Here is a 57671-nt window from a genome sequence, read left to right on the forward strand (position 1 = left end):
GACGATGGCCGACACGATCGCGGTGATGAACGGCGGTGTGATCGAGCAGCTCGGCTCGCCGGCGGAGCTGTACGAGTCCCCGCGGACCGCGTTCGTCGCCAACTTCCTCGGCCAGTCCAACCTGCTCCCGGCGAAGGTGGTCGGCCGTTCCGGTGACGACCTCCTCCTCGACGTCCACGGCACCCGCATGGCGCTCCCCGCCGCCCGCAGCACCGCCGCCGGCGACAGCCTGGTCATGGGCGTCCGGCCCGAAAAGATCACCCTCGCAAGGGCATCGGCCGAGGGGCTCCCCGACGACGGCCGCAACCGGCTGCGCGCGGTCGTCACCGAGGCGAGCTTCATCGGCGTGTCCACCGAGTACCGGGTGCGCATCGACGAAGGCGCCGAGCTGGTGGTCTTCTCGCAGAACCGCGACGACGAACGCCCGGTCCCCGGCGACGAGGTCGTGCTCCACTGGAGCGCCCGGCACGGCTTCGGCCTCGACCCCGCGCAGGACCTGGACGCCGGCACCGGGGAGGGCGCGCTGTGAGCGCCACGCTCGCCAAGGCCGCGCCCGGGCCGGCCGCCCCCGAGCCCGAACGGGCCGGGCCGGACGGCTCGTTCGCCGCCCGCGCCTGGGCCGCGACGGTCGCCGCCGTGCGCTCGGTCGTACGCGAACTGCGGCGCATGCCCTACCTGTTGCTGCTTCCTGGCATCGGCTGGCTGATCTTCTTCTTCCTGATCCCGCTGTACTACCAGGCGAAGATGTCGGTCTCCTCCGGCTCGCTCGAGGACAACTTCACGCTCACCTGGTCGTGGGGCACGTTCAGCCACGCCTGGAACCTGTACGACGAGCACTTCCTGCGCTCGCTCTACTACGCGGGCGCGGCGACCGTGCTGTGCCTGATCCTGGCCTACCCGCTCGCGTACACCATCGCGTTCCGCGCGGGCCGCTGGCGGAACCTGCTGCTGGTGCTGGTCATCGCGCCGTTCTTCACCAGCTTCCTGGTGCGCACGCTCGCCTGGAAGACGATCCTGTCCGACCACGGGACGGTGGTGGGCTTCCTCAACGCGGTCCACATCACCGACGTCACCGCGAACCTCGGGCTCACCGAGGGCGACCGCGTGCTGGCCACGCCGCTGGCGGTGGTGACCGGACTGACGTACAACTTCCTGCCGTTCATGATCCTGCCGCTGTACGCCTCGCTCGAGCGCATCGACCCGCGCCTGCACGAGGCCGCGCAGGACCTGTACGCGAGCCCGGCCGCGACGTTCCGCCGGGTCACGCTGCCGCTGTCCATGCCGGGCGTGGTCGGCGGGACGCTGCTGACGTTCATCCCCGCGTCCGGCGACTACATCAACGCGCAGTTGCTCGGAAATCCACGCGAGACCATGGTCGGCAACGCCATTCAGGCGCGCTACCTCAAGGTGCACGACTACCCGACGGCCGCCGCGCTGTCGTTCGTGCTGATGGCGGTCATCCTCGCGATCGTCACGTTCTACATCCGCAAGGCCGGGACGGAGGACCTGGTATGAGGTGGCTGCGCCGCAACCTGGTGGTGATCGCGGGCCTCGCGACGCTCGTCTACTCGATCGCGCCGAACATCGTCGTCATCGTCTTCTCGTTCAACGACCCTGCCGGCAAGTACAACTTCGAGTGGGACCACTTCTCGACGAAGGCCTGGACCGACCCGTGCGGTGTCGCCGGCATGTGCGACTCCGTCCAGCTGAGCTTCAAGATCGCCATCCTGGCGACGGTGTTCGCGACAGTGCTCGGCACGCTCGTGGCGTTCGCACTGGCCCGCTACCGGTTCCGCGCCCGGGGCTTCGTCAACTCGATGATCTTCCTGCCGATGGCGATGCCGGAGATCGTGATGGCCGCGTCGATCGGCATGCTCTTCCTGAGCATCGGCATGGAGGCGGGCTTCACGACGATCCTGCTCGCGCACATCACGTTCTGCATCAGCTTCGTCGTCACGGCCGTCAAGGCACGCGTGCTCGGCATGGACGCGACGCTCGAAGAGGCCGCCAAGGACCTGTACGCGACGCCGGTCCAGGTGTTCCTGCGCGTCACGCTGCCGCTCGCCGCCCCCGGCATCGCGGCCGGCGCGATGCTCGCGTTCGCGCTGTCCTTCGACGACTTCATCATCACCAACTTCAACGCGGGTCCCGACACCGTGACGTTCCCGATGTACGTCTGGGGCGCGTCGCAGCGTGGAACTCCCCCGCAGATCAACGTGATCGGCTCGGCGATGCTGATCATCTCGGTGCTCGTCGTGCTCGGCTCCCAGCTCCTGGGGAGGCGCAACCGCGTCAAGGCCTGACGCCGAATCCGGCGACAGCAGGGTCTGTTCGTTCTCCCCGGCCAGGAACCATCCCACCGGAATCACGAACGAGAGAAGGGCCACCATGCCCGAGACCTCTTCCGCCCCGAACCACGAACCGAATCCAGCAACGACGTTCTCCGCACCCGAACCGAGCGCGCCCGACCCGGCGCGCGACCGCGAGCTCGGCATGCACCGGCGCATCGCGCGCCGGGACTTCCTCAACGGCATGGCGGTCACGGCAGGGACACTGGCCGCCATGCAGCTGCCCGGGTTCGCCGGGGCGGCGGCCGCGGACACCGGCGCGGGGGCCGGGTCCGACGGCGGCACCACCGACACGGGCGACCGGCACGGGGTGCCGCCCGGGCCGTACCCGCCGGCGCTGACCGGGCTGCGCGGCAGTCAGCCCGGATCGTTCGAGACCGCTCACGCGGTTCGTGATGGATCGTTTCAGCCGGGGCGCACCGTGCCCACCGGCGAGCGCTACGACCTGATCGTGGTGGGCGGCGGCATCAGCGGCCTGGCCGCCGCGTACTTCTTCCGCGAGCGGCACGGCCGCGACGCGCGGATCCTCGTCCTCGACAACCACGACGACTTCGGCGGCCACGCGCGCCGCAACGAGTTCACCGTCGGCGGCAAGCGGCTGCTCGGCTACGGCGGCACCCAGTCGATCGACGGGCCCGCGACGTACAGCCGCGAGGCGATCGGCCTCATCAAGGCGATCGGCGTCGACACCGACGCCTTCTACAAGGCCTACGACGACAAGTTCGAGGAGCGCTGGGGCCTCGGCCGCGGCACGTTCTTCAACCGCGAGGCGTACGGCACCGACGCGCTCGTGGTCGGCAGCCCCTACGACGACCCGGCCGGATTCGCCGCCCGCACGCCGCTCACCGAAGCCGGACGCGCCGACCTGGTAAGGCTGTTCACCGACAAGGCCGACCCCATGCCGGGCCTGACCGACGACGAGAAGAAGGCCGAGCTCACCAAGACGAGCTACCAGGCGTACCTGCGCGACGTCCTGCACATGGGCGCCGAGGTGCAGCAGCTCTTCCAGCGCGGCACGCACGACCTGTGGGGCGTCGGCATCGACGCCGTCTCCGCACTCGACTGCTGGGCGACCTGGCAGCCCGGGTTCACCGGCCTCGCGCTCACCCCGACGCCGTACCCCGGGCTCGGCAAGACGCCGCGGCACGAGCTGGAGTCCGAGGAGCCGTACATCTTCCACTTCCCCGACGGCAACGCGTCGGTGGCGCGGCTGCTCGTGCGGAGCCTCGTGCCGGGTTCCGTCCCCGGCCACAACATGCGCGACATCGTCACGGCGCGCGCCGACTACAGCGCGCTCGACCGGCCGTTCAACCGCGTGCGCATCCGGCTCGGCAGCACGGCCGTCCACGTCGCGCACGACGGGCCGGTCGGCCGGCCGCGCGGGGTCGAGGTCACCTATGCGCGCGACGGCCGCACGTACACCGTGCAGGGCGACGCGGTGGTGATGGCGTGCTGGAACACGATGGTGCCCTACCTCGTGCCGGAACTGCCCGCCGAGCAGCGGGCGGCGCTCGCGTACTGCGTGAAGGTGCCGCTCGTCTACACGAACGTGGTGCTGACGAACTGGCGGGCCTTCGCGCGGCTCGGGCTCGGCGAGACGAACACGCCCGGCATGTACTGGGACGGGTTCGGGCTGGACTTTCCCGTCTCGCTCGGCGACTACCACTTCTCCAAGAACCCGTCCGAGCCGGTCGTCGTGCACGTCTCCAAGGCGCCCACCAAGCCGGGGCTCGGGCTGCCCGCACGCACCCAGCACCGGGCCGGGCGCGGGGAGCTCTACCGGACCACCTTCGAGACGTACGAACGCGAGCTGCGGGACATGCTGGCGCGGGCCCTCGGCGGAGGAGGGTTCGACCCGGCACGTGACATCGCGGCGATCACGGTCAACCGGTGGCCGCACGGCTACGCGTACGAGTACTCGTCGCTGTGGGACCCGATCGGGCCGGACGACGAGCTGCCGTACGGCATCGGACGACGCACCTATGGGCGCATCGCGATCGCCAACGCGGACTCGGCCGCCTATGCGTACACGGACGCGGCGATCGACCAGGCGTACCGGGCGGTGACGTCTCTGACGCACAGGTAGCGGGCGAGGCGGGTCCGCGCGGCACGGCTGAGCGCCGCCGCGCGGACCCGCTTGCGGTGTGACGCGGGCGTGCGGACCTCGTCGCGCGCCTGCGGGCGTCCTCGCGCAGGTGTGCACGCCTGGCGGTACGCCGGGGACTGTCCCATTCCCGTGTCTCCCCGCGTGATCCGGGCCGCGCCCCCGTACGGTGACCGGATGGTCGTCTCGCTCATCGCCGCCGTCGCCGCCGCCGTCTTCTACGGGGTGGCCACCGTGCTCCAGGCGCTCGGCACACGGCGGACCGAGCGGAGCGCGAGCGAGGGGCTCGACCCGCGGCTGCTGGTGCGGGTCTTCAAGACCTGGCCGTTCGTCGCCGGCACACTGCTCGACCTCGCCGGGTTCGCGGCGCAGCTCGTCGCGCTGGCGGAGCTCCCGGTGTTCGCGGTCGAGGCGGCGCAGGCGGCGAACCTCGCGGTGACCGCGGTGGTCGCGGTGCCGCTGCTGGGGGTGACGCTCGGCCGCCGTGAATGGGGTGCGGTGGGTGCGGTGTGCGTCGGTCTCGCGCTGCTCGGGCTGTCCGCGGGGGCCGAGGGGCCGTCGGCGACCGGCGACGCGTTCCGGTACGCGCTGCTCGGCTCGGTGGCGGTGATCGCGCTGCTCGGGATGTGGGCCGCGCGGCGCCCGGAGCCGTGGCGGTCGCGGCTGCTCGGGCTGACGGCGGGCCTCGGGTTCGGCCTGATCGCGCTCGCGGGGCGCGTGGTGACCGATGTGGCGATCCGCGACCTGTGGACCGACCCGGCGGCCTGGACGGTGCTGCTGGCGGGGGCGGTCACGCTGCTGATGTACGCGACGGCGCTGCAGGGCGGGGCGGTGACCGCGGTCGCCGCGGCGCTGGTGGTCGGCGAGACGGTGCTGCCGGCCGCGGTGGGGATCATCTTCCTCGGCGACCACAGCCGGCCCGGCTTCGTCCCCGTGGCGGCGGTCGGCTTCGTGCTGGCGGTGGCGGGCGCGATGGCGCTGGCCCGGTTCGGCGAGGGCGGCGACCCTCCGGCCGGAGGGAATTCCGAGGCCGACCCGGCGGACGCCGCGAACGCGTCCGCCGGGTGATCGGCCGGTCCGATCAGTCCTCCGGCTCGATGAGCTGGTACTCCAACTCACCGATGGTGTTCGCGAATTCGGCGGGGGTGAAGACCGCCCCGTCGTACACGAACGCGGGTTCTATCGCGGTCTCGGCGAGGCCTTCGGCGGTCGTGTCGACGACCACCACCGCCCAGCCGATGACCGGGCACAGGACGGCCTCCACGCCGGGTCGGCTCAGTTCCAGATCCCAGCCCGGCTCCGCCGGGGTGAGGTTGACGACACTGCGGCGGGTGTAGCGCATGGCGGGACTCCTCCGGAGGCGGGGTGCACCAGCGGGCGTGACGCTGTGTGGCAAAGACTATGGGGCTGGAGTGACGGCCGTGGCGGGACGGGCCTCCTGATCGCGAAGCGGCCACATGCTTGCCGCGGAACCGGGCACGATGGGGTGCAGGGCAGGTCAGGGGCACCCGGAATGCGCGGGATCGCCGCATCGTTCCACTGCTCGTCAGCATTCACGCAGGACGGAGAGGCACATGGCCACGGTCGAACTGACCAAGGACAACTTCGACGAGGTCGTCAGCGGTGACGGACTGACCGTCATCGACTTCTGGGCGGCCTGGTGCGGACCGTGCCGCCAGTTCGCACCGACGTTCGAGCGGGTCTCGGAGCACACCCCTGACGTCGTGTTCGCCAAGGTCGACACCGAGGCCCAGCCGGAGCTCGCCGCGGCGTTCTCGATCAGCTCGATCCCGACGATCATGCTGGTGCGCGACAACGTCATGGTCTACGCGCAGCCGGGCGCGCTGCCGGAGGCGGCGCTGGTCGACCTGATCTCGCAGGCGCAGAACCTCGACATGGGCGAGGTCAAGCGCAAGGTCGCCGAGCAGCAGGCGACCGCGCAGGGCCAGTCGTCCAACGGTGACGGCCCGCAGGGCGACTGATCCGCGTACGCCGTCCACCCGCCGCGCAGGGAATTCGTCCGGAATATCCGGTAAGAGCGCTTTGCACAGGCGGCGGGTTGGGGGTCTACTGGAGGGACCGGGAGGAGCCCGCACGAGAGAGACGCGGGGAAGCGGTCCTCGTTGACCGCGCACCGCGCAATCAGGATCCGCGAGAAGCGGATGGGTCTCCTCCCGCACCCCTGTCCAGGGCGCCTTTTCGGCGCCGCGGACGCCTCCTTCGACAATCTGTCGGCCCCGACTGCGATACATCCCGAGCGACGGCCCGGTCCCCCGCGGACCGGGCCGTCGGCGCTTCCCGCGGGCTGTTCGGGCCGCCTTTCCTATCCGCCGGGCAAATCCATACAAATCGGACTACCGTGGGGTTGAAGGCGACCGAACGGACGCAGTAGGGAGCATGCCATGGCACGCAAGTCGAGCGGGTTCAACGCCTGGTCAGGGTGGGTGGCGTTCGCAGCATTCGCGCTGCTGACCCTGGGTGTGCTCAACCTGATGCAGGGGTTGACATCGTTGTTCCGCGACGGTTACTTCGTGACGGCTTCCGGCGACGATCTCTTGCTCCGGAGCTACACGACGTGGGGCGTCATCCTGCTGTGCTTCGCCGCCGTCCAACTGGCGGCGGGCATGGGGCTGCTGACCGGCCAGACGTGGGCCCGGTTCGTGGCTATCGGGCTGGCTGTCCTCAACATCATCGGCCAGATCGCGTTCCTGGCGGCCGTCCCGCTGTGGTCGACCATCGTGATCGCCCTGGACATCGTCGTCCTGTACGCACTGACCGCACGATGGAGTGTGTCGCAGGGCATGGAAGAACCCATGGGCCGCGAAGAAGCGGCCGAATGGCAGTCGGGCGCGACCACCGGCCGCCACGCGGCGGGCTCGGGTCCGACGACCGGCGGCGGCCGGGAGATGCCCGGGCAGATGCCCTAGAAGTACCGCGGCCCGCCCTCGCGCGGGGCGCCGAACAACCGAAGGATCTGTGACACGTGAGGCGGCGGCCCGGCCGGGCCGCCGCCTCCGGCATGCCCGGAGCGCGCGTACAGCGGTCGTGGGGGCCCGCGTTGAACCCGGGCGGCCCCGCGTCCGTACCCGCTAACAGAGGGGAATTCCTCCGTCGACCCGCACCGTTGTCACCGTGGTTCCGCGTGAAAGGAGGCCGGCATGACCGACCCTGTCGAGCACACCGACGTCGCGGCGTACGCGCTCGGCCTCCTGGATCCGGGCGAGAGCGCGGCGTTCGAAGCACACCTCGCGGGCTGCGCGCGCTGCCGGCACGAACTCGGCGAACTCGGGGACACGGCCGCGCTGCTGGCGCTGTCCGCGGAGGCGGACGCGGACGTTTTCGGGCCACCGGGCGGGCGCGTCGACGAGGCGGCCGCGGCCCGGTTCCGCGCCGCGGTCCGCGAGGAGGTCGCGCGCGGTGAGGAGCCGGACCTTTTCGTCGTCGAGGGCGCCGTCGAGGGCACCGTCGGGGGGCCGGTGGACCTGGCCGCGTACCGGCGCACCCGGCTGCGGCGGCGGGTGGCGCTGAGCGTGGCGGGCGCCGCGGCGGCGGCCGTGCTGGTCGTGTCCGGCGTCGCCCTCGGCGGCGGCTTCGGCGCGGAGCACCGGGACGCCTCCGCGCACCCGTCCGCGGACCTGCCGATGACGGGCGAACGGCACCCCGGGCAGGGTGTGGCGGGCGGCGTGGACGGCTCGACCGGGTTCATCGCGGTGGAGAGCCGTGGTTGGGGCAGCCACATCGGGCTGCAACTGAGCGGCGTACGCGGCCCGTTGCGCTGCGACATGATCGCCGTCGGCAAGGACGGCAGCCGCGAGACGATCGGCAACTGGCAGGTGCCGCCGGCGGGTTACGGGACGCCGGAGCACCCGGACCCGCTGACGTTCCACGGCGGCTCGTCCATGCCTGCGGCCGCGCTGGACCACGTCGAGGTCCGGACGAGCGACGGGCGGCTGCTGCTGGACGTGCCGATGTAACGGACGGCGGGGGCGGGTCGGGCCGCTGGCCCAGCCCGCCCTCCGGCGGTCGTCACGCGTCGCGGTCGGTGCGGCGCCGTCCGAGGAACGCCCCGGCCAGCAGGGCCCCGAGGAGAACGAGCAGCGCGTTGACGAGGATCGCGGTCGTCACGCCGGACAGCACCGCGTCGGTGGCGGTCGAACCGCCCGCGCCGGCCGTGGCGATCGCGCTCATCACCGGGATGCCGAGCGTGATGCCGACCTGCTGCGTCATGGTGGCGAGGCCGGTGGCCAGGCCCTGCTCCTCGTCCGGGAGTCCGGACGTCGCGGTGACCATGAAGCCGACGATCACCAGCATGTTGCCCACGCCGCCGACGAACGTCGCAGTGAGCAGCAGCCAGATCCACGCGCCGGACGTCCCGAGCGCGACCAGGGCGAGCGTCGCCACCGCCTGAACGACGCCGCCGAACACGATCGTGGCCCGGTTGCCGAACCGCCCCACCGCGCGCCCACCGAGGGTGCCGCCGAGCACCGTGCCGACACCCAGCACGCCGAACGCGAGGCCGGTGGCCAGCGGCGTGTAGCCCAGCACCTCCTGCAGGTAGAGCGTCAGGAGGAACACGAGCGACGTCTCGGTCACGAAGGCGATGAGGCCTGCGGCGTTGCCCCAGATGACGTTGCGGCGCTTGAGGACGCGGGTGGGGACGAGCGGCTCGGCAGCGTGCTGTTCGACGAACCAAAACGCGACCAGCAGGACGAGTCCGGCGACGAGCGACGCGAGCGTGGCGGGCTTCGTCCAACCGCTCTCCCCCGCCTGCGTGAGCCCGAACACGAGCAGGAGCAGGCCGCCGGTGACGGACACCGCACCGGGCACGTCAAGCCTCGGGCGACGTACGGGACTTGAGTCGGTGATCACTGACGGAGCGAGCACAACAATCACCGCCGCAACCGGCACATTGATGAAGAACGCCCAGCGCCACGAGAGCAGATCGGACAGCAGCCCGCCGAGGATCGCCCCGGCGGTGAACCCTGCCGACATGAGCGCGCCGTTGAGGCCGAGCGCGCGCTCACGCAGCGGACCCTCCTTGAACGCGGTGGTCAGCAGCGCCAGCCCGGCCGGAGTCACGGCGGCGGTGGCCAGACCCTGCACCACCCTTGCCACGAGCAGGACTTCGGGCGACGTGGCGAGCCCGCCGAGCGCCGAGGACAGGCCGAGGACGGCCATGCCACCGATGAACAGCCGCTTGCGTCCGACCAGATCGGCGACGCGGCCGAACAGCAGCGTGAATCCGGCCGCGGCGAGGGCGAACGCGGTGGCGATCCACTGGAGGTTCGCGAGCGAGAAGCCGAGGCCTTTCCCGACGGCGGGGAGGGCGACGTTCAGGATCGAGAAGTCCACGGCGACCATGAACTGGGCGCCGAGGAGCAGGGTGAGCACAAGCTTTTGACGCCCCGTCATCCGGACGGGGACGTCGGCTGTATATGCGGGGTTCTCCAGAACCGCGGACATGACAAGTACTCCCTTTCGGGCAGGCAGGGGACGTGGGAGAGCGGGCAGGGACTGGACGCGGGGTGCGGGGTGCGGCCAGGCGCGGGACGCCGGGGCGCGGGCAGGGGCCGCCCACGCCTTAATGGTTCTAGCGTCCCGTTAAGGTAGGATCACCGTAACACCTTTGACACTCTTAATGGAACAGGAGTCCCGTTATGGCCACGGACGCGGATCCCCGCCCCACCCGGCCCGGCGGCCGGACCGCCCGCGTCCGCGAAGCCGTCATGCGCGCCGCCGGCGACGCACTCGCCGAACACGGCTTCGACCGCCTCGACCTCGCCGACGTCGCCCGCCGCGCCGACGTCGGCAAGACCACCGTCTACCGGCGCTGGTCCACCACCACCGGACTCGTCGCCGACCTCCTCGCGCACATGGCCGAGGAATCCGTCGCCCGCACCGACACCGGCAACCTGCGCGACGACCTCCGCGCCAACGCCCGCCTCGTCGTCCGCACCCTCACCGACCCCCGCCAGGGCCCGCTCTTCAAAGCCGTCATCGCCGCCGCCACCGGCGACCCCCGCACCACCGAAGCCCTCAACCGCTTCTACGCGATCCGCATCGCCGAATGGGCCGGCTGCGTCGACGCCGCCGTCACCCGAGGCGAACTCCCCACCGACACCGACCCCCACGAGGTCATCCGCGCCGTCTCCGCCCCCCTCTACTACCGCCTCCTCGCCACCGGCGACCCCCTGGACGACACCACCGCCACCCAAGCCGCCGACGCCGCCCTCGCCGCCGCGATCGCAGGGGTGTTCACCACCGGAACCACATCGCAGTAGTCGGCCGTGCCTATGTCCGGCAGCGGCGGACTTTCGACACCCGGAATGCAACTTTCCGCTGTGACCTTCGTCGCGTGATCAACTTCATCCAACTGGTTGTAAGGCATTTGGATGAATGCCAAGATCCCTTCGGTCGCCGCTGGTTCGGCGGCCGGAGCCATATCCCGGAACATGACCTTCCGAATATGCACAGGGGGATTCATGCGTTCTCGAAGGATTGCCGCGTCGCTTGCCGCGAGCGCGGCGCTGTTCTCGCTGACTCTTGTCGGTTCACCGGCGTCCGCCTCGGTCTACGACTACGGCGCCGGCGGCGTGCACCTGAGTTCCGAGTACGAGCACATCAACCGGGGCGGTGACCAGTACCGTTTCTGGAGCTGGAACCCGTGCAACACCGGCCAGAGCGCCGGGTGGGCGGATCTGGGCAGCTCGACCGCCAACAACAAGATCACGTCGTTCGAGACCTGGTCGTACTGCCAGAACGACCACTACGACCTCCACAACCTCGACGGCTCGGGTAGGCGCAGCGGATATTGGGGCGGATACCAGCCCTACATCGGCAACATGAACGGCATGAACGACCTGACCAGCTCCATCATCTGGAGCTGAACGAACAGCGCGCCCCGGTCAGGGTTGCCTGGTCGGGGCGCGCCCTCCGGGGGAAGGGGACGGCGTGAGGCGACTGGCCGTCGGTGCGGCGGCGCTGGTGTTCGGAATGGTGTCCGCCGGGTGCGGCGGCGGCGCGGACAAGCAGGCCGAGCCGGCACTGGGCCCGATGCCCGTGCTGCGTGCCGAGAAGGACATCAAGCTGCCACTCGACGCATATCGGGAGACGCTCGCGCAGCGGGGCAATACATGGCTCGCCGTACAGACACTGGGGCGCGACTGCATGCGCGGTCTCGGATTCGACTGGCAGATCCTCCCGTTGGCGCAGCAGCAGGACGACGACACCGCCAATTCCCGGCGATACGGAATATTCATCGAGGCGGAGGTCCGGCAATGGGGTTACCGCATTCCCCCGCCGATCAAGCCGCCCGAGCCGAAACCGCCCTCGAACCCCGTGACTCCGGCGCAGATGGAGGCGTGGAGCGGGAAGGCGCAGAACGCGCCGATCGGGCAGGCGGCCGCGGGTGGCGGTTGCTCCGGGCAGGCGATCGCAAAACTGGCCAAGGGCACGTCGGGTGCCGGCCGGGACCTCGTCGAGCAACTCGTCCACCAGGCGAGCGACTTGGCGGAGGAGGACAGCCGGGTGGTCAAGGCCTTCGCAGCCTGGAGTTCGTGCATGAAGGGGCGAGGCTTCTCCTACAAGTCTCCGTGGGATGCCAACGACGCCTTCCCGTCCGCGGGCGACGCCGTTCCCCAGCAGGAACTCGTCACCGCCGCCGCGGACCTGGAGTGCCGGCAGTCGGTGAACCTCGTCAACCTCTGGTTCGCCGTCGAATCCGCGTACGAGCAGCGGTTCATCGAGCAGAACGCCCAAGCCCTGCAGGCATACAAGAATCACCTGGAGACCGTGCAGCACGAGGCGCTGACCGTACTCGCCGGCCGCTGACAGGCGCGGCGCGAAGTGCCGGCGCACCGTCGACCGCCGACGCGCCGGAACGCTGAGGGCACACCACGCACAGCTACGGAAGCGAGAGCATGGCAGACCTCCGGAGCCGACCCGGCCGCACCGGCCTCGGCGGACCCCCTGCCGGGGCGTCCGAGTCGGAACCCGTCCAGCCCCTGCGCCGCAGGCGTGGCCGCGCGCTCGCGTGGGTGGTGGTGATCGCCGTCGTGCTCGCCGGAGCGGGCGTCGCCGCGGCGCGGTTCATCAAGTCGCCTGCGGAGCGGGCCGCGGAGGCGGACCCGCCGGCTCCGTCGGTGATCACAGCGCCGGTCGAATCGCGGCGGCTGACCGACACCGTGGTGCTGCGCGGACAGGTCGCGGCGGCGCAGACGGTGGAGGTCGCGCCGCAGGGCGGCGGAGGCAAGGACGCGGCCGGCAAGCCTGTGGTGACCGGAGTGCGGGTGACGGCCGGCGACGTGCTGAAGCCCGGGCAGGTGCTGCTGGAGATATCCGGGCGGCCGGTGTTTGTGCTGCCCGGTGAGGTGCCGGTGTACCGGGACCTGAAGCCCGGCGCCGAGGGCAAGGACGTCGCCCAGTTGCAGGCGGCGCTGGCTGCTCTCGGACTGAAATCCGGTGCGGACAAGGATGGTTCGTACGGAACCGGCACCCGCAAAGCGGTCGAGGACCTGTACCGGCGACTCGGATACGAGCCACCCAGGTCGCCGGACGCGGGCGACGAACAGCTCAAGGGCGCGCAGGACCGTGTGACGCAGGCCGAGCGGGCCGCCAAGACCGCCAAGGACGCGCTGGCCTCGGCGCGGGCCGCCGCGAAGCAGGCCTCCCCGCCGCCCTCGGGACCCGCGAGCGGTGGTCCCGGGGCGGACCCGGTCAAGGCCGCCGAACAGCAGTCCGCCTACGCCGACGAGGACCTGGCCAAGGCGCGAAAGGACCTCGCGGATCTGCAGGCCAAGGCCGGGGCGATGGTGCCGGCCGCCGAGGTCGTGTTCCTCAAAGGATTCCCGGGCCGGGTGGACGCGGTCGGCGCCCGGGTCGGCGGCGAGGTGAAGGAGAAGGCCGTGACGATCTCGGCCGGCGCACTGGTCGCGAAAGGGCAGCTGGCGCCGCACGAGAAGGGCCTGGTGCGGCCGGGCATGAAGGTCAGGCTGCTCTCCGAGCTGACCGGGGTCGAGGCCGAGGGGACGGTGGCCTCGGTGGCGGACACGCCCACCGTCCCGAACGACACCGACGGGCGGGGCGCGGGCGCGGGCGCGTCCACCGGACGGACGTTCGAGATGGTGGTGGCGCCGACCAGCCCCCTGGACCCGAAACTCGCGGGCCAGGACGTCCGGCTGACCGTCGAGGCGGCGTCGTCCGACGGTGAGGTGCTGGTCGTGCCGCTGTCGGCGGTCTCCGCCGGGGCCGACGGCCGCACCGTGGTGACCGTGCTGGCGGCGGACGGCGGGCAGCACCGGGTCGAGGTGCGCCCCGGCCCGACCGGGGACGGCTTCGTGCAGGTCACACCGGCTGGCGGCGGGCGACTGACGCCGGGCGACCGCGTGGTGGTCGGCGTCAAGCGCACCCGCACGGACTCCGACGGCGGTGGGCGGGGCGGGGCTCCGGCCGGTGGCCCGGGGACCTCGTCGGGTGGTGCCGGATGAGCCCGGTCATCGCCTTCCACGGCGTCGGGCTCACGTACCCAGGCCCGCCGCCGGTCCCGGCCCTGCTCCCGGTCGATCTGCGGGTGGAGCGCGGGGAGTTCGTGACGATCGTGGGTCCGTCGGGCTCGGGCAAGTCGACGTTCCTGAACGTCGCGGGTCTGCTCGACCGCCCGTCCTCGGGCCGGTACGTGCTCGACGGCGTCGACACCGGCGCGCTGAAGGACGCCGAGCGCACCGCCGTACGCGGCTCGCGCATCGGGTTCGTGTTCCAGGCGTTCCACCTCCTCGCGCACCGCGGTGCGCTGGAGAACGTCGAACTCGGCATGCTGTACGGCGGCCTGCCGCGCCGTGAACGCGCCGAGCGGGCCCGGGCCGCGCTGGTCCGGGTCGGACTCGGGCACCGGCTGCACGCGCTGCCGACGACGTTGTCCGGCGGGGAGCGGCAACGCGTCGCGATCGCACGCGCGTTGGCGCCGCGCCCCGCACTGCTGCTGTGCGACGAGCCGACCGGCAACCTGGACACGGCCACCGCCGCCGACGTCCTGGACCTGCTCGACGAACTGCACGCCGCCGGGATGACGGTCATGCTGATCACCCACGACCCGCAGGTCGCCGCGCGCGGCACCCGCACACTGACCATTCGCGACGGGCTGCTGACCGAACAGGCTTACGCGTGACCGGCCTTCACGCCGAGCCGGAGGTGGCGCCGTCCGTCCCCAAGTCCCGACTGCGCATGCGAGACCTGCTGACCGAGGCCGCCGCAGGGATGCTGCAGCGCCCGGCCCGCTCGGTCCTGACCGCGCTGGGCACCGTCCTCGGCGTCGGCACGTTCGTCGCCGTCCTCGGCCTGACCGCGACAGCGACCGGCCAGATCGACGAGCGGTTCAACGAGCTGACCGCCACCGAGATCGGCGTCGACGACACCGGCGGCACGAACGCGGCGATGCTGCCGCTCGCGTTCACCCCCGACGCCGACGCCCGGGTCCGCGCGCTCAACGGCGTGACCGGCGCCGGCGTGTATTGGCCGGTACGCCTGCCGACCGGTGCCACCGTCCGCGCCGCACCGGTCGGGCGCGACGCGGGCGGCCAACCCGTCCAGGTCGTCGGCGCGTCCGCCGGACTGCTGCCCGCCGCGGGCGCGACCTTCGCGGAGGGCCGTGCCTGGGACACCTTCCACGACTCCCGCGCCGAACAGGTCGCCGTCATCGGCGAAGGCACGGCCGCTCGGCTGGGCATCACCACGCTGGAAACCCAGCCCGCCGTGTTCATCGGCGACGTTCCCTTCACCGTGGTCGGGATCCTCGCCGACACCGAGCGCAAGGCCGACCTGCTGCTGTCCGTCCTCATCCCGCGCACCACCGCCGAGAAGATCTGGGGCCCGCCCGAAGACGGCAAGCGCGCCGCCATGCTCGTCACCACCGAACTCGGCGCCGCACGCCAGGTCGCCGACGAGGCCCCGTACGCGCTACGCCCCGACCACCCCGACTACTTCACAACCATCCCGCCCCCGGACCCGCGCACCCTACGCGACAACGTCACCTCCGACCTGGGCACCCTCTTCCTCCTGCTGGCCGGGATCTGCCTGGTCATCGGCGCGGTCGGCATCGCCAACACCACCCTCGTCGCCGTCATGGAACGCACCGGCGAAATCGGCCTCCGCCGCGCCCTGGGCGCCCGCGGCCGCCACATCGCCGGCCAGTTCCTCGCCGAATCCGCCGCCCTCGGCGCCCTCGGCGGCCTGGTCGGCACCAGCCTCGGCACCATTGCCGTCGTCACCACCAGCGCCGCCCGCGCCTGGACCCCGGTCGTCCACCCGGCCACAGTCGCGGCCGCCCCCGCAATCGGCCTCCTCACCGGCCTACTTGCGGGCCTGTACCCCTCCTGGCGAGCATCCCGGATCGAACCCGTCGAAGCACTACGTAGATAGAGAGAAACCGACCGAGTCGAAGTCGATCGTGGACGTCAAGAAGCCCCAGGGGACGCTCCCCTGGGGCTTCTTCGCTGGTGGGCACAGACAGACTCGAACTGTCGACCCCTGCTTTGTAAGAGCAGTGCTCTAACCAACTGAGCTATGCGCCCGAAGGGGGACAGCGTACCGAATCGGTGTGTGTGCATGCGCACGCGTTTCATCGGGGTGGGGTGGGGGTGGTTGGCCGGTGGGGGTGGGGTGGACCTGGGAGGATGGGGGTGGGAGTCCCAGGGCGGCGACGGGAGCTGGTGTGGCACTCGGGGCGGTACGGCGGCGGGTCGGCGCGGGGGCGATGGTGGTGTGGCCCGTGTGGACCGTGGTCGCGCTGGTTCCGGTGCTGGTGTCCGGGACGTTCGCGGGTGGGGAGACCAGGCCGTGGCGGCGGCGCCGGGAGGCGGCGCGGGTGGCGGCGGGTGGGGCTCGGGAGGCCGCCGGGGACGCGTTCGTGCGGCTCGACACCGCGCAGCGGGACCTGCGGATCTCGTTGGAGACGGTGCGCGCGGTGGAGCCGTCGCCGGCGAGTGAGAGCGCGTTGCGGACGTTCGCGCAGCTCAGTGACACCGTGGATGAGGCGAGCGCGGCATATATCGCCGCGATGGACCGGCATCCGCTCGAGGGCGACCATCTGGAGACCGACCAGTACGAGGCGGCGCGCCGCGAGTTGGACGCGGTGGCGCGGCGGCTCGACGAGGTCGGCAAGGAGTTGGAGCGGTTCGCCGGTTCGATCGGCCCGATGATCGCTCGGGCGGACGCCGCGCTCGCGCAGCTGCCGCCCAAGACCGAGCACGCGCGGCAGCTGGCCCGTGCCGCCGCCGACGCTGTGGAGCAGGCCGAGCGCGCGGGTCTCGCGACGCCTGCGTTCGCCCGCCGGCTGGAGGCGTTGCGGGCGGAGGTCGCCGATCTGGACCGGGGTGCCGCCACGCACGGCGTGGCGGGCACGTTGGCGCTGGCCGCGCGCGTCGAGGCGGACGCGCAGGCGTTGTACGACGAGGCCGAACGGCTGCCGAGGCTGCGCGACGACGTGACGAAGCGGCTGTCGTCGCTGCGTACCCGCGCCGAGGCGGTGACGTCGCGCTCGGGGGACGTCGAGCCCGCGCTGAGCCGGTTGCGGCGCGGCTACAGCGCCGCGTGCTGGACGGATCTGGAAGGTGTGCCGCAGACCGTCGCCCGGTCGGTCGAGGTGGCCGAGGCGCGGATCGCCGAGGCCGGGGAGTCCGCCAAGCGCCAGGAGTGGGCGGACGCGGTGAGCCGTCTGGCGACCGCGCGCGCCGCGCTCAACAACGCCGACGAGGCGATGGCCGCGGTCCGCGACCGGCTGCACGACCTCGACGAGGTCGCCCGCGACCCGCAGGCGGAGGTGGAGCGGACACGCTTCGCGCTGCGGGACGCCCAGCGGCTCGCCCTGGCCGGCCGCGCGGTCGCCGAGGACCGGTACGCGTCACGCCTGGACGCCCTGGTCTTCCGCCTCGACGCCGCCCGCGAGCACCTGGACGGACCGCACCCGGACTGGTGGCGGTTCCTGTCGGAGACCCGGCAGATCCGCGTCGAGGTCGGCCAAGTCGTCACCCGCATCCGCGAGGACCGCGCCGGCGGCGGATAGCCGGAGGGAGAGCGGCGTCTCGCGCCGCTCGGCCGGCGAGGCCCAGTCGACGCCGGGCCGCACCGCGTCGGCCCCGCCGGCCTTCGCCGAGGCGCCGCCCAAGGGCCTCACCAGGCCTCGTGATCTTCACCACAGCCCAACGGGCAAACTAGGACAAATGCCCCAGAGTTCACGACACTGGGTCAACCTGTGGCAACCACCGGCGACCGTTCGCACAATCCGCCCGGCACCCCCTGCCGAACCCGGCGATTCGCCGTTTAAGGTCTTCAGAACCGCGGTAGGGCAGGGCCTTTGGTCCCGACCACTCGGGACCGTCATGCGGCGCCTCTCGTCGAGGCCTCCGGGCATGGCTTCCCCGACCGCGGCGCAGTAAAACCGACTCTTCGGGGACGTGCCATGCCCGTGATGCTGATTCCGATGCTCGCCTTCGTCGCGATCGCCGCCGCCCCGTGCGTGGCCGCGCTGCGGCGGACGCCCAAGGCCGCCCCGGCCGCCGTGATACCGATGCAGAACTCCGACATGCACGACCTGCGCCGCATGCTGCACTCCGCGTACGACGAGGAGCGCGACCTGCTGCACGAGCAGGCCGTGCGCTGGCTCAACTCGCTGGGCCGCGGCCCGCTGCGGGTCACGGACGCCTCGCCCGCGCCGCGTGGGCTCGGCGGCGACACCGTCATCCTGAGCGACGGCACGGTGCTGTGCCTGTCGGCGACCGGCGGCGCGATCAACGAACTCGTCCACGCGCTCGACCGCTTCACCGAGGTCGCGCTGACCCGTGTGCGCGCCGCGCGGGACGGGTTCCAGCTGACGTTCGACATCGAGGGCCGTCAGGTCAACGCCAGTGCGGAGCTGCTCACGGTGCGCGGCGCGGACGTCTAAGGACCACAGGAACAAAAGCGGCGGCCGCCGGGGATCAGCCCCGGCGGCCGCCGCTTTTCCGCGTCAGCTCAGCGGACGCGTCACGCCTCGGCCTGGTCCAACTGCCCCAGCAGCCACTCCAGGATCGTTTCGCCTGCCCGCACCCCGACCTCGTCGATCGCGACGACGTGCGGCGCGCGCCAGTCGGTGTCGGCCAGTTCGCCGTGCCCGGGCCGGATGCCCGCGTCGGCGGCCTTGAGCAGTTCGATGTCGAGCAGCGAGTCGCCGGCCGCCAGCACGGTGTCGGCGCCGCTGCGCCGCCGCACCTCGTCGACCGCCGAGCCCTTGGTGAGAGCCTCGGGAACGAAGTAGAGCTTGCGGCCCTGAAGCGACACCCCGTAGCCGCGCTCGCCCGCCCAGCCCGTCAGTTCCTCGACGAGCCCGGCCGGCACCCGGTCGCGTTCCAGGACGAGGTACGTGAACAGGTCCTCCGCGACCCGCAGCTTCCGCGTCCACTCCGGGTCGGTGACGTCCTCCAGGTGCGCCACGACCTCGGCCAGCGGCGCGGACTCCTCGTCCAGCCGCTTGCGGACGCCCGCGTGCCAGTCCTCGTCGGTGACCCCGTCCACCAGCAGGTGGCCGCCGTTGGCGCAGATCGCGTACGCGGGCGCCGGTCCCGGCAGGTGTATGCGCCGGTACTGCTTGCGCGTGCGGGTGGTCGTCGGCACGAGCAGCGCGCGCCGCCCGAGTTCGGCGATCAGGCCGACGGCGTGCCCGGTCATGAACGAGATGGACTTGCCGTCGTGCACCTCGACGCATTCGAGGGCCGGCGTCCGCTCGCCCTCCGCCAGGCCGAGCCTGGCGGCGGCGCGCGAGTAGACGAGGGTGCGGTCCAGGTCGCACGCGGCGACCACCCGCCCGGTGCGCTGTCCGACGTGTGTGCTGCGTTTCTCGGCCTTGGTCACGTGGCTCCCATGTCGCGGCGGAATCCGGGCTTGACCAGTCCGACGCAGGAGTACGGCAGGTCGTCGACCTCGACGACCGGCACCCCGCGCTGCTCCGCGAGCATGCGGACGTGGTCCAGCTCGGTGCCGACGCCGCGCCGGGCAAGGATCATCCACGGCACGCGGCGCAGCAGAACCCGCGTGGTCTCCCCCACGCCGGGTTTGATCAGATTGACGTTGTCGATCCCGTATTCGGTTCCGATGCGTTCGACGGCACGCCAGCCGTCCCACGTCGGCGTGCGGTCGGACGCGGCGAGCACCGGCCAGTCGCGCGCGACGGCCTCGGCGACCGCGGCGAACTTCGCCTCCACGCCGTCCAGGAACAGGTTCGACACGTCTGCGGCGGCGAGGTCGCGGTAGAACTTCGCGCCGTGGAAGTCGTCCGGGCCGATCAGCCCGTCGCGCAGCACGGTCCGCGACACGAGGCCCGACACCGTGGAGTTCAGGCACGCGGACGGGATCAGGAAGTCGTCGCGGGTGCCGTACGTCGTCACGCACGACCCCGGGTCGGCGAGCACCGCGAGCTCGTCAGAGAACCGCAGGCCGGTCGCCGCGTACAGCTCGTCGAGGGCCTCGGTCAGCTCGCGGGTGATGGCGCCCTTGCCGGTCCAGCCGTCCACGAACATCACGCGCGCCGGGTCGTACTCGCGCGCCAGCCAGCGCAGCGCGACCGTGTCGATGCCGCGCGCGCGGACGATCGAGACCGCGTAGTGCGGCAGGTCCAGGCCGTGCGCGTACGCCGCCCAGCGCCGCATGAGGACGCCGACCGGCGTGCCGGCCCGGGCCAGCGACACCAGCACCGCGTCGCGGCCGCGCTCGGCGAGCACGATCTCGGTGACCACACCGACCGCGTGCGCGAGCCGCTCGGCCGTCTCGTCCAGCGCGGTGTGGAACAGCGCCTGGTACTCGGGCGAGGGCTGGTACTCGATCGGCAGCGACTCGGCGTAGTGCGCGCCGCCGTGCTGGATGGCCTCCTCGCGCTCCTCGAGCGGGGCCTCCAGTTCGACGTCCGACAGATCCTTCAGCAGCCAGGCGACCTCGTCCGCGGCATAGGAGGAGAACCCGGGGCCGACCAGCGGCTCGGGGAGTTTTCCGGTGTCGCGAACGGTCATACGGCTACCTCACGGTCGGGAACGGCGGATCCGGCAAGGGGGACAGCGGGCACATACGACGGCAGCACGGCCAGCGCGACGCGGTCGGTGACCCGCGCCAGCGCGGCGAGCAGCCCGCCCGGCGCGTGCAGCGCGGGCGTGTCGCCGACGGTGTCGACGACGAGCACGATGGTGTCGAACCGCCGCGCGGGGTCGGCACCCGGGTCGACGTTGTACGTGTAGCGCTCCCCCGGGCCGTCGGCCGGGTCGTCGTGGGCCGGGAACGCCAGGCGGGTGCGGATCGCGTAGCCGGGGTCGTCGACGGCCAGCACCGGCGACCGGGTGGTCGTCGAGTAGCGCACCTCGACGGCGTCGCCGGACGCCTCGGCCGCTTCGGCGAGCGCGCGGGCGAGGCGCAGCGGCGCGTACATGAGTTCCTCGAAGCCGAGCACCAGGACCCGCCGGGCGCCGTCCAGCTGCGCGGCGAGCCCGGCACCCAGTTCGGGAAGCGCCTTCTCCAGCGCGGCCTGGTGGGCGGCGGTGAAGCCGTGCCGGCCGCCGTCGGGCAGGTCCGCGGGCCACGGCACGTCGAGCCGGACGACACCGGCCGGGGCGTCACCCGCAACATCGGCGGCGGCGACCGTGCGCGACTCCTCCTCCGCGACCAGCCGCGCACCGAGCTCCAGCGCGTCGTCCGGCAGTTCGACGACGCCGTGCCCGAGCGCCACCACGTCCAGGCGCGCCCCGAGCCGGTCCGCGAACGCCGCCATGACCGCGCGGTCGGCGGTGGTGCGGACGTCTATCAGCGCGGCGATCACATAGCGGCCGCGCGGGGCGACGTGGTGCAGCGCCTCGATGGTGTTCAACACCGTGCGCCCGGTCGACAGTTCGTCGTCCACGAGGACCAGCGGCCCGGTGCCCGACAGCAGCGCCGGGTCCTCGGGCAGCAGCAGATGGGAGGTGGCGTGCGAGTGCTCCTCCTCGAACCCGCCCACCGGGGCGAGCCCGTCGACGGGGCGGCGCGTCGAGTGCAGGTACGCGGCACCCGGCAGCGCCTCGGCGACGCAGTGGCCGAGGCCGGTCGCGGTCTCCGCGTAGCCGAGCACGACCGGCGTAGCCCCGTCCTCGCCCGCACCCTCGCCGCCCGCCGCATCCGCCCCCGCCGCGTCGTCCGCGAGCACCTCCCGCACCAGCGCGCCCAGTTCGAGGCCCGCGCCGTGCACGACGTGCGGCAGCTGCGGGACGTGCTTGCCGAGCACCGTCGACACCAGCAAATGGGCGCGCCGCGGGTTGCGGCGCAGCGCGAGGCCGACCAGGCCGCGCAGTTCGGCGGATCCGTCGCCGCCCGCGAACAGGTCGGTGGATATGCGCGGGCCGATCTGCTGCGGCTCGGAGCCGAGCCGCAGCCCCAGCCGGGCGGCCACCCACGTTCCGGACCAGCCCTGAACGGCCGCCGCCGATGCGCCGGCGCTGCTCTGACGTCCCGTCACCACACTTGCCCCGCTCATTCGTTCACATGCCCACGTAGGCCGGGGAGGACTGCTCGTCGCGGCGCGGCGCGACCGACGCGCGCACCGGCCCGTGCCCTCGCTCCTCGCCGCCCGCCGCCGAACCGGCGTGCGACGCGGCCGCGAGCAGGTCCACGAAGCTGACGTCCTCGGCGGCCACGCCGAACGCGCCCGCGCGCCGCATGACGGCCTGGGCCCACGCGCGGTGCGGCTTCACCTCGTTCATCTTGTTCGTGTACGCGGAGCGCAGCACGCCGCCGCCCGCCGCGCCCTCGGCGAGGATGTCGGACGCGTCGCTGAACTCCTCGTGCGTCACCACCGACATGGCGTGGATGACCGCCACGTGGCTCGGGTGGATCGCGGTCTTCCCGAGCAGCCCGTTGGCCTTGTCGAGTTCGAGCTCGCGGATGAGGCCGTCCAGGTCTGCGGAGATCAGCCGCGAGCGCAGCGCAACCGCCTCGTCCGGGTCCTCGGCCTCGGCGAACGGGGAGCGCCGCAGCTGCGGCTTGAAGAGCCGCTCGCCCTGCGGGAAGTACTCCCAGACCGGCCCGGAGATGACGAAGCCCGTGCCGTCCGAGCGGCCGAAGACGTTCACGATGTCGGCGATCAGGCCCGCGACCAGGTGCACGTCGTAGGCCGTCAGGTCGCGCGAGCGGCGCAGCGCGTACGCCGACGCGAAGTCGGTGGCGCCTATCCGCACCGCGAGGATCTGCTCGCGGTGCGCCGCCAGCAGCGCGGACAGCTCGATGAGCATGCGCTGCCGGTACTCGAGATAGGCGATGCACGGCGACTCGATGACCGGCATGCCGAGCAGCCTGCGGCCGCTGTCGAGGCTCGCCTCGGTGAGCGCCTTGAGGTAGCGCGCGCCGTTGTCCGGCTCGAACTTCGGCATGACGAAGCCGGTGAGCGTGGCCAGCGCGGGGCCGAGCCGCTCGGCGAGGTCGGTGATCTGCTCGGGGGCGCGCACGCGCACGAACAGCAGCGGGCCGTCGGCGCCGGACTCCAGGTGTTCGGTGAGCTGGGCGATCAGGTTGTGCTCGCCCATCTCGACGTCGCCGTCGTCGATCGCGTCCTCAAGGCACAGGACCATGGACGTGACGCCGCGCGCGGCCTGCTTGGCGATGTCGGCGGCGAGCGTACGGCGCGTCGCCGGGCTGTACAGCGTGGCGCCGAGCGCGGCGGCCAGCACCGCCGGCTCGCTGTCGCGGTGGAAGTCCTGCGGCGGGCGGTGGAACAAATGGCTCAGATCGTGGTCGTCCAGGTAGGCGAAGTGGCGCATCTAGTTCCCCCTTGCTGTCGAGGTTTCCGGTCCGGGCGCGTCCCGATGTGTGCGGTGTGGTGGTGCTGTGGGACCTGTTTCGCGCCCCTTGGCGCGTTCGCGACCGACCGGGGATCCCGGCAGGCACACATACGGTAACCGAAAAGCAAAATGCCAGGAGTTGCCTCCGGGTACACGCGAAAGACGTTCACGGGCTTGTCACAGCCCTGTCACACGTGATCCCGCTGTGCGTCGCTTGCGTCGGGTTACGGACGAAACCTCGCGAATTCCCGCACTCGTCGCTTGGAGTTCACGCTGCGTGCACGGTCGGTGACGGCTGAAAACCCGTGAGCCGTGCGGGACACGCCGCCGGGGTCGGCGTTGAGCCCCGGGCGCCGGAACCGGCAGGATGGGGCCCATGACGCAGGTGATGACCAAGGGCGCGAACACGGTTCTCGACGCGGAGTCGGTCCGCGTCGTCCTGGAGTGGCGCACCGGCCCCGGCGTGCCGGACATCGACTGCTCGGCGCTCCTGCTCGGCGCCGACGGCCGGGTGCGCAGCGACGCCGATTTCGTCTTTTACAACCAGCCTAGGCATCCTTCCGGCGCCGTGGTGCACGGCGACAAGACCGTGTCGCCCAACGGCTGCGCGGACGCCTTCCGGGTGGACGTCAAGGCACTCGAGAAGGACGTCACCCGCGTCGTCGTGGCCGGCTCGGCCGACGGCGGTCGGGTCAGCGCCGTACCCGGACTGATCCTGCGGGTGTTCGACGCGGGCGGCGGCGCGGAGCTGCTGAACTTCCCGATCGCGGGCGCGACGACCGAGACCGCGTTCGTGTTCGGCGAGATCTACCTGCGCAACGACCAGTGGAAGTTCCGCGCGGTCGGCCAGGGCTACGACTCGGGACTGGCGGGGCTCGCGACCGACTACGGCATCAACGTCGACGACGAGGACGAGCCGCCGGCGCAGCAGGCCGCGGCCCCGGCCCCGGTCGCGACGCCGACACCCGCACCGGCCCCCACGCCCGCTCCGGCGCCGACCCCGGCCCCGGCGCCCGCGCCCTCCCCCGTGGCGCCGCAGACGCCCGCCTCGCCCTCTCCTTGGCCCACCCCGGCGCCGACCACGCCGGGCTCCACGCCACCCGGCGGCGCCCCGGCGCAGCCCGCCAATCCGTTCGGCGCCCCGGCCCCGGCGCAGCCCGCTCCGGCGCAGCCCGCCGCGGCCCGGCCCGGTCCCGCCGCCCCGACGCCCGACCTGGCCCCCACGGCCCTCATGCCGGCCGGCGGCATCCCGGACACCCCGGCGCCGCCCGTCACCCCCGGCGCGCCCACGGGCCCGCAGACCCCGTACGGCGGCGCCCCGATCCCGCCCCCGCCGGGCCTCGGCACCCCGGGCGCCACGCCCGCCGGCTCGTCGGCGACCCCGCCGGGCATCCTCCACATGCCGCCGGGCGGCCCGCAGTACGCCGTCGGCGGTGCCCCGGGCGGCAACACCCCGCCGCACGGCCAGTTCGCCGGCCAGGCCCCGCAGCAGGGGCAGCCCGGCGGGTTCCCGCCCGCCCAGCAGCAGGGCCAGGGCCAGTTCCCGGGCGGGCAGCCGCAGCAGGGCGCCCCCGGTCAGGCCCCGTCCACCCAGTGGCTGAACTCCCCGCCGCAGGGGCCGCAGTTCCAGTAGCCGTTCCGGTCGCCGCCCGCGGTTACTTGTAGCCGCGGGCCCACACCAGGCCCCACCCGAAGGCGCGGTCCAGCTCCGCCTGGAAGCCGTCGATGTAGCGGACCGTGCGGCGGACCGTCATGTCGTCGCCGTGGTTCTCCAGCAGGGCCACGGCGCACGTGCGGGCGCCGGACGAGCGTTCGTCCAGGCGGACCTCGATCGGGCGGCCGGCGTTCGGGAACAGGCTCACGACGCCGTTGGCCTGGTCGAAGGCCGGGGTGCCGTCGTAGATGTAGACGAAGATCAGCAGGCGCTTGATCAGCCGGGTCTGGTCGAGGTTGATGAACATCGTCTCGCCGGACGCGGAGCCGGTCCGGTCGTCGTGGTCGAGCCGGACGTACGGCGCCTGGTTGAAGTCGCCGTACAGGTTCCCGAGCGCCTGCACCACACCCTTCGAGCCGTCCGCGAGCTCCCACATGCAGCCGAGGTCGAGGTCGATCTTCTGCGGCAGCGGCGGCGCCTGCACCTGCAGCGGCCGGAACAGCCCGCCGCGCGGCTTGGACGGCTGCTCCTCGTAGTGCTGGTTCCAGTGCAGGTTGACGCGCAGGGTCCCGTTCGCCGAGCCCTGCCGGGTCAGCGACACCTCGGGGGTGCTGCGGGTGAGGGTGACCTTGTGCCCGCCGGTGTCCGGCTCGCCCACCAGCCCGGTCTGTCGTCCGAACAACGGCATTGCGCCTCCCCGCCCTTGCCACCTTCGGTGACGGTGTACACACAAAAATAGCCGTACCGCACGCGCGTCTGTGAGACGCGCGTGCGGTACGGCCGGTATCCGGTCGCCCGGGGGCGGGAGGCTAGACCTTCGCCTCGACCTCTGACTGTGCGTTCTGCCCGTTCTGGCCGGGGATGTGGCCGATACGGCGGTTGCGGAAGATCGACGAGGCCAGCGCGATGCCGATGAAGCCGACGCCGACGAGGCCCGTGACGACCTCCGGCACCTCCCACTTGATGGACACCAGCAGGATGCCCGCCAGCGCGCCGATCGCGTAGTGCGCGCCGTGCTCGAGGTACACGTAGTCGTCGAGCGTGCCCTGGCGCACCAGGTACACGGTCAGCGAACGGATGTACATGGCGCCGATACCGAGGCCCAGCGTGATCCACAGCAGGTCCTGCGTGATGGCGAACGCGCCGACCACACCGTCGAAGGAGAACGACGCGTCGAGGACCTCGAGGTACAGGAACATGAAGAACGCGGCCTTGCCGGACGCGAGGACCGCGGCCTTGCCGCCGTTGCCGGAGCCCGCCGACTCGGCGGCCTCCTCGTCGTCCTCGTCGAAGTCGCCGTGCTCCTCGAAGTAGTCGGACAGCCCGCCGACGCCGAGGTACGCGATGAGGCCGAGGACGCCCGCGACCATCACGGTGCCCTCCTTGTGCGCGGGGGCCAGCGTCTGGGCGACGACCACAAGGCTGACGAGCGCGAGCAGCGTGCTCAGCACGTCGAACGAGCCGATGCGCGCGGTGAACTTCTCGATCGGCCGGATCCAGTGGTGCTCGCGGTCACCGTCGAACATGAAGTCCAGGAAGATCATCAGCAGGAAGATGCCGCCGAACGCCGCGATGGCCGGGTGCGCGTCGTCCAGGTACTGCGCGTACGTCATGCCGTCGATCGTCTTGTTCTCGTGGAACGCGAGGTCGATGACGTCCATCGGGCTCAGCGCCGCGGTGAGCGACACGATCGCCAGCGGGAAGACGAGACGCATCCCGAAGACCGCGATCAGAACACCGACCGTCAGGAAGATCTTCTGCCAGAAGGCGTTCATCTTCTTGAGGATGGTGGCGTTCACGACCGCGTTGTCGAACGACAGCGAGATCTCCAGGATGGACAGGATCAGGACGACGCCGAATCCTTCCGCCCCCCAGAAGTAAGCGGCTGCGGCCAGCCCGATCGCCGTGACGGCGAGCGACCAGCCGAAGGTACGAAGCAACACGGAGGGAATGTCCCTTTCATCAGCGGGGAAACGGAAGGTCCGATCGGTAGCGGGTACAGCCCCCCGACGACGCAAGGGCCGGCCACCAAGGTGACCGGCCCCGACACGTCGTCACTGCACGCTGACGCCGAAGTCGAGAGCGATCCCCCGCAGCCCCGAAGCGTACCCCTGACCGACCGCGCGGAACTTCCATTCCCCCTGGTATCGGTAAAGTTCTCCAAAGATCATGGCAGTCTCGCTTGACGCGTCTTCAGTCAGGTCGTATCGGGCCAGTTCGTTGGCGTCCGCCTGGTTCACGATGCGGATGTACGCGTTGCGGACCTGGCCGAACGTCTGGCCGCGGGTCTCGGCGTCGTAGATCGACACCGGGAAGACGATCTTCTCGACGGTCTGCGGGACCATCGTGAGGTCGACCATGATGACCTCGTCGTCGCCCTCGCCCTCTCCCGTCAGGTTGTCGCCGGTGTGCTCCACCGAGCCCTCGGGGCTCTTCAGGTTGTTGTAGAAAACGAAGTAGTCGTCGGCCAGGACCTTGCCCGCCGCACCGCACAACAGCGCGCTGGCGTCCAGGTCGAACGCGGCGCCCGTGGTCGCGCGCGCGTCCCAGCCAAGGCCCACGAGCACGGTGGTCAGGTTCGGCGCGGCCTTGGTCAGCGAGACGTTCCCGCCCTTGGCGAGGGTGACCCCCATGTGTTCCTCCTGCTTCGCGTAGTCCCGGGCGAAGCCTAGTCAGCGGCGGTATTCCGCGTCTCGGCCCCGTCCGAGCTCAAGGGATTTCCCCCGCAAAACGGGGGACGCCCGCCGGCACACAGCCGGCGGGCGTCGCACTTCGCGTGTTTACCGCGGATCGGACCCGGGTCAGACGTTGACGCCGAAGTCCTGCGCGATACCGCGCAGACCCGAGGCGTAGCCCTGGCCGACGGCCCGGAACTTCCACTCGGGGCCGTTGCGGTACAGCTCGCCGAAGACCATCGCGGTCTCGGTCGAGGCGTCCTCGGTCAGGTCGTAGCGGGCCAGCTCGTTGTTGTCCGCCTGGTTCACGATGCGGATGAACGCGTTGCGGACCTGGCCGAACGACTGCTGGCGGGTCTCGGCGTCGTAGATCGACACCGGGAACACGATGCGCTCGATCTCGACGGGCACGCCGGCGAGGTTGACCTTGATCGCCTCGTCGTCGCCCTCGCCCTCACCGGTGAGGTTGTCGCCGGTGTGCTCGACCGAGCCGTCGGGGCTCTTGAGGTTGTTGAAGAACACGAAGTTCGCGTCGGACGCGACCTTGCCGGTGTTGTTGAGCAGGATCGCGCTCGCGTCGAGGTCGAAGTCCTGACCGGTGGTCGTGCGGACGTCCCAGCCCAGGCCGACCAGGACGGCGGTCAGGCCCGGGGCCTCCTTGGTCAGGGAGACGTTGCCGCCCTTGCTCAGGCTGACTCCCACGAGTCCTCCATAAAATCGTGGAGCCTGCCGCGGAGGGCGCGGCTCCGGAATGTGTGCCGTGTACGGCGGGACAACGATTTGATCCTAGTCAGGAGTTCCTTGCCCCGCCGTGATCTCACGGCCCGGCGTTTTACAGCGCGCCGAGCGCCTTGACGTACTCGTTAAGGTCACGCGCGTCCGGAAGGCCGTTGACGACGGTCCAGCGGACCACGCCCTCCTTGTCGATGACGAAGGTGCCGCGGACCGCGCAGCCCTTCTCCTCGTTGAAGACGCCGTAGGCCTTGGCGACCTCGCCGTGCGGCCAGAAGTCCGACAGGACCGGGTACTCCAGGCCCTCGCGCTCCGCGAACACCTTCTGGGTGAACATCGAGTCGCAGGACACCGCGAGCAGCTGCACGTCGTCGTTGACGAACGTCGGAAGCTCGTCGCGCAGCGCGCACAGTTCACCCGTGCAGACGCCGGTGAACGAGAACGGGTAGAAGAGCAGGACGACGTTCTTGTCACCCTGGAAGTCGGAGAGCTTGACGACCTCGCCGAACTGGTTCTTGAGCTCGAAGTCGGGGGCCTTGCTGCCGATCTCGACGGCCATTGTGCGTCCTTTCGACCATCTCTGCGGTGTGCCGGTGTCGCGCCCCGGGCGGGGCTTCACGCGCACAGTCTGGCACCCCGTGACAAACGGCTGTCCGGGGCGGTGCCGGGGGGCGCCGCTTGGCCGCCATATGTCCAGGGAAGGATGGGTGCCATGTCCGTGTCCGCCGTGCCCGACCCCGGCAACAGCCCTCACGACGGTTCCGGCGGCACCGGGGCCTCGCACGGCGCCGCGTCCGAGCCGGTCGCCGCGCAGCGCGCCCGCGCGCTGGCCGCGTGGGACGCCTTCCGCTCCACCGCCGAGGCGGTCGACGTCGACGCTCCGTCGCGGCTGCCGGGCTGGTCGGGCCGCGCCGTTGTGGCGCACCTGGCCTCGTGGCCTGAGGAGCCGCTGCTGGCCCGGCTGCTCGCCGAGGCCCGCGGGGACAAGGCCGCCGCCGACCGGCCGCTCGACCCGGACGCCGCCAACGCCGCCCTGGTCGCCGCACACGCCGACGCCACCCTCGACGAACTGCTCGCCGCCCTCGACGACGGCCGCGCCCGGCTCGCCGAGGCGTTCGACGCCGTCGAGGCCGAGGGCATCGGCCTCGCCCCGACCGGCTCCCAGGTCGGCCCGGTGCCACTGCTCACCCAGTTGGGCGCCGTCGCCTACGAACTTGCCGTGCACGCCGCCGACCTGGCCCCCTGCGGCGCGCCCGACCCGGCGCCCGAGCTCCTCGACGCCGGGCTGCTCGCGCTCGCCGACATCACCGGGGCGATCGCCGCCCGGCACGGCGTGACCGCGCGCGTCTCACTGCTCGCGCCCGACGCCGGCTGGTCGTTCGCCTCCGACGCGGACGGTTGGACGGTCACCCCCGCGACCCCCGGCAAGCGCCCCGGCCCTGCCGTCCGCGCGAGTTCCGCGCTGGTCCTGCTGGACGCCTCGGCCGGCCGCCGCGCCGTGCCGCCGCTGATGATGAAGCGCGACCTACGCCTGGACGACGTGGTGGGGCTGCTCGCCCTCGCCCCGCTCCTCGACCACGTCCCGGGACTCCCGGGCGGCCCGGCCCTGCGCGTCGCGGCCGGATGGCTGGGCGGCCTGGGCCGCGCGATGGTCCGCCTCAGGAGCTGAGAACGCCGACGGGGGCGCGGTCGCGAACCGGCGGTGCCTCAGCACCACGCGTTCGCCACCGCACCCCCGTCGGGATGCGTCTGTAGGCCGCCGGAGGCGTCGCGTCAGCGACGCCCGCTGCGAACCGTCTTGGGGGCCACCAGTCGGGTGCCCGACCAGTCCTTGGCGGCGCTCACCGACGTCGTGCGGGACAGGCCCGCCGTGGGCGCCGCCTCGCCGATGTCACTCGGCTCGACGTAGCCGTCGCGGCCCGTCTTGGGAGTCAGCAGCCACACGTGGCCGCCGTCCGTGAGCGTGGTCAGTGCGTCCACGAGGGCGTCGACCAGGTCTCCGTCGTCCTCTCGGAACCACAGGAGGACAACGTCGGCGACGTCTTCCTCATAGTCCTCGTCGACAAGTTCGTTGCCGGTGACCTCCGCGATGGCTTCGCGCAGTTCCTCGTCGACGTCGTCGTCGTACCCGAGCTCCTGGACCACCTGTCCGGGCTGGAAGCCAAGCCGGCTAGCCGGGTTGGACCGTTCCTCCGCGTGGTCCGCGGTCGCGCTCACGAAGTGACCTCCCATGTTCGGCCCCGCAGTGTTCCGGAGCTGTGGCCGTAGTCCACACGCGCCGGGCTGTTCGCGCAAGTACCCAGGTCACGCCGCCCCCCAAACACCACCGCGGGGAGGTATGTGCCGGGCGCTCCGGCGTACACCCACCGCGCGGGAGGCTCCGCGGCTACCAGCCGCGGTGCCGGGACGCGTCGGTGGGGGCCGCGGACCGACCGGAGCGCGCCCCCGGACCGGCACCGGGCACGGCCGCCGCGGCGTGCTCCACCTCGGCGTCCGGGCCCGGGAAGATCAGTCCGGTGTGCCCGTCGTCGAACCGGACGACGTACGGCGGTGCCCCGTCGGGGCCGCGGACCTCGAGGATCTCGCCGATCCGATCGGCCTGTCCGACTGCGTTGCCATGGACGTGAAGCTGGTCGCCGATCGTCGCGTGCATCGCCACTCCTTCCGCCGAGGATGCCCCGCTTGGTCCCCCATCGCGGCATCCGTACACCCTCCAGACAACTACGCCGGTGCGGTCCGCGAAAGAGGCGGGCGTAATCTTCTAGGTGGCTCACGAGTGCGGTCACCCCGTATTCGAGAACCGCCGCGTGTGGCGTCCGGCGACAGCCGGAGTCAGGGCAACGCCGCCCCTTGTCGCGGTAGCCGGAGAAAGAGTGATACGGATCCACGAGATCGATAGGGCAGAGATGGGCACGTCCGGGCGCTAAAGGCGCACCCGCCGGGTTCATTACCGATCGGTAGAGATGACGGATACGACGTCCGGGTACCACGATGGAGGCGGCGCGACACCGCTCAGTGGCGGCCGACGCGCGGAACAACCGGGAAATCCCGGCGTTCCGGGCCAGGCCGATGATCGCAACATCTACCGATATGCGAAGGAACAGCGTGGCATCCGGACGAGAGCGCTTCTCGATCATCAGTGACGGCCTCCCGAGCCAGCTCCCGGACATCGACCCCAGTGAGACCGGCGAGTGGCTGGAGTCCCTTGACTCCGTCATCAACGAGCAGGGCCGCCAGCGCGCCCGCTACATCATGCTCAAGCTGCTCGAGCGCGCCCGAGAGCGGCAGGTAGGCGTACCCGCCCTGCGCAGCACCGACTACATCAACACCATCCCGCCCGAGAGCGAGCCCTGGTTCCCCGGCGACGAGGACATCGAGCGCCGCATCCGCGCGTTCGTGCGCTGGAACGCCGCGATCATGGTGTCCCGTGCGAACCGGCCCGGACTCGGCGTCGGCGGCCACATCGCGACGTACGCTTCGTCGGCGAGCCTGTATGAGGTCGGCTTCAACCACTTCTTCCGCGGCAAGGACCACGGCGAGAGCGGCGACCAGATCTTCTTCCAGGGCCACGCCGCCCCCGGCATCTACGCCCGGGCCTTCCTCGAGGGCCGACTGACCGAGCAGCACCTGGACGGCTTCCGCCAGGAGCACTCGCAGGCGCCGTACGGCCTCTCGTCGTACCCGCACCCGCGGCTCATGCCGGACTTCTGGGAGTTCCCGACCGTCTCGATGGGCCTCGGCCCCCTCGGCGCGATCTACCAGGCGCGGTTCAACCGCTACCTGCACAACCGCAACATCAAGGACACCTCGCGCAGCCACGTGTGGGCGTTCCTCGGCGACGGCGAGATGGACGAGCCCGAGTCGCTCGGCAACATCGGCCTGGCGGCGCGTGAGGAGCTCGACAACCTCACCTTCGTCATCAACTGCAACCTGCAGCGGCTCGACGGCCCGGTGCGCGGCAACGGCAAGATCATCCAGGAGCTGGAGTCGTACTTCCGCGGCGCCGGCTGGAACGTCATCAAGGTCGTGTGGGACCGCTCCTGGGACTCCCTGCTCGCGCAGGACACCGACGGCGTGCTCGTCAACAAGATGAACACCACGCCCGACGGCCAGTTCCAGACCTACGCGGTGGAGTCCGGCGCTTACGCGCGCGAGCACTTCTTCGGCGACGACGCTCGCCTGCGCAAGATGGTCGCCCACATGACCGACGACGAGCTCGTCAAGCTCGGCCGCGGCGGCCACGACTACCGCAAGGTGTACGCGGCGTTCAAGGCCGCCCGCGAGCACACCGGCCAGCCGACGGTCATCCTGGCGCAGACGGTGAAGGGCTGGACCCTGGGTCCGAACTTCGAGAGCCGCAACGCCACGCACCAGATGAAGAAGCTGACCAAGGCCGACCTCAAGATGTTCCGCGACCGGCTCTACCTGCCGATCTCGGACAAGGACCTCGAGGCCGACATCCCGCCGTACTTCCACCCGGGCGCCAAGTCCGAGGAGATCGAGTACATGATGGAGCGCCGCGCGGCGCTCGGCGGGACGATGCCGCAGCGTGTGGTGCGCTCGAAGGCGCTCAAGCTCCCGGGCGACGAGGTCTACGCGCCGATCAAGAAGGGCGCGCGGCAGCCGATGGCCACCACGATGGCCTTCGTGCGGCTGCTGAAGGACCTCATGCGCGACAGCGAGATCGGCAAGCGCTTCGTGCCGATCGCGCCGGACGAGTACCGCACGTTCGGCATGGACGCGATGTTCCCGACCGCGAAGATCTACAACCCGCACGGCCAGACCTACGAGGCGGTCGACCGCGAGCTCCTGCTCTCCTACAAGGAGTCGGAGTCCGGGCAGATGCTGCACGAGGGCATCTCCGAGGCGGGCTGCACCGCGTCGCTGATCGCGGCGGGCTCGGCGTACTCCACGCACGGCGAGCCGATGATCCCGGTGTACGTCTTCTACTCGATGTTCGGGTTCCAGCGCACCGGCGACCAGTTCTGGCAGATGGCGGACCAGCTGGCGCGCGGCTTCGTGCTCGGCGCGACGGCCGGCCGCACCACGCTGACCGGTGAGGGCCTGCAGCACGCGGACGGGCACTCGCACCTGCTGGCGTCGACGAACCCCGCGGTGGTCGCGTACGACCCGGCCTACGCGTACGAGATCTCGCACATCGTCCAGGACGGCCTGCGGCGCATGTACGGGTCCTCGGACCAGCACCCGCACGGTGAGGACGTCTTCTACTACATCACCGTCTACAACGAGCCGATCGACCAGCCGGCCGAGCCCGCGAACGTGGACGTGGACGGCATCCTCAAGGGCCTCTACCTCTTCAAGACGGGAGAGCCCCGCGACGGCGCGCTGCGCGCCCAGATCCTGGCCTCCGGCGTCGGCATGCCGTGGGCGCTCGACGCGCAGCGCATGCTCGCCGAGGACTGGAACGTGGTGGCGGACGTGTGGTCGGCGACCTCGTGGAACGAGCTGCGCCGCGAGGCCGTCGAGTGCGAGAAGCACAACCTGCTCCACCCGGAGGAGGACCCGCGCGTCCCGTACGTGCAGCGCGTGCTGGACGGCAAGCCGGGCCCGGTCATCGCGGTCTCGGACTGGATGCGGTCCGTCCCCGACCAGATCGCCCGCTGGGTGCCCGCGGACTACGCGTCGCTGGGCACCGACGGCTTCGGCTTCGCCGACACGCGCGGCGCGGCACGCCGGTTCTTCAACGTCGACGCCGAGTCTGTCGTCGTGGGCGTGCTGAGCGAGCTCGCCCGCCGCGGCGAGGTGGACGCGGCGACGGTCAAGAAGGCCATCGACCGGTACCAGATCCTGGACGTGAAGGCGGCCGGCGTCGGAACGGTGGGCGGCGACGCCTGACCGGACAACGGTGCACGGAAGGCCCGGACCGCGTTTTCGCGCGGTCCGGGCCTTCCGGCTTTCCCGCGTGTCTCTGGTCCGAATGAGCGGTACAGGTGGTTCTGATATCGGGTCAGGTGACAGGAGGGGAACTACCGGACGGTAGGCTTCCGCACCGCTCGAACCGACGATCATTCGCTACGCGCGTCAGGTGTTATCTGAATTTGACATGACGGGCATCCCCTCAACAGTCCACATGATGGGAAACTGCCACATGATCTCGGTACGGGTGAACTTGTGTCCGTGTCGATCTTTGAACGTCTCAGTACCTTTCCGGCGCTGATCCGCTTCCTTTGGAGGACCCTCGATGACTGCACTCTCGGCCCGTCGCCGTTCGATCGCGGCCGGAGCCGTGCTTGTGGCCGGAGCGCTCCTGCTCACCGGTTGCGGCAGCGACGACAAGAAGAGCGACTCGGGCAGCTCCTCGGCGCCGGGCGGCACCGGCGGCGGCTCCGCCCCGTCGGGCGCCGCGGCTCCGCTCTACGCGAAGGTGCCCCAGCAGTACAAGGACGCGAAGGTCATCAAGGTCGGCTCCGACGTCGCCTACGCGCCCAACGAGTACTTCGACACCGACGGCAAGACGATCATCGGCATGGACCCGGACCTGGGCGCGGCGCTGAGCAAGCAGCTCGGCGTGGACCTCAAGTTCCAGAACGGCGCGTTCGACGACCTGATCACCTCGATGCAGTCGAAGCGCATCGACATCATCATGTCGTCGATGAGCGACACCAAGTCGCGCCAGGACGGCCTGGACAAGGACGGCAAGAAGGTCGGCGACGGCGTCGACTTCGTCGACTACTTCAACGCCGGCACGTCCATCCTGGTCCAGAAGGGCAACCCGAAGGGCATCAAGACCCTGGACGACCTCTGCGGCAAGACGATCGCGCTGCAGAAGGGCACGACCCAGGAGGACATCGCCAACAAGCAGAACGACAAGTGCGCCGCCTCCGGCAAGGGCAAGATGGAGATCCTGACCTTCGAGAAGGACACCGAGGCGCTGCTGCAGCTCAAGCAGGGCCGCTCGGTCGCCGACCTGAACGACTTCCCGGTCGCCGCCTACAACGCGCAGACGGCGAGCAACGGCAAGGACTTCGAGGTCACGGGTGAGCAGCTGGAGGCCGGCCCGTACGGCATCGCGCTGCGCAAGGACGACACCGCCCTCCGCGACGTCCTGAAGGAAGCCATGGACAACATCATCAAGAACGGCGACTACGCCAAGATCCTCGAGGCGCGCAAGCTCCAGCAGGGTGCTGTCCAGTCCGCGACCGTCAACGGCGGCTCCTGACCCGTCCTGTTCTGAGAGGCATCGCCCCGTGCCCCCCACCTTCGACAAGGGCCCGGCCGACGACTCGTCGGCCGGGTCCGGCCCCGCGGCCGCCATAAGCAAGGCCCCGGGTCCCGTGCCCATCAAGGCCATTCCCGTTCGTCACTACGGCCGCTGGATCAGCGCCGTTCTGGTGATCGCGATCCTCGCCCTGTTGGTGAACGCGTTCGCGAACGCCAACATCCACTGGGAGACGACCCGGCAGTACCTGTTCAAGGACGTCATCCTCGACGGTGTGTGGCACACGCTGTACATCAGCGTGCTGTCCATGCTGCTCGGCGTGGTCCTCGGCGTCATCCTCGCGATCATGCGGTTGTCGGGGAACCCGGTCACCGGCTCCGTGGCGTGGCTCTACATCTGGTTGTTCCGCGGCACGCCGGTGTACGTCCAGCTGATCATGTGGTACAATCTCGCGCTGATCTTCCCGACCTTCAATATCGGGATCTACAGCGAGCCGATGAACACGTTCATGACACCGTTCCTCGCGGCGCTGCTCGGCCTCGGCCTCAACGAGGCCGCGTACATGGCGGAGATCGTGCGCGCCGGCATCCAGTCGGTGGACGAGGGGCAGACCGAGGCGTCGCACGCCCTCGGTATGAGCCAGGCGAAGACGATGCGCCGCGTCATCCTGCCGCAGGCCATGCGGGTCATCATCCCGCCGACCGGCAACGAGTTCATCAACATGCTCAAGACCTCGTCGCTCGCCAGCGTCGTGACCTTCCCCGAACTCATGCGCAGCGTGCAGAACGTCTACACCAACAACCTGGCGATCATGGAGATGCTGTTCGTCGCGTGCTTCTGGTACCTGGTCATGACGAGCGTGTTCAGCGTCGGCCAGTACTACCTTGAGCGGCACTACGCCAAGGGCCGGCTGCGGGCACTTCCGCCTACACCGTTCCAGCGCGTCCGCCAGCTCGTGTTCTCCCTGCGCCGTCCGGAGGTTGCCCGCTCATGACCACCGGAACCCACCCCATGGTGCTCGCCGAGGGCGTGCACAAGTCGTTCGGCCTCAACCAGGTGCTTCAGGGCATCGACCTTCAGGTGAACGCGCGCGAGGTGTTCTGCCTGATCGGCCCGTCCGGCTCCGGCAAGTCGACCTTCCTGCGGTGCATCAACCACCTCGAGAAGATCAACGCGGGGCGTCTGTGGGTCGACGGCCATCTGGTCGGCTATCGGCAGAAGGGCGACAAGCTCTACGAGTTCAAGGACTCCGAGGTCGCGATGCAGCGTCGCGACATCGGCATGGTCTTCCAGCGCTTCAACCTGTTCCCGCACATGACCGCGCTCGGCAACGTCATGGAAGCGCCGGTGCAAGTCAAGCGCGAGACCAGGTCCGTGGCACGGGAGCGCGCGATGCGGCTGCTCGACCGGGTCGGGCTCGCGGAGAAGGCCAACGCCTACCCCGCGCAGCTCTCCGGCGGTCAGCAGCAGCGTGTCGCGATCGCCCGCGCGCTCGCGATGGAGCCGAAGCTCATGCTGTTCGACGAGCCGACCTCGGCGCTCGACCCGGAGCTGGTCGGCGAGGTGCTCGACGTCATGCGTGGGCTCGCCGAGGACGGCATGACGATGATCGTCGTGACGCACGAGATGGGCTTCGCGCGCGAGGTCGGTGACGCTCTGGTGTTCATGGACGGCGGCGTGGTCGTCGAGTCCGGGCATCCGCGCGAGGTGCTGACGAACCCGCAGCACGACCGGACGAAGGCGTTCCTGTCGAAGGTGCTGTAGACACGTACGTCACGTAGGGCCGAGAAGGGGCGCATCCGATTTCCGGATGCGCCCCTTCCGCGTTCCGCTACGCGTACGCGATCTCGTGGTTGTCGCGGTCGGCCGCGGCGAACGCGAGCAGTGCCCGGCCCTCGGCCTCGATCTCGTCGCGGGCGGGCTTGAGCGCGTCCTCGGGCTCAGGGCCGGAGTGGACCACGAGCGTCGCGGTGTCCTTCGTCCGTTCGATGCGCCACGCGGCGCGGTAGAAGCCGTCGACGAGGACTCCCCCGTAGAGCATGTTGAGCTGGGCCATGTTCCACCGCATCCACTCCTTGGTGGCCACGCGGCTGCGGTCGTCGTGGGACAGCGTCAGGTTGTCGAAGTCGGCGATGAAGCGGACGGGCGCGGGGGTGTCGGCGTCGGGGCGCGGGGCGTCGGGGAGGTCGAAGAGTTCGCGGCCGGCCTCGTCCCGGAAGGTCACGAGCTGCGGGCGCAGGCGTTCGAGGACCGGCTTGAGGCGGGTGAGGCCGCACCACACCTGGACGTCCTTGACGGAGGCGGGGCCGAGCGCGGCCAGGTAGCGCAGCACCATGGCGTCGACGGACGGGTCGTCGTCGACGGTACGGCCGAGCCAGTGTTCCGCGGTGGTGTGCGCGACGGCTCCGCTCCGCCCCCACAGGCCGCGCGGCGGGACCTGGACGAGCGGCGCCCACGCGCGCAGGGCCTGGGCGAGGTCGTTCGGCTTGGCGTCCGGCCAGCGCGCGCCGAGGAACGCCCCGACCTCGGCGAAGGTGCGCGGCTTCTCGTCGATGAACTCCCTTCCGATACGCAGGAGTTCTTCGGGGTCGGCGGCGGCGAAGCCCTTGCCGTGCGAGCTGCGGGTCATACGGTCGAGGACGGGAGCGATCAGCGGACGCCACGCGAGGCAGTCCGCGGCGGAAACGGTGTGGATGGTGGAGCGCATCAGGGCGATGCGGACGACCTCGCGGCCGGTCATGAGGCGCACGAGCTCGTCGGGGTCGAAGTCGGCAATGCGCGTCCACAGCGTGAAGTACGACGACATGGGGTGCTGCGCCTGGAGTCCGGCGAGCTGTTCGACCATGTCGAGGGCCGGCATCCGGACGCGGGCGAGCAGGTGCTGGCGTGCGAGGGTGGCGCGGTTGAGCTCGCGGCGGGTGAGGACGCGCGGACCTTCAGTCGTCATGCGACGACTGTAGGACGGAATGCGGAACGTTCCCGTCCTATATCGACCGGCTGCGGGGCTACTTCACCGCGCCCGCCATGACGCCCTGGACGAAGTAGCGCTGGAAGGCGAAGAACACCATCAGCGGCACGATGAGCGACAGGAAAGCGCCGGGCGCGAGGACCTCGATGTTGGAGCCGAACGCCCGGGACTGGGACTGGAGTGCGACGGTCAGCGGCGCGGAGTCGGTGTCGGCGTAGATCAGCGCGACGAGCATGTCGTTCCACACCCACAGGAACTGGAAGATCGCGAGCGACGCGATCGCCGGGAGGCCGAGCGGCAGGACGACGCGGAAGAAGATCGTCAGGTCGGTGCCGCCGTCCATGCGCGCCGCTTCGAGGAGGTCGCGCGGGATGCCGGCGAAGTAGTTGCGCAGCAGGAAGACCGCGAACGGCAGGCCGAAGGCGACGTGGAAGAGCACGACGCCGGTAATGGTGCCGAACAAATGTGTGTCGCCGTACAGCTTGGCGATGGGGATGAGGGCGACCTGCACCGGCACCACGAGGAGCCCCACGACGACGAGGAACAGCCAGTCGCGGCCGGGGAACTCCAGCCACGCGAAGGCGTACGCGGCGAACGAGCCGATGAGGATGACCAGGACCGTGCTCGGCACGGTGATCCAGATCGTGTTGAAGAACGCCCGCATCATGTCGTCGTTCGACAGCAGGCTGTCGTAGTTGTCCCAGGTGAGTTGGCCGGGTGAGCTGAAGACCTTCCACCACCCGGAGCCGTCCATCTCCTTGGGGTCGCGCAGCGACGACACCAGCAGGCCGAACGTCGGCATCAGCCAGAACAGCGCGACGAGGACCAGCCCGACGGACACCAGCCCGCCCCCGGTGCGCGCGACGATCCGGGACGCGAGGCCGCGTTTGATGCCGCCGTCGGATACCTCCGGGCCGTCCGTCGGCTCCGTCGGCGCGGTCACCGTGGCACTCACCGGTTCTCCCTCCGGAAGCGGCGGATGTTGAACAGCATCGCCGGGAGCACGAGCAGGAACAGCACGATGCCGATGGCGCTGCCGAGGCCCTGGTTGTTGCCGCCGCCGAACGAGGCCAGGTACATCTGCAGCGCGAGGACGTTGGCCTCCTTCTGCGACGAGCCGAGCGACACGATGTAGACCAGGTCGAAGACCTTGAGCACGTTGATGACCAGGGTGACCATCACGACCGCGAGGACCGGCGCGAGCAGCGGGACGGTGACGCGCCGGAAGACCTGCCACTCGGTGGCGCCGTCGACGCGCGCGGCCTCCAGGGCGTCGCGCGGGATGGCGGCGAGGCCGGCCGCGATGAGGACCATCGCGAAGCCCGCCCACATCCACACGTACGCGCCGATGATCGCAGGCGTGATCAGGCTGGGGCCGAGCCAGTCGTAGCCGCCGAACGACGTGGCGAAGTTCGACTCGGCGAGCCGCAGTTGCACCGGGCCGCCCTTGGTCGCGGAGGCCGGCAGCGTGAACGAGCCGTCGGCGCGGGTGGTCGCCGAGCCCACGGTGTGCCCGCCGCGCACCGCCTCGATCTTCACGCCGGGCAGGCCCTTCTCGCCGCGGTCGACCTGGCCCGGGGTCCCGGCGTTGCCGGGGCTGAAGTCCAGCCACACGACGCCGGACACGCCGGCACCGGGCGCGGGCGGCGCGAGGGGCGCCGGCTGGGCGTCGGACGGCACCTTGTCGGCGGTGAGCGCGACGAGCGGCAGCAGCGCGGTGCCGCCGGCGGGCGTCGCGGCCTTGGTGACGAACCCGCCGCCGGCCGCGTCGAATCCGGCGTTCCCGCGCGGCCGCGCGCCCGGGTAGGGCGCGCCCTCGGAGAACGCGTCGTGGACGCCGACGACGACCGCGTTGGCGACGCCCTTGTCGGGGTCGTGGTCGTACACGAGGCGGAAGATGATGCCCGCCGCCAGCATGGACACGGCCATCGGCATGAACAGGATCAGCTTGAACGCCGTGGCGAAGCGCACCCGTTCGGTCAGCACCGCGAACACCAGCCCGAGCGCCGTGACCACGGCCGGGACCACGAGCACCCAGATCAGGTTGTTCTTGAGCGCGGTGAACGTGTCGTCGTCGGTGAACAGTTCCTTGTAGTTGTGCAGCCCCGTGAAGTCCGACCAGCCGTCCGCGCCGTACAGGCTGCGCACCAGCGACCACACGATCGGGTACGCGACCAGCACGGCCAGCACGACGAGCGCGGGCAGCAGGAACAGCCAGCCGAGCAGCGCGCCGGCCCCCGGGCCGCGGGGCTGGTCCCCCGCGGCCTTGGAGTCGGACGCGTCCGTCCCGGGTCCGGCGTCCCCCGGTGCGCCGCCGCCCTCGCGGGCCGGTACCGCGGCGTCCGCCATGGTGTCCCGTCCCTTCGCTGAGGAGACCCGTCAGGAACCCTGGAACGCCTTCGCGGCATCCGCCTCCAACTTGGCCTGCGCGCCCGGGATGTCGTCGGGCTTGCGCAGGAAGTCCTGCAGGTCGCGCCACTCGCCCTCGCCCTTGGTGCCACCGAACGCGGCGGGCGCCTGGTCGGACATGTCGAAGCGGAAGTCGTCGCCGGCGGCGATGAGGTTGGCCGCGATCTTGCGGGTCGCGTCGTCGTGGTAGGCGGCCGGGTCGAGGTTCTTGTTGGGCGAGATGTAGCCGCCCTGCTCGGCCCAGATCTTCGCGGCGTCCGGCGAGGCCAGGAAGTTGAGCAGCGCCTGCGCGCCCGCGCTGTCCTTCATCGCGACGGCGACGTCGCCGCCGGTCACCACGGGCGCCTTGCCGTTGTCGACGGCCGGGAAGCCGAAGAACTTGGCGTCGGTGCCGATCTTCGCCTTGGTGCTCTTGATGATGTTGGTGCCGATGAAGTCGGCGCCGGGCACCATGCCGGCCTTCGCCGGGTCGCCGAACGCCTGGGTGACGGACGCCGGGAACTCGGTCTGCAGCGCGCCGCCCGAACCGCCGGGCAGCCAGTCGTTGCGGCTCCACACCTGGCCGAGCACCTCGAGGGCCTTGGCGACCGTCGGGTCGGTCCACGGGATCTGGTGCTTGGCCAGCTTGTCGTACATCGCCGGGCCGGCCTGGCTGAGGTAGATGTTCTCGAACCAGTCGGTGAGCACCCAGCCGTCCGCGCCGCCGATCGCGAACGGCGGCGTGCCGGAGTCGGAGATCAGCGCGGCGTTCTTGAGCAGGTCGTCCCAGGTCGCGCTCTCCTTGGCGCCCGCCGTGTCGTAGACCTTGGCGTTGTACCAGATCAGCGACTTGTTGGCGCCCTTGTAGTAGACGCCGTAGAGCTTGTCCTGGTAGCTGGCGAGGGTCTGCCACTGCGGCGAGAAGTTCTGCTGGACGGTGTTCTTCACGTCGTCGGAGAGGGGCTTGATCCAGCCCTGCTGCGCGAACTGCTTGAGCACGCCCGGCTGCGCGAGGATCGCGACGTCCGGCGGGTTGCCGCCGGCGACCCGGGTGCCGAGGAACGCCGACGCGCTGTCGCCTGTCGGCACGAACTCGGTCTTGGCGCCGGTGCGCTTCTCGAACTCGGCCAGCACCTTCTTGAACGCGGCCTGCTCGTCGCCCGTCCACACGGCGGCGACCGAGACGGTCTGGCCCTTCAGCGACGGCAGTTGCTGGCCGGAGCCCTGGCCCGAGGCGGCGGAGGAGGGCGTGTTGGAGCCCTTGTCGTTGTCGTCACTGCACGCGGTGAGCCCGACCGCGAGCAGGGAAGCGGCGGCCACGGCACCTACGAATCGCCTCACGAATTCTCCCTCATCCGTACGGACAGGCCCGTCTCCGGGTCGAAGAAGTGCATGCGGTCGGTGGCCACCCGCAGCCGCGCCGTGTCGCCTTCGCGCACCCGCGTGCGCGGCCCGAAACGGGCCACCACCTCGGTGGACGCGGTGCGCGGGTCGGGCACCTGGTCCTCGTTCCCGACGTCCGCAGCGAGCTCCTGGACGTCGGCGGTGACGGCGGGCGGGGCGTCGAGGCGCACGTGGACGTGCACTTCGGAGCCCATCGACTCCACCAGGTCGGTCTCGGCGGTCAGGACCGCGCCCTCCGGGTCGCGGTCGCGGGCGAACGGGGCTTCCTCGTCGGCGAGGTCGTACAGGTCTTCGGGGCGGATGCCGACGATCACCTCGCGGTCGACGTAGTAGCGCAACGCGGGCCGCGCGGCGAGCAGTTCGGGCGGCAGGTGGAGGCGCTGGGAGCCGATGCGGACGGACAGCGGGCCGTCGGCGGCGTCCTTCGGGTCGTTCGGCTCGGCGCGTGACTCAAGGCTGCCGGAGAACAGGTTCATCGCGGGCGAGCCGATGAAACCGGCGACGAACAGGTTCACGGGCCGGTCGTACAGCTCCTGCGGCGGCGCGACCTGCTGGAGGACGCCCTTGCGCATCACGGCGACCCGGTCCCCCAGGGTCATCGCCTCGACCTGGTCGTGCGTCACGTACAGCGTGGTGACGCCGAGGTCGCGGGTCAGGCGGGCGATCTGTGCCCGCATCTGGACGCGGAGCTTCGCGTCGAGGTTGGACAGCGGCTCGTCCATGAGGAACGCCTGCGGGCGGCGGACGATCGCGCGGCCCATGGCGACGCGCTGGCGCTGGCCGCCGGACAGCTGGCGGGGCTTGCGGTGCAGATGCTCCTCGAGGCCGAGCGTGCGGGCGGCCTCGAGCACCCGCTGGTCGATCTCGGCCTTCGGCATCTTGCGTAACCGCAGCCCGAAGCCGATGTTGTCGCGGACGTTGAGGTGCGGGTAGAGCGCGTAGCTCTGGAACACCATGGCGACGTCGCGGTCCCGGGACGGCACCCGGTTCACCACGCGGTCGCCGATCCGGACGGTGCCCTCGCTGATGTCCTCCAGGCCGGCGACCATGCGCAGCGCGGTGGTCTTGCCGCAGCCCGAGGGGCCGACGAGGACGAGGAACTCCCCGTCCGTCACTGAGAGATCGAGCGTGTCGACGGCTCGTGTGCCGTCGGGGTAGACCTTGCCGACACCGTCCAGGACAACGTCCGCCACAGCACCCCCCGTGGGTGACCGTTCCGTCTGCCGATCTCCCGTTGCTACGCCCCGCGCGGGGTGGCGGACAACCCCTACGGCGGCGAACTTGGCCGAGTTGTGACCTTCTCCGTACGGTGGGTGATCATCGGGGCTACGCGCGTCGCGCTCTGTGAGACCCGTGCGGCTGACGGGACGGACCGTGCGGCCCGCCGCCGGGGCGGGCCGCACGGTCCCGACGGACGCCGCTCAGATCCGGCCGGGGCCGACGTACGTGTGCTGCATGGTGTGGTAACGGTCGCCGGTGACCTGGCCGTAGATCGGCTCCAGCGACGCGAGTTCGTCATCCGAAAGAGTGAAGTCCGCGGCGGCCGCGTTCTCTTCGAGACGCGTACGCTTGGTCGTGCCGGGGATCGGGACCACCGGCAGACCGCACACCTCGGCACGCTGCTGCAGCCAGGCGAGGGCCACCTGGGCCGGGGTGATCCCGCGCGATTCGGCGATCGCGCGGAGGGGAGCGAGAAGCGCCGCGTTGGTGCGGGCGTTCTCGCCGTTGAAGCGCGGCTGGAGGCGGCGGGTGTCGCCCTCCGGCAGCTCTTCGAACGACGCGTACTTCCCGCTGAGGAAGCCCCGGCCCAGCGGCGAGTACGCCACGAGCGCCGCGCCGGCCTCGCGCGCCGCCGGCACCACGCCGTCCTCGATGTCCCGGGCGAACAGCGACCACTCGGACTGGATGGCGGCGATCGGGTGGACGGCGGCGGCCGCCCGGATCTCCGCGCCGGTCACCTCGGACAGCCCGAGGTGCCTGACCTTGCCCGCCCGCACCAGCTCGGCCATCGCGCCGACGGTCTCCTCGATCGGCACGGCGGTGTCGCGGCGGTGCATGTAGTAGAGGTCGATGACGTCGACGCCGAGCCGCTTGAGGCTGGCGTCCGCGGCGGCCCTGACGTACGCGGCGTCGCCGCGCACGTCGCGCCCGCCCTGCTCGGCATGCCGGTCGATGCCGAACTTGGTGGCCAGCAGCACGCGTTCGCGGCGGCCCGAGCCGCCCGCGAAGAACTCGCCGAGCAGCTCCTCGTTGGCGCCCGTGCCGTACATGTCCGAGGTGTCCCAGTGCGTGACGCCCAGCTCGAGCGCGCGCTCCAGGGTGGCGAGCGACTCGCCGCGCTCGGCGCCGGCGCCGACGTAGAAGTCGCTCATGCCCATGCAGCCCAGGCCCTGCACAGAGGTCTCGGGGCCGTTGTCGCCGAGGGTCGTGGTTCGCATCGTCGTTGTGTCCCGTCGTCTTCGGTGGTCGCGTGTGGGTGGTCGCGCGGTCACGTCGTCCCGTGCCCCGGGCGGCGGGTCGCCGCCCGGGCCGGTCAGTCGGCCGTCGGCACGGTCTGCGGGACGCCCGACTCGTCGCGCAGCCGCGTGTACAGCTCGACCTTGCAGTCGAGGACCATCAGGCAGGCGGTCAGGTCGGCGATCCGCTCGCGCACCTCGGCTCGGTGCGCGATGAGCATCTGCCGGCGTGCCTCGATGGTGTGCGCGCCCTCGCGGGCGAGCTCGCCGTACTGGATCATCTCGGCGACCGGCATGCCGGTCGCGCGCAGCTTGCCGACGAACGCCAGGAACGCCAGGTCGCGTTCGCTGTACAGCCGGCGGCCCGTCTGCCCGCCGCCGCTCCGGGACGCCTCGCGGCCGACCTGCGGCAACAGGCCGATCCGCTCGTACCAGCGCAGGGTGTGCGCGCTGAGCCCGGTGCGCTCGACGACCTCGCTGATCGGGTAGCGGCCGACCTCGTCCTCCGCGGGAACCGCGGGGTCGGCGGGCAGGGCCGGACCCGACAGGTCTTGGGCAACGGACATAGACGCCTCCAGAGTGGCGGTCGGCCGCCCGCGGTCGGCGGCGGCCTTACGCAGACGCTAAAGAGTTAGAGGGCACTCGAAGCAAGTCTAAAAACGGCCGGGAGCGAGGCGACGCGCGGAAATGGCGGGAACGCGACGCGGCTCACGGGCAGGGCACGGCGCCCCGCATCTGCGGGCGCCCCGGGCCGGGCTGCGGGTCACTTCTTGGACGGCGTGCCCTTCGGCTCGGCGTCGAGCCGACGGAAGACGAGGCCGGCGCGCTGGAGGCGGGCGAGGAGCGCGTCGCCCATCGCGACGGCGGTGGTGACCTGGCCGGACGTCTTCGGCAGGTCGTCGAACGCCAGGCACAGCGCGGACTCGGCGAGCATCTTGGCGGTCTCGCCGTAGCCCGGGTCGCCGCCGCCGACCTCGGTGACGACGCGGGTGCTCCGGCCCGGAGTGCCCGCCTCGGCCTCGAAGCGGACGCTGAACCAGGCCTTCGCGCGACGTTCCTCGCTGGGGCCCTCGCCGGGCGCGAGCCGGGACTGCAGGAAGCGGCGCGCCGGGGCGAGTTGGGCGAGCGCCACGAGGGCGCCGAGGCCCACGGCGCCGCCGACGGCGACGGGCAGCCGCCGCACGGACGCGTAGTGGGTGTAGGTGAAGTCGGGGCCGTAAGCATCGAGGGCGCGGGCGGAACGGGCGACGATGTGCGGGTCGATCGTCGGGAGCGGCACGGCCCAGCCGCCGCGCGGGGCGACCTCGGACGGCGCGATCCGGCGCGGCCGTCCCTCGACCGCGCGGGCGCGGCGGCCTTCGGGGCGCGGCTCGGCCCGCTTCCTGGCGCGTGCGGCGTCGCGGGTGGCGCGCAGCCGGGAGAAGGCGGTCAGCGCGGACGCGAACGTACCGCCGGACATCGTGCCGCCCGCGCGGACGTAGCCGGTGATCCTGACCGGGACGTCATGGGGCAGCTGCGCCATCGTGTAGTAGACGCCGAGGTCGTGCGGGATGGAGTCGAAGCCGCAGGCGTGCACCAGGCGGGCTCCGGTGCGGACGGCCTGCTCGTGGTGGTCGACGTACATGCGGTCGACGAACTCGGGCTCGCCGGTGAGGTCGAGGTAGTCGGTGCCGGCTTCGGCGCACGCCGCGACCAGCGGCGCGCCGTAGGTGACGTACGGGCCGACGGTGGTGGCGACGACGCGGGTGTCGGCGGCCAGGGCGCGCAGCGACGCGGAGTCGGTGGTGTCGGCGATCAGCAGCGGCAGGTCCGCGCACGCGGGGTCGACGGCGGCGAGCCGGTCGCGCAGTGCGGCGAGCTTGTCGCGCGAGCGCCCCGCGAGGGCCCAGCGGCAGTCGGCGGGGGCGTTGCGGGCGAGGTACTCGGCGGTCAGCGCGCCGGTGAACCCGGTCGCTCCGAACAGGACCAGGTCGTACGTGCGGTCGGTGGGCATCGTCCGGTTCGTCCTTACGTCGCGGGGTGGCCGTCGGTTCACCCCACACCTCTCACAGTTGTTGACTTTCAGTCAACAAGCCGTGGGTAAGGTGTCCGGACGTTCGCGGAGCGACGGCGCGCAGCACGTCGGCAAAAGACGGAGGACACGTGGACGCCGGGGCCGGAGGGGGACATGGCACACCACGATCAGGTTCGGGCGCGTGCGGCCCAACGTGCGGCACGCGCGGGCGCGCGGCGCGGCCCGCGGGTAGCGTGGCGAAGCTGGCCGGGAGCCGGGAGCCGGGAGCCGGGAGCCGGGAGCCGGGAGCCGGGAGCCGGGAGCCGGGAGCCGGGAGCCGGGAGCCGGGAGCCGGGAGCCGGGAGCCGGGAGCCGGGAGCCGGGAGCCGGGAGCCGGGAAGTGCAGTAGCGGACGAAGGCCGGTACCGGGCGGGTGTTAGCGGCGGGTCGACCCCGCGGGCCGGCGTTCGGGCGGCGGCCTGCGCTCACGGCCGGACCCGCCGGTGAGCGGCGACGACTGGATACGCGTCCCGGTCGGCCCCGACGCGGCCGAGCGCCGCACGGTGCGGCCCGACCGGCTGGTGCTGGCCGCCGTGCGCACCACCACCTGCGCGTACCGGCTGATCGACGACGTCCTGCCGCTCCTCGCCGGGGACCGACGGGTCGAGACGGTCTTCACGGTGGTGCCGGGTTCGGCGTACGAGGACGCCGTCGCCCCGTTCCTGCGCGCCTGCGGGGCGCGTGTGCTGCCGTGGGAGCAGGCCGTCGCGACGCGGTTCGACCTGGCGTTGACCGCGAGCGCCAACGGCGACCTGCACCGGCTGGACGCGCCGGTGATCGTCATGCCGCACGGCGCCGGGCACAGCCGGCGGCTGCGCCCGGACGACGCCGCGACCGCGTCCGGGCTCGCGGCCGAGCAGCTCACCCACGACGGGCGGGTCGTGCCGAGGACCGTGCTGCTCGGGCACCGCGAGCAGCGGGCCCGCCTGGAACGGCTGTGTCCCGACGCCGCGCCGCGCGCCGTCGTGGTCGGCGATCCGTGCCTCGACCGTATGCGGGCCGGCGCCATGTGGCGCGACCGGTACCGCGCCGCGCTCGGCGTCGGCGACCACCAACGGCTCGTCCTCGTCACCGCGACCTGGGGACCGGGCTCACAGCTGCGCGGACGCCCCGCGCTGGTCGACGAACTCCTCGCGGTGCTGCCCGCCGACGACTTCCGGGTGGCGCTCGTCCAGCACCCCAACGTCTGGGAGGGGCACGGCGCGTACTCGTGCACGGGCTGGCTGACGGCGGCCCGCGAGTCCGGCCTGGTCGTGCTGCCGCCGCGGGACGGGTGGCGGGCCGGCCTCGTCGCGTCCGACCTGGTCGTCGGCGACCACGGCTCGGTCACGCTGTACGCGGCGGCGCTGGGGCGTCCCGTGCTGCTCGCCGGCTTCGACCCCGGCGAGGTCACCGGCGACAGCCCGATGGCCGAACTCGCCCGCAAGGCCCCGGTCCTGGCGTCCGGCCCCGGTCTCAGGGAGCACGTCGAGGACGCGCTGCGGAACCCGCCGCCGGTGCGCACGGATTGGTTCGACAATGTCGACGGCGCTCACGCGGCGCTGCGGACCGTGCTGTACGACGTGCTCGGCCTCGCCGAACCGCCCGGCCCCGCCGCCGTGTACGCGGTCGCCCGGCCGGAGGCGCGAATCGAGCCGGTTCACACCCACCGGGTGCACGCGCACGTGGAGCCCGGGAGCGGTGTCGTCCGGATCGAGCGCTTCCCTGCGCGGCTCGCCGATCCGTACGAAGTGGGCGCCGGCCTACGGCACTTGGTCTCGGACGTCGAGGAACCGGTGCTCGGCGCCGTCCAGTCCGCCGACGTCCTGCTGCACCGCGGCCCGGCGGCACCGGACTGGGCGGCCAGGGCTCTGGCCGACCACCCCGGCGCGCGCTTCGCGGCGGTCGTGGCCCAGGGGTGCGACATCCGCACCCGGGGCGGCGCGCGGATCGTGGCGCACAGCGAAACGCCGTGTGATCCAACGCTGTTCGCATCGCTGGCGTACGCGCTGACGCTCGGCGGCCGACAGCCGCTCCCGGCCGAGGCGGTGCTGCACGTCGCGAGCGATCGTGTCCGCGTCGCGTTCACGTCGTACTGAATCCGGGTAGAACGTGCCCGATCCTGTCCCGTGACGGGGACACGGGACAGGACCGGGCGGTCGGTGTGCGGCCTCGCGGCCGCGTCGTCACCCGGCGGAACCGGGTGTCGGCGGAACGGTCACGCGCGGCGCCGGCGCACCGCGAACACAGCGCCGGCACCGGCCGCCGCGAGCGCCGCCGCGCCCGCCACCATGTAGCCGCCCGTGCCGCTGTCGGAGCCGGTCTCGGCGAGGCGCGGGCCCGCGTCGGGCGTCGACGCTCCGGAGTCGGCCGGGGTCGCGCCGCCGCCCGGAGCCGGGGTCGTCGCGGGCGGGGTGGTCGTGGGGGTTCCGCCCTCGGCCGCGATGGTGAGCGGCCCGTGCTCGCCGCAGAATTCCGCGATCGCCCCGTCGGGGCCCGGGCTCACGTCGAGGGCGGCGGACATGACACCCGCGCCGGGCTTGGCCGCCGCGGCGACCGTCATGCGCAGGCGCTCCTCCGTGCCGGCGTGCGGTGCCAGCTCGAGGAATTTGGGCAGCGTGTTGCTCATCCCGCATCCCCCGGCGACGTCGCGCGCGACGACCGCCCGCCATTTGCCGCTGTCCGTGCCGTACTCCATGGTCAGCAGCGACTTGTCGTTGCCGCCCGCCAGTTCGAAGCCGAACACGGCCATCATGTCGCGGTATTCGGAGTCCGTCGGGTTGTCGACCTTGACGCGGAACTCCTTGGGCGGGCCGCCGGGGGTGTACGTGCCGGGGAGTCCGACCAAAGCGATCGTCGGCGCCCCGAGCCGGACGTCGTCCTGGTCGGTGGCGGCTTCCGTGCCGGGCAGGTCGACCGGGCGGAGCGTCGTCGTGAGCACGATCCGCCCGTAGGGGTTGGCCGGGTCCTTGGGCTTGGGCGCCGACGGGTCGAACGTCGCGGTCTTTCCCTTGACCTGTTTGGGGGCGACGCGCAGACGAAGGGAGAGCGTCTGCGCGTCGGGACCGAGGGCGCGCTTGGGCAGCGTCGCGGTGACGGCGTCGGACCCGGCGGGGGCGACGTCGAGTCGGCGCCACGTGTTGCCGTCCTGCCAGCTGAGCTGCACGGTGTCGGAGTTCAGGCCGCCGAGCGCGGCGCCGAGGTCGACGCCGGTGAGCTTGACGCCGAGTTCCGCGGTGGCCTGGCCGCCGCTCGCGGACGCCTTGACGGTGATGGGCGTCGACTCGCCGGCGATGCCCAGCACGGCGGGCGCGGTGGTCTGCACGTGCAGCGCGGGCGCAGCGTGCGCGGTACCGCTTCCGAGGACGACGAACGCGGGAGCGGTGACGAGAAGTGAGGCCGTCGCGGAGACGGAAAGGGAACGGCGCAAAGCGAACTCCAAAGAGCGCACGGGGATTAGGGCACGCCGATTTCGGGCAGCGTGAAAGGCCGCGGGGCATGCCGAATTCGGGGGCGGCAAAGCCTGACCAGGGCCTGCTTCGGCATGCTGCCGGGGCAGGAGGAATTCCGCGGAAGCGGCATGCCGGGACGGCATGCGGGTGAGGTCGCGGTGAGGCGAAGAGGCGGCGGGTTACACCGCTACGGGACGGCCGCGTCGGTCCGGCGGGCCCGGCCGGACCTGCGGCGACGCCGAATACGGCGGCGGGGCACACGCGTGCGGCCGACGGACGTGGGCGGGCACGGGAGCCCGCGGATGCGCGCGGCACGGGCCGCCGTAGTCGCGGGCGCCACCGGAATCAGGACGTGCGGCGGCGCCAGCCCGCGGGCGGACGCCCACGGCTGATGAGTCCAACATGGTTTCCCCCCAATGGTGAACGCTGCGATGTTACATGGGTTTCGCGGCTGGCGTTCACATCGCGCGGGAGGAACTTTCCGGTGCCTCATCGGAATCGACCCGGGCGTGATTTCGATTCGGCTCGAAAATGCTTGGCGTTAGGGCAATTCGGCGAGCCGGCGGAGGGCCTCGGTGGCCTTGGGGCTGCCCGAGCGGCGGTACGCGTCGGCGAGGCGCATCAAGAAGCCGCGGGCGTCGCTCACGCGGCCGTTCGCCAGGACCAGGCCGACCAACGGCTCCAGCGCGGACGCCTCGTCGGCGTACGCGTGGCGGCGCTGCATGACGTCGGCGGCCGCGACGAAGGCGGCCTCCGCCTCGGCGGCGCGGCCGAGGGCGGCGAGCGCGAGCCCGCGTCCCGTCTCGATGCGACCCACCATGCGCTCGTCCCCCAGCGCATCCGCGGTCGTGCGGGCCTCGTCGAACGCGGCAACCGCCCCGGCCGGATCGCCCTCGCGAGCCCGGACCTGTGCCAGGTGATAACGCTGGAGCATCGCCCCACGGCGACTGCCGATCTCCTCGTTGACCGCGAGGGAGCGCTCGAACTCACGTCGTGCTTGCACGAGTTCGCGAGCAGCGACAGCCGGGGCAGCCGCGTGCGCGTGCGCCGCGAGGTGCACCTTGCCGGTGAACTCCCACGCCGACGCGGCCAGCCGCCGGTCCCCCGCCCCCAGCGCCTCGTCGGCGGCCCCGGCCAGCAGCACCCGCGCGTCGTCCAGGCGACCGAGCTCCACGTACGCGCGCGACAGCTGGCAGCGCACCCGCACGGCGGCCCGGGCGTCGCCCTCACGCACCGCCGCGTCGATCCCGGCACGGTGCGTGTCGATCCAGTCGCCGTAGTGCGCCCGGTGCAGGAACAACGCCCAGAGCGGCTCGCACAGGCGCCAGGCGAGGTCGTCCCAACCGCGCTCGACCGAGATCCGGACGCACGCGACCAGGTTGAGCCGCTCGGCGGCCAGCCACGCCAGCGCGGCCTCCTTGCCCGCGAAGCCGCCGACCGGCGCGACGCCCGCCAGGCGCATGCGGTCGCCCTGCGCCACGTGGTCGGCGGCCGCGGCACGCCCCAGGTACCACGCGACCGCCCGCCGCGCGGCGGCGTCCGCCTCGGGGTCGCTTCCGACGAGGCCGAGGGCGTGCAACCGCACCAGGTCGTGGAAGGCGTAGCGGCCCTCGCGGCCCTCCTCCAGGAGGTTCGCACGGCACAACGCGTCGAGCGCGCCGCGCACCGACGCCATCGGATCGCCGGTCAGCGCACCCACCGCGTCGGACGTGAAGTCGGGCCCGGGATGCAGGGCCAGCAGGCGGTAGGTACGCGCGGCGGACTCGGGCAGCGCGCGGTACGCGGCGTCCCAGACCGGCTGGACGACGGGCCGGCCGTCGCGCGCGAGGGCCGCCAGCCGGCCGTCCTCGTCCGCGAGTTGCCCGGCCTGCTCGGCGAGACTGCGACCCGGCCGAACCGCCAGCACCCCGGCGACCGTGCGCACCGCGATCGGCAACCCGCCGCATAGCCGCACCAGTTCGGCGGCCCGTTCGGGCTCGGCGTCGACGCGGTCGCGCCCGATGAGCCCGGCCAACAACGCGACCCCGTGCTCCACCGCCAACGGGCCCACCGGCAACACGGTGGCGCCGTCGGCGGCGAGTTCCTCCAACCGCCAGTGGCTCGTCGCCACGACCACACTGTCGGCCGACGCCGGGAGCAGCGCGTCGACCTGCGCGGCGAACGACACGTCGTCGAGCAGCACGCACACCCGCGAACCCGCCGTCACCGACCGGTACATCGCCGCGCGTTCGGCCGCGCCCGACGGGATCTCCGGGTCCGGGACACCGAGCCCGCGCAAGAACTGGGCCAGCACATCCGCGACCTCGACGGTTCCGCCGGGACCGGCGAGCGCACCCAGGTCCGCGTACAACCGCCCGCCCGGGAACCGCTCCTGGACGTCGCGTGCCCACTCCACGCCGAGAGCACTCTTGCCGACCCCGCCGAACCCGCTGAGCAGCACCACCGGAGCACGGCCCGCGACACCCGAGCGTGCGAGTACCGCCGTCATCGCGGCGCGTTCACCGTCACGGTCGACGAACCCGACGGCCCCGGGCGGAAGTTGCTCAGGAGCGACACCGCCGATCCCGTCCACCTCGGCCAGCCAGCCGCGCACCTCGTCGGCGAACCCGGCGTCCCGGCCGGCCCGTTCGCTCAACGCCTCGGCCACGCCTTGCGCACCCGCACCGGCCGACGACGCCCCGCGCCCGCCCCGCAGCCGCCCGACGAGCCCGACGAGCGTGGCCCACGCCCCTTTCCCGGCCTCCCCAGCAGCCCCATTGGCGGCCGCCCCCACGGCCCCCGCGATGACCGTCATGGAAATCGGATCCACGAGACCGCCTCTCCCCCGAGCGCAGGCATTTGCCGCAACTGTAAAGGCAGGGAAGGAAGGCTCGCCCGAGATCGCCCCCGGCCTGCGGCCCCGACGCGACGCACCCGCTCAACGCGACAGGCCGGGTGTCACGGGCGCTGAACCGGCCCGCGACCGGGGTGTCGCACCGCAGAACGCGGTCGGCCCGGTCAAGCGCCTGACCGACCGCGGGCTGATCGAGCGGCGGGCCCACTACCGGCACAAGGTTCGCGGTCGGCGCGGCCCCGGGGTAGAGGGAGTCGGGTGCGCGGGCGAGCTCGTCCTCGACGAACCGACCGGCCTCGGCGCAGCAGGCCGGCTCGACCTCATCGACGACCGCGCGCAGCGGGATCCTGACGACCTCGCGCAGGCGCCGGCGCAGGCGGCAGGCGATGCCGGGTCCGCGTCGAGAGCGCGTCACGCCGAGGCCCACGCCGCGGCCTGACGACCTCGCGCAGGCGCCGGCGCAGGCGGCAGGCGATGCCGGGTCCGCGTCGAGAGCGCGTCAGGCCGAGGCCCACGCCGCGGCCTGACGACCTCGCGCAGGCGCAGGCGGTAGGCGATGCCGGGTCCGCGTCGAGAGCGCGTCACGCCGAGGCCCCACGCCGCGCGCAGGCCGGGTCACGCGCGGCGTGTTGTGCCAGGCCGCGCGGCGCCGACGCCCTGGAGGCAGGCTCTCGCGCGCCGGCGGCGTTGCCCGTCGGGGACCGGTGCGCGGCGAGGAAAGGCCCGGCGTCGGACGCGGACAACGTCAAGCCTGACCAAAGGTGGGGCGGGTCAGGCCGCGCCGGGGGTGGCGTGCATCTCCCAGAGCAGGACCTCTGCCGGGGCGGTCGCGGTCAGGTGCTGGCCTTCGGCGGCGGTGATGCGGGCGGCGTCGCCTTCGTCCAGGGGGCCGGCGCCTTCGAGGGTTACGGCGCCCTTGGCGACGAACAGGTGGACGAAGGGGGCGGTCGGCAGGGCGACGGATTCACCGGGGGCCAGGCGGGCGACGTGGAGGGCGGCGTCCTTCTGGTGGATGCGGATCGCGGCGTCGTGGCCCGGGCGGCCGGAGGCGACCGGGACGAGGCCGCCGGCGTCGAGCTGGGACGTCACGTCCAGCTGCTCGTAGCCGGGCGTGATGCCCGCCTCGTCGGGGAGGACCCACATCTGGACGAAGCGCACCGGGTCGAGGCCGGCCGCCTCGAAGTGGTCGTTCTTCTCGGAGTGGAGGATGCCGCTGCCCGCGCTCATGCGCTGCGCGAGCCCCGGGTGGATGACGCCGTTGTGCCCCTCGGAGTCCTGGTGGACGAGGGAGCCGGACAGCACCCACGTGACGATCTCCATGTCGCGGTGCGGATGCGTGTCGAAGCCGGTACCCGGCGCGACCACGTCGTCGTTGCTGACCAGGAGCATCCCGAAGTGCGTGTTGGCCGGGTCGTAGTGCCGGCTGAAGGAGAAGCTGTGCCGCGACCGGAGCCAGTCGGTGTCGGTGCGGAATCGGCCGCTCGCGGGGCGGATGTCGTACACGGTCATGACGGTGTTCCTCGCGGTCTCGCTGTAGGCGTCCTCCCCGCTACCGTATGCCGATTCCGGGGGTTGGTATCGTCCTGGATTCGGCGGAACCGTTCCGCCACTGACGCAGTGTGCAGCGAAGTCCGGTGTGATCCCGGCGCTGTCCCGCAACTGAGATGCCCCTGCCCGCGCGCCGGGGACGAGCCAGGTCGCCTCGCCTGCGTCGACGACATCGGCCCTCGTAGGAAGGGCGCTGTGTCCACGGGTCCTGCGTCCCCTCCCCCGTGGTTTCCCGCGGGAGATCCACCGATGAAGTCCGCCGTCCTGTTGCGCTCCGGCGCCGCCGTGCTGCTCGGGGCCGTCGTCCTGACCGGCTGCGGCGACGACAAGAAGGACGACCAGAAGGCCGACCAGAAGAGCTCGGGCGCGCCGTCGTCCGCGGCCGGCGGTTCGGCCGCGCCCGCCACGGGCGACGCCCCGAAGAAGATCGTCTCGCTGGCGCCGACCGCCACCGAGATGCTCTACGCGATAGGCGCCGGCAAGCAGGTCGTCGCCGTCGACGACCAGTCGAACTTCCCGGCCGACGCGCCGAAGACCGCGCTGTCCGGCTTCAAGCCGAACGTCGAGGCGATCACCAAGTACGCGCCCGACATGGTCGTCATCACGAACGACACCGACGGCGTGAAGGCGCAGCTCGAGAAGGTCAAGATCAAGGTCGTCGAGCTGCCCGCGGCCAAGACCTTCGACGACATGTACGCCCAGTTCAACACCCTGGGCACGGCCACCGGCCACGCCAAGGAGGCGGCCGACGTCACGGCGAAGATGAAGAAGGACATCGCCGACGTCGTCGCGAAGACCAAGAAGCCCGCGAAGCCGCTGACCTACTTCCACGAGGTCGACAGCACCGGCTACAGCGCCACGTCGAAGACCTTCATCGGCCAGGTGTACGCGCTGTTCGGCCTGCAGAACATCGCCGACCCGGCCGACAAGGACGGCTCCGGCTACCCGCAGGTCTCCACCGAGTACATCGTGCAGGCCAACCCCGACCTGGTCTTCCTGGCCGACTCGAAGTGCTGCCAGCAGGACGCCGCGGCCGTGGCCAAGCGTCCGGGCTGGGACAAGACCAAGGCCGTCCAGGCCAACGGTGTCGTGGCGCTCGACGACGACATCGCCTCGCGCTGGGGCCCGCGCGTCGTGGACCTCGTCGCCGCCGTCGGCGCGGCGGTCGAGAAGGCCGGCGCGACCGGCTGACCGCATGCCTACGCGACTGCTGCCCCGGCGCGCCCCCGCGCCGGGGCCGGACGGACCGCGCGGAGCCGACCGGGACGCCCGGCGCTCCGCGCGGTTCCTGCCGTACGCGGTCGGCACCGTGCTGCTGCTCGGCTCCGTGCTGGCCGGCCTGCTCGTCGGCGCCGCGGACCTGCCGGTGCGCGGCGTGCTGCTGGCGCTGCTCGACGAGCTGCCGTTCGTGCACGTCGACCACGGCCTCACGCCGGTGCAGTACTCCGTGCTGATGGAGATCCGCATGCCGCGGGTCCTCGGCGCGGTCCTGGTCGGCTCGCTGCTGGCCGTCGCCGGCGCGGGCTACCAGGGTGTGTTCCGCAACCCGATGGCGGACCCCTACCTGCTCGGCGCCGCGTCAGGGGCCGGCCTCGGGGCGACGCTCGTCATCGCGTACTCGAGCGCCGACTCGGTGGGCGGCGTCGGGATCGTGCCGCTCGCGGCGTTCGTCGGCGCGATCGCGGGTGTGATGCTGGCGTACGCGCTCGGCGCCACCGCGGGCCGCGCGGACGGCACCGCCACGCTGGTCCTCGCGGGCGTCGCGGTGTCGGCGTTCCTCGCCGCGGTGCAGACGTTCGTCCAGCAGGCCAACGTCGACGAGCTGCGGCGCATCTACGCGTGGATCCTCGGCAGCCTGAGCAGCATCGGGTGGGACGAACTGGCGCTCGTCGCGCCGTACGCGGCCGTGTCCACGCTGGTCCTGCTGCTGCACGGGCGGCTGCTCGACGTCATGACGGTCGGCGACGAGGAGGCCGCCGTGCTCGGGGTCAACGCGGCCCGGGTGCGGTTCGTCGTGCTGCTCGCGGCGTCGCTCGCCACCGCCACCGCGGTCGCCGTCAGCGGTCTGATCGGCTTCATCGGCATCGTCGTCCCGCATGCGGTACGGCGGCTCGTCGGCGGCAGTTACCGGCGCATCCTGCCGATGTCGGTGCTGCTCGGCGGCGCGTTCCTGGTGGTCGCCGACATCATCGCGCGCACCGCGACGGCGCCCGGCGAACTGCCGATCGGCGTCGTCACCGCGTTCGTGGGGGCGCCGTTCTTCGTGATCGTGCTGCGGGCCACGCGACAGGTCGGCCTGTGACCGACCTCAAGGTGACGGGTCTGCGGGTCGCGCGGCAGCGCTGCGAGGTGCTGCACGGGGTCGACGCCGAGGTCCGGGCGGGCGGCTGGCTCGCCGTCATCGGGCCCAACGGGGCCGGCAAGTCGACGCTGCTCAAGGCGGTGGCCGGGCTGCTGCCGTACACCGGCGAGGTCACCGTGGACGGGGTACGGCTCCGGGACCTGCCCGCCCGCGAACTCGCCCGCACCCTCGCCTACACACCGCAGAACCCCGTGGTCCCGCCGCAGATGCCGGTCCGCGAGTACGTGCTGCTCGGGCGCACGCCCTACCTCGGCTACCTCGCCCTGCCGGGGCGCCGCGACCGGGCGGTCGCCGACCAGGTCATCGAACGCCTCGACCTGACCGCGCTCGCGACGCGCGACGTCGGGACCCTGTCCGGCGGCGAACGCCAGCGGGTCGTGCTCGCCCGGGCGCTGGCCCAGCAGGCCCCGGTCCTGCTGCTCGACGAGCCGACGACGGCCCTCGACCTCGGCCACCAGCAGCAGGTGCTCGAACTGGTGGACAGGCTGCGCCGTGACGACGGCCTGACGGTTGTGACGACGCTGCACGACCTCGGCGTCGCGGCCCAGTACGCCGAACGGATGCTTCTCCTCGTCAACGGCGAAGCCGCCGCCTCCGGCACCGCGGCCGAGGTCCTGACCCCGGCCGGCATCGCCGCGCACTACAACGCCCACGTAGAGGTGACCACCGGCCCCGACGGCCGTCCCCGCGTCCACCTGATCCGCCCGGCGCAGGTCCGAG

49 protein-coding genes, 1 tRNA gene and 1 pseudogene (1 of these 51 running past the window's edge) are annotated in these 57671 nt (G+C 71.8%); 27 read left to right on the forward strand and 24 right to left on the reverse strand.

The genetic code is table 11. The annotated features are described in order from the left end of the window. From QI554_RS23900 to QI554_RS23920, 5 genes are all read left to right on the forward strand, one after another. Window positions 1-529 (forward strand): TOBE domain-containing protein (locus QI554_RS23900; protein WP_281472267.1); only part of this gene is annotated, 529 nt, incomplete at its 5' end. Further along, a complete protein-coding gene (locus QI554_RS23905) occupies window positions 526-1515 on the forward strand; it encodes an ABC transporter permease (protein ID WP_425528037.1) in 990 nt (329 codons plus the stop codon). The genes QI554_RS23900 and QI554_RS23905, both read left to right, overlap by 4 nt. Beyond that, window positions 1512-2303: an ABC transporter permease gene (locus tag QI554_RS23910; protein WP_281472268.1), complete on the forward strand. Its 792-nt coding sequence runs from the start codon at window positions 1512-1514 to the stop codon at window positions 2301-2303. The genes QI554_RS23905 and QI554_RS23910 overlap by 4 nt, the downstream gene beginning before the upstream one ends. Window positions 2304-2388: 85 nt before the next feature. Next, complete coding sequence (locus tag QI554_RS23915) at window positions 2389-4434, forward strand: NAD(P)/FAD-dependent oxidoreductase (RefSeq protein WP_281472269.1); 2046 nt, start codon at window positions 2389-2391, stop codon at window positions 4432-4434. Window positions 4435-4629: 195 nt separating this feature from the next. Then, on the forward strand, window positions 4630-5520 hold the full coding sequence (locus QI554_RS23920; RefSeq protein WP_281472270.1) for a DMT family protein: 891 nt from the start codon (window positions 4630-4632) through the stop codon (window positions 5518-5520). Between the two features lie 13 nt (window positions 5521-5533). On the opposite strand, the gene QI554_RS23925 is transcribed toward QI554_RS23920, so the two are convergent. Further along, complete coding sequence (locus QI554_RS23925; RefSeq protein ID WP_281472271.1) at window positions 5534-5794, reverse strand: hypothetical protein; 261 nt, start codon at window positions 5792-5794, stop codon at window positions 5534-5536. 139 nt (window positions 5795-5933) lie between these two features. On the opposite strand from QI554_RS23925, the gene trxA reads away from it, so the two are divergent. The 3 genes from trxA (at window position 5934) to QI554_RS23940 (ending at window position 8426) form a co-directional block, all read left to right on the forward strand. Beyond that, the gene (gene trxA / locus QI554_RS23930) at window positions 5934-6434 is read left to right on the forward strand and encodes a thioredoxin (RefSeq protein WP_281472494.1); all 501 of its coding nucleotides are present in this window, start codon (window positions 5934-5936) and stop codon (window positions 6432-6434) included. A gap of 420 nt (window positions 6435-6854) precedes the next feature. Continuing rightward, window positions 6855-7379, forward strand: a complete 525-nt coding sequence (locus tag QI554_RS23935; RefSeq protein WP_281472272.1) for a DUF7144 family membrane protein — start codon at window positions 6855-6857, stop codon at window positions 7377-7379. A gap of 231 nt (window positions 7380-7610) precedes the next feature. Next, window positions 7611-8426 carry an anti-sigma factor family protein gene (locus QI554_RS23940; RefSeq protein WP_281472273.1) on the forward strand — a complete coding sequence of 272 codons (816 nt, stop codon included), beginning with the start codon at window positions 7611-7613 and terminating at the stop codon, window positions 8424-8426. A gap of 52 nt (window positions 8427-8478) precedes the next feature. On the opposite strand, the gene QI554_RS23945 is transcribed toward QI554_RS23940, so the two are convergent. Beyond that, the gene (locus QI554_RS23945; protein WP_281472274.1) at window positions 8479-9915 is read right to left on the reverse strand and encodes an MFS transporter; all 1437 of its coding nucleotides are present in this window, start codon (window positions 9913-9915) and stop codon (window positions 8479-8481) included. A gap of 194 nt (window positions 9916-10109) precedes the next feature. Between QI554_RS23945 and QI554_RS23950 the strand changes: the two genes are divergently transcribed. The 6 genes from QI554_RS23950 to QI554_RS23975 all read left to right on the forward strand — a co-directional run bounded on the left by QI554_RS23950 (window position 10110) and on the right by QI554_RS23975 (window position 15864). Then, window positions 10110-10733, forward strand: a complete 624-nt coding sequence (locus QI554_RS23950) for a TetR/AcrR family transcriptional regulator (protein ID WP_281472275.1) — start codon at window positions 10110-10112, stop codon at window positions 10731-10733. A gap of 201 nt (window positions 10734-10934) precedes the next feature. Beyond that, a complete protein-coding gene (locus QI554_RS23955; RefSeq protein ID WP_281472276.1) occupies window positions 10935-11339 on the forward strand; it encodes a hypothetical protein in 405 nt (134 codons plus the stop codon). 64 nt (window positions 11340-11403) lie between these two features. After that, window positions 11404-12282 (forward strand): hypothetical protein, encoded by an 879-nt coding sequence (locus QI554_RS23960; RefSeq protein WP_281472277.1) that lies wholly within the window; start codon window positions 11404-11406, stop codon window positions 12280-12282. A gap of 89 nt (window positions 12283-12371) precedes the next feature. Further along, window positions 12372-13937 carry a peptidoglycan-binding protein gene (locus QI554_RS23965; protein WP_281472278.1) on the forward strand — a complete coding sequence of 522 codons (1566 nt, stop codon included), beginning with the start codon at window positions 12372-12374 and terminating at the stop codon, window positions 13935-13937. Further along, the gene (locus QI554_RS23970; protein ID WP_281472279.1) at window positions 13934-14614 is read left to right on the forward strand and encodes an ABC transporter ATP-binding protein; all 681 of its coding nucleotides are present in this window, start codon (window positions 13934-13936) and stop codon (window positions 14612-14614) included. Before QI554_RS23965 ends, QI554_RS23970 begins: the two co-directional genes overlap by 4 nt. 56 nt (window positions 14615-14670) lie before the next feature. After that, window positions 14671-15864, forward strand: a complete 1194-nt coding sequence (locus tag QI554_RS23975; RefSeq protein ID WP_281472496.1) for an ABC transporter permease — start codon at window positions 14671-14673, stop codon at window positions 15862-15864. A 75-nt stretch (window positions 15865-15939) separates the two neighbouring features. Here the strand turns inward: QI554_RS23975 and QI554_RS23980 are convergent. Next, window positions 15940-16016: transfer RNA gene (locus tag QI554_RS23980), tRNA-Val, on the reverse strand. A gap of 140 nt (window positions 16017-16156) precedes the next feature. Between QI554_RS23980 and QI554_RS23985 the strand changes: the two genes are divergently transcribed. Continuing rightward, complete coding sequence (locus QI554_RS23985; RefSeq protein ID WP_281472280.1) at window positions 16157-17506, forward strand: hypothetical protein; 1350 nt, start codon at window positions 16157-16159, stop codon at window positions 17504-17506. Between the two features lie 396 nt (window positions 17507-17902). Beyond that, on the forward strand, window positions 17903-18385 hold the full coding sequence (locus QI554_RS23990) for a hypothetical protein (protein WP_281472281.1): 483 nt from the start codon (window positions 17903-17905) through the stop codon (window positions 18383-18385). A gap of 80 nt (window positions 18386-18465) precedes the next feature. Here the strand turns inward: QI554_RS23990 and QI554_RS23995 are convergent, their stop codons facing one another. The 3 genes and pseudogenes from QI554_RS23995 to QI554_RS24005 form a co-directional block, all read right to left on the reverse strand. Continuing rightward, the gene (locus QI554_RS23995) at window positions 18466-19329 is read right to left on the reverse strand and encodes an HAD family hydrolase (RefSeq protein WP_281472282.1); all 864 of its coding nucleotides are present in this window, start codon (window positions 19327-19329) and stop codon (window positions 18466-18468) included. Beyond that, window positions 19326-21967 (reverse strand): annotated as a pseudogene (locus tag QI554_RS24000) (phosphoribosyltransferase). Before QI554_RS24000 ends, QI554_RS23995 begins: the two are co-directional and overlap by 4 nt. 4 nt (window positions 21968-21971) lie before the next feature. Beyond that, on the reverse strand, window positions 21972-23246 hold the full coding sequence (locus QI554_RS24005) for an HpcH/HpaI aldolase/citrate lyase family protein (RefSeq protein ID WP_281472283.1): 1275 nt from the start codon (window positions 23244-23246) through the stop codon (window positions 21972-21974). Between the two features lie 397 nt (window positions 23247-23643). On the opposite strand from QI554_RS24005, the gene QI554_RS24010 reads away from it, so the two are divergent. Then, entirely contained in the window at window positions 23644-24900 is a 1257-nt protein-coding gene (locus QI554_RS24010) for a TerD family protein (RefSeq protein ID WP_281472284.1), read from the forward strand. Window positions 24901-24922: 22 nt separating this feature from the next. Here the strand turns inward: QI554_RS24010 and QI554_RS24015 are convergent, their stop codons facing one another. From QI554_RS24015 to QI554_RS24035, 5 genes are all read right to left on the reverse strand, one after another. Beyond that, a complete protein-coding gene (locus tag QI554_RS24015; RefSeq protein WP_281472285.1) occupies window positions 24923-25609 on the reverse strand; it encodes a TerD family protein in 687 nt (228 codons plus the stop codon). Window positions 25610-25730: 121 nt separating this feature from the next. After that, window positions 25731-26864 carry a DUF475 domain-containing protein gene (locus QI554_RS24020; protein WP_281472286.1) on the reverse strand — a complete coding sequence of 378 codons (1134 nt, stop codon included), beginning with the start codon at window positions 26862-26864 and terminating at the stop codon, window positions 25731-25733. Between the two features lie 111 nt (window positions 26865-26975). Continuing rightward, window positions 26976-27554 (reverse strand): TerD family protein, encoded by a 579-nt coding sequence (locus QI554_RS24025; RefSeq protein ID WP_281472287.1) that lies wholly within the window; start codon window positions 27552-27554, stop codon window positions 26976-26978. A 168-nt stretch (window positions 27555-27722) separates the two neighbouring features. Continuing rightward, complete coding sequence (locus QI554_RS24030; RefSeq protein WP_281472288.1) at window positions 27723-28298, reverse strand: TerD family protein; 576 nt, start codon at window positions 28296-28298, stop codon at window positions 27723-27725. A 130-nt stretch (window positions 28299-28428) separates the two neighbouring features. Next, a complete protein-coding gene (locus QI554_RS24035) occupies window positions 28429-28887 on the reverse strand; it encodes a peroxiredoxin (protein ID WP_281472289.1) in 459 nt (152 codons plus the stop codon). A gap of 153 nt (window positions 28888-29040) precedes the next feature. Here QI554_RS24035 and QI554_RS24040 point away from each other — a divergent pair, with 153 nt between their 5' ends. Further along, entirely contained in the window at window positions 29041-29997 is a 957-nt protein-coding gene (locus tag QI554_RS24040; protein WP_281472290.1) for a maleylpyruvate isomerase N-terminal domain-containing protein, read from the forward strand. 104 nt (window positions 29998-30101) lie between these two features. On the opposite strand, the gene QI554_RS24045 is transcribed toward QI554_RS24040, so the two are convergent. Beyond that, window positions 30102-30545: a DUF3052 domain-containing protein gene (locus tag QI554_RS24045; RefSeq protein ID WP_281472291.1), complete on the reverse strand. Its 444-nt coding sequence runs from the start codon at window positions 30543-30545 to the stop codon at window positions 30102-30104. A gap of 169 nt (window positions 30546-30714) precedes the next feature. Further along, window positions 30715-30981, reverse strand: coding sequence for a DUF1918 domain-containing protein (locus tag QI554_RS24050; RefSeq protein WP_281472292.1), 267 nt, complete (start codon window positions 30979-30981; stop codon window positions 30715-30717). Window positions 30982-31418: 437 nt separating this feature from the next. Here QI554_RS24050 and aceE point away from each other — a divergent pair, with 437 nt between their 5' ends. From aceE to QI554_RS24070, 4 genes are all read left to right on the forward strand, one after another. Next, window positions 31419-34184, forward strand: coding sequence for a pyruvate dehydrogenase (acetyl-transferring), homodimeric type (aceE, locus tag QI554_RS24055; protein WP_425528038.1), 2766 nt, complete (start codon window positions 31419-31421; stop codon window positions 34182-34184). Between the two features lie 346 nt (window positions 34185-34530). After that, complete coding sequence (locus QI554_RS24060; protein ID WP_281472294.1) at window positions 34531-35508, forward strand: ABC transporter substrate-binding protein; 978 nt, start codon at window positions 34531-34533, stop codon at window positions 35506-35508. Between the two features lie 28 nt (window positions 35509-35536). Continuing rightward, on the forward strand, window positions 35537-36502 hold the full coding sequence (locus QI554_RS24065; RefSeq protein WP_425528039.1) for an amino acid ABC transporter permease: 966 nt from the start codon (window positions 35537-35539) through the stop codon (window positions 36500-36502). Then, window positions 36499-37272, forward strand: a complete 774-nt coding sequence (locus QI554_RS24070; protein ID WP_281472295.1) for an amino acid ABC transporter ATP-binding protein — start codon at window positions 36499-36501, stop codon at window positions 37270-37272. The genes QI554_RS24065 and QI554_RS24070 overlap by 4 nt, the downstream gene beginning before the upstream one ends. A 67-nt stretch (window positions 37273-37339) precedes the next feature. Here the strand turns inward: QI554_RS24070 and QI554_RS24075 are convergent, their stop codons facing one another. From QI554_RS24075 to QI554_RS24110, 8 genes are all read right to left on the reverse strand, one after another. Next, window positions 37340-38455 carry a winged helix DNA-binding domain-containing protein gene (locus QI554_RS24075; protein ID WP_281472296.1) on the reverse strand — a complete coding sequence of 372 codons (1116 nt, stop codon included), beginning with the start codon at window positions 38453-38455 and terminating at the stop codon, window positions 37340-37342. 58 nt (window positions 38456-38513) lie between these two features. Then, complete coding sequence (locus tag QI554_RS24080) at window positions 38514-39431, reverse strand: carbohydrate ABC transporter permease (protein WP_425528040.1); 918 nt, start codon at window positions 39429-39431, stop codon at window positions 38514-38516. Then, complete coding sequence (locus QI554_RS24085) at window positions 39428-40825, reverse strand: carbohydrate ABC transporter permease (protein WP_281472297.1); 1398 nt, start codon at window positions 40823-40825, stop codon at window positions 39428-39430. Before QI554_RS24085 ends, QI554_RS24080 begins: the two co-directional genes overlap by 4 nt. A 30-nt stretch (window positions 40826-40855) precedes the next feature. Beyond that, a complete protein-coding gene (locus tag QI554_RS24090) occupies window positions 40856-42205 on the reverse strand; it encodes an ABC transporter substrate-binding protein (RefSeq protein ID WP_281472298.1) in 1350 nt (449 codons plus the stop codon). Beyond that, window positions 42202-43461: an ABC transporter ATP-binding protein gene (locus QI554_RS24095; RefSeq protein ID WP_281472299.1), complete on the reverse strand. Its 1260-nt coding sequence runs from the start codon at window positions 43459-43461 to the stop codon at window positions 42202-42204. Before QI554_RS24095 ends, QI554_RS24090 begins: the two co-directional genes overlap by 4 nt. 228 nt (window positions 43462-43689) lie before the next feature. Next, on the reverse strand, window positions 43690-44706 hold the full coding sequence (locus tag QI554_RS24100) for an aldo/keto reductase (protein WP_281472300.1): 1017 nt from the start codon (window positions 44704-44706) through the stop codon (window positions 43690-43692). 95 nt (window positions 44707-44801) lie between these two features. Then, window positions 44802-45290, reverse strand: a complete 489-nt coding sequence (locus QI554_RS24105) for a MerR family transcriptional regulator (protein WP_281472301.1) — start codon at window positions 45288-45290, stop codon at window positions 44802-44804. Window positions 45291-45487: 197 nt separating this feature from the next. Next, complete coding sequence (locus QI554_RS24110) at window positions 45488-46717, reverse strand: saccharopine dehydrogenase family protein (protein ID WP_281472302.1); 1230 nt, start codon at window positions 46715-46717, stop codon at window positions 45488-45490. A 503-nt stretch (window positions 46718-47220) separates the two neighbouring features. Between QI554_RS24110 and QI554_RS24115 the strand changes: the two genes are divergently transcribed. Continuing rightward, a complete protein-coding gene (locus QI554_RS24115; RefSeq protein WP_281472303.1) occupies window positions 47221-48855 on the forward strand; it encodes a hypothetical protein in 1635 nt (544 codons plus the stop codon). Window positions 48856-48974: 119 nt separating this feature from the next. Here the strand turns inward: QI554_RS24115 and QI554_RS24120 are convergent, their stop codons facing one another. Continuing rightward, a complete protein-coding gene (locus QI554_RS24120) occupies window positions 48975-50186 on the reverse strand; it encodes an LAETG motif-containing sortase-dependent surface protein (protein ID WP_281472304.1) in 1212 nt (403 codons plus the stop codon). A 563-nt stretch (window positions 50187-50749) separates the two neighbouring features. Further along, window positions 50750-53002 (reverse strand): NB-ARC domain-containing protein, encoded by a 2253-nt coding sequence (locus tag QI554_RS24125; protein ID WP_281472305.1) that lies wholly within the window; start codon window positions 53000-53002, stop codon window positions 50750-50752. Between QI554_RS24125 and QI554_RS24130 the strand changes: the two genes are divergently transcribed. Beyond that, the gene (locus tag QI554_RS24130; RefSeq protein WP_281472306.1) at window positions 52992-53480 is read left to right on the forward strand and encodes a MarR family transcriptional regulator; all 489 of its coding nucleotides are present in this window, start codon (window positions 52992-52994) and stop codon (window positions 53478-53480) included. The genes QI554_RS24125 and QI554_RS24130 overlap by 11 nt on opposite strands. Before the next feature lie 332 nt (window positions 53481-53812). Here QI554_RS24130 and QI554_RS24135 read toward each other — a convergent pair whose 3' ends face one another. After that, on the reverse strand, window positions 53813-54550 hold the full coding sequence (locus QI554_RS24135) for a pirin family protein (RefSeq protein WP_281472307.1): 738 nt from the start codon (window positions 54548-54550) through the stop codon (window positions 53813-53815). 288 nt (window positions 54551-54838) lie between these two features. Between QI554_RS24135 and QI554_RS24140 the strand changes: the two genes are divergently transcribed. The 3 genes in view from QI554_RS24140 to QI554_RS24150 are tightly spaced (at most 4 nt apart) and all read left to right on the forward strand, a layout consistent with a single transcriptional unit that may run on beyond the window. Next, entirely contained in the window at window positions 54839-55780 is a 942-nt protein-coding gene (locus QI554_RS24140) for an ABC transporter substrate-binding protein (RefSeq protein ID WP_281472308.1), read from the forward strand. 4 nt (window positions 55781-55784) lie between these two features. Further along, the gene (locus QI554_RS24145) at window positions 55785-56891 is read left to right on the forward strand and encodes a FecCD family ABC transporter permease (protein WP_281472309.1); all 1107 of its coding nucleotides are present in this window, start codon (window positions 55785-55787) and stop codon (window positions 56889-56891) included. Next, window positions 56888-57671, forward strand: partial view of an ABC transporter ATP-binding protein gene (locus tag QI554_RS24150; protein ID WP_281472310.1) — the 5' portion only. It continues 56 nt past the right edge of the window; the window shows 784 of its 840 coding nt (coding positions 1-784); the start codon lies at window positions 56888-56890; its stop codon lies off the right edge, out of view. The genes QI554_RS24145 and QI554_RS24150 overlap by 4 nt, the downstream gene beginning before the upstream one ends.

The organism is Yinghuangia seranimata, assembly GCF_029953285.1.
In the GTDB taxonomy this organism is placed as follows: Bacteria; Actinomycetota; Actinomycetes; order Streptomycetales; family Streptomycetaceae; genus Yinghuangia; species Yinghuangia seranimata.

Excerpts from the sequence above, each read along its gene's own strand:
- QI554_RS23910 (WP_281472268.1), top strand. The coding sequence starts at position 1,512 with ATGAGGTGGCTGCGCCGCAACCTGGTGGTGATCGCGGGCCTCGCGACG.
- QI554_RS23915 (WP_281472269.1), top strand. The coding sequence starts at position 2,389 with ATGCCCGAGACCTCTTCCGCCCCGAACCACGAACCGAATCCAGCAACG.
- QI554_RS23920 (WP_281472270.1), top strand. The coding sequence starts at position 4,630 with ATGGTCGTCTCGCTCATCGCCGCCGTCGCCGCCGCCGTCTTCTACGGG.
- QI554_RS23925 (WP_281472271.1), bottom strand. The coding sequence starts at position 5,794 with ATGCGCTACACCCGCCGCAGTGTCGTCAACCTCACCCCGGCGGAGCCG.
- trxA (WP_281472494.1), top strand. The coding sequence starts at position 5,934 with ATGGGGTGCAGGGCAGGTCAGGGGCACCCGGAATGCGCGGGATCGCCG.
- QI554_RS23935 (WP_281472272.1), top strand. The coding sequence starts at position 6,855 with ATGGCACGCAAGTCGAGCGGGTTCAACGCCTGGTCAGGGTGGGTGGCG.
- QI554_RS23940 (WP_281472273.1), top strand. The coding sequence starts at position 7,611 with ATGACCGACCCTGTCGAGCACACCGACGTCGCGGCGTACGCGCTCGGC.
- QI554_RS23945 (WP_281472274.1), bottom strand. The coding sequence starts at position 9,915 with ATGTCCGCGGTTCTGGAGAACCCCGCATATACAGCCGACGTCCCCGTC.
- QI554_RS23950 (WP_281472275.1), top strand. The coding sequence starts at position 10,110 with ATGGCCACGGACGCGGATCCCCGCCCCACCCGGCCCGGCGGCCGGACC.
- QI554_RS23955 (WP_281472276.1), top strand. The coding sequence starts at position 10,935 with ATGCGTTCTCGAAGGATTGCCGCGTCGCTTGCCGCGAGCGCGGCGCTG.
- QI554_RS23965 (WP_281472278.1), top strand. The coding sequence starts at position 12,372 with ATGGCAGACCTCCGGAGCCGACCCGGCCGCACCGGCCTCGGCGGACCC.
- QI554_RS23970 (WP_281472279.1), top strand. The coding sequence starts at position 13,934 with ATGAGCCCGGTCATCGCCTTCCACGGCGTCGGGCTCACGTACCCAGGC.
- QI554_RS23975 (WP_281472496.1), top strand. The coding sequence starts at position 14,671 with ATGCGAGACCTGCTGACCGAGGCCGCCGCAGGGATGCTGCAGCGCCCG.
- QI554_RS23990 (WP_281472281.1), top strand. The coding sequence starts at position 17,903 with ATGCCCGTGATGCTGATTCCGATGCTCGCCTTCGTCGCGATCGCCGCC.
- QI554_RS24005 (WP_281472283.1), bottom strand. The coding sequence starts at position 23,246 with ATGCGCCACTTCGCCTACCTGGACGACCACGATCTGAGCCATTTGTTC.
- QI554_RS24010 (WP_281472284.1), top strand. The coding sequence starts at position 23,644 with ATGACGCAGGTGATGACCAAGGGCGCGAACACGGTTCTCGACGCGGAG.
- QI554_RS24015 (WP_281472285.1), bottom strand. The coding sequence starts at position 25,609 with ATGCCGTTGTTCGGACGACAGACCGGGCTGGTGGGCGAGCCGGACACC.
- QI554_RS24025 (WP_281472287.1), bottom strand. The coding sequence starts at position 27,554 with ATGGGGGTCACCCTCGCCAAGGGCGGGAACGTCTCGCTGACCAAGGCC.
- QI554_RS24035 (WP_281472289.1), bottom strand. The coding sequence starts at position 28,887 with ATGGCCGTCGAGATCGGCAGCAAGGCCCCCGACTTCGAGCTCAAGAAC.
- QI554_RS24040 (WP_281472290.1), top strand. The coding sequence starts at position 29,041 with ATGTCCGTGTCCGCCGTGCCCGACCCCGGCAACAGCCCTCACGACGGT.
- QI554_RS24050 (WP_281472292.1), bottom strand. The coding sequence starts at position 30,981 with ATGCACGCGACGATCGGCGACCAGCTTCACGTCCATGGCAACGCAGTC.
- aceE (WP_425528038.1), top strand. The coding sequence starts at position 31,419 with ATGCGAAGGAACAGCGTGGCATCCGGACGAGAGCGCTTCTCGATCATC.
- QI554_RS24060 (WP_281472294.1), top strand. The coding sequence starts at position 34,531 with ATGACTGCACTCTCGGCCCGTCGCCGTTCGATCGCGGCCGGAGCCGTG.
- QI554_RS24070 (WP_281472295.1), top strand. The coding sequence starts at position 36,499 with ATGACCACCGGAACCCACCCCATGGTGCTCGCCGAGGGCGTGCACAAG.
- QI554_RS24075 (WP_281472296.1), bottom strand. The coding sequence starts at position 38,455 with ATGACGACTGAAGGTCCGCGCGTCCTCACCCGCCGCGAGCTCAACCGC.
- QI554_RS24085 (WP_281472297.1), bottom strand. The coding sequence starts at position 40,825 with ATGGCGGACGCCGCGGTACCGGCCCGCGAGGGCGGCGGCGCACCGGGG.
- QI554_RS24100 (WP_281472300.1), bottom strand. The coding sequence starts at position 44,706 with ATGCGAACCACGACCCTCGGCGACAACGGCCCCGAGACCTCTGTGCAG.
- QI554_RS24105 (WP_281472301.1), bottom strand. The coding sequence starts at position 45,290 with ATGTCCGTTGCCCAAGACCTGTCGGGTCCGGCCCTGCCCGCCGACCCC.
- QI554_RS24110 (WP_281472302.1), bottom strand. The coding sequence starts at position 46,717 with ATGCCCACCGACCGCACGTACGACCTGGTCCTGTTCGGAGCGACCGGG.
- QI554_RS24130 (WP_281472306.1), top strand. The coding sequence starts at position 52,992 with ATGACCGTCATGGAAATCGGATCCACGAGACCGCCTCTCCCCCGAGCG.
- QI554_RS24125 (WP_281472305.1), bottom strand. The coding sequence starts at position 53,002 with ATGACGGTCATCGCGGGGGCCGTGGGGGCGGCCGCCAATGGGGCTGCT.
- QI554_RS24135 (WP_281472307.1), bottom strand. The coding sequence starts at position 54,550 with ATGACCGTGTACGACATCCGCCCCGCGAGCGGCCGATTCCGCACCGAC.
- QI554_RS24140 (WP_281472308.1), top strand. The coding sequence starts at position 54,839 with ATGAAGTCCGCCGTCCTGTTGCGCTCCGGCGCCGCCGTGCTGCTCGGG.
- QI554_RS24145 (WP_281472309.1), top strand. The coding sequence starts at position 55,785 with ATGCCTACGCGACTGCTGCCCCGGCGCGCCCCCGCGCCGGGGCCGGAC.